Annotated in this window: 51 protein-coding genes and 2 pseudogenes (2 of these 53 cut by a window edge); 24 read left to right on the top strand and 29 right to left on the bottom strand. The window is 71.6% G+C overall.

All coding sequences use genetic code 11. The features are described 5' to 3' along the window. Both ACFZCP_RS01015 and ACFZCP_RS01010 read right to left on the bottom strand, forming a co-directional pair. Positions 1-38, bottom strand: the 5' portion of a protein-coding gene (locus ACFZCP_RS01015; RefSeq protein ID WP_391422897.1) for a DeoR family transcriptional regulator. 865 nt of this gene lie to the left of the window's left edge; only the first 38 of its 903 coding nucleotides appear in the window; its start codon is at positions 36-38; its stop codon lies beyond the left edge, outside the window. Positions 39-240: 202 nt separating this feature from the next. Next, positions 241-1,689 (bottom strand): NAD(P)H-quinone dehydrogenase, encoded by a 1,449-nt coding sequence (locus tag ACFZCP_RS01010; RefSeq protein WP_362688510.1) that lies wholly within the window; start codon positions 1,687-1,689, stop codon positions 241-243. 106 nt (positions 1,690-1,795) lie between these two features. On the opposite strand from ACFZCP_RS01010, the gene ACFZCP_RS01005 reads away from it, so the two are divergent. From ACFZCP_RS01005 to ACFZCP_RS00995, 3 genes are all read left to right on the top strand, one after another. Further along, the gene (locus ACFZCP_RS01005) at positions 1,796-2,233 is read left to right on the top strand and encodes a gamma-glutamylcyclotransferase (RefSeq protein ID WP_391422895.1); all 438 of its coding nucleotides are present in this window, start codon (positions 1,796-1,798) and stop codon (positions 2,231-2,233) included. A 124-nt stretch (positions 2,234-2,357) separates the two neighbouring features. Next, positions 2,358-3,182: a purine-nucleoside phosphorylase gene (locus ACFZCP_RS01000; protein ID WP_362688516.1), complete on the top strand. Its 825-nt coding sequence runs from the start codon at positions 2,358-2,360 to the stop codon at positions 3,180-3,182. Between the two features lie 519 nt (positions 3,183-3,701). Beyond that, entirely contained in the window at positions 3,702-5,348 is a 1,647-nt protein-coding gene (locus ACFZCP_RS00995) for a phospho-sugar mutase (protein ID WP_391422893.1), read from the top strand. A gap of 141 nt (positions 5,349-5,489) precedes the next feature. Here the strand turns inward: ACFZCP_RS00995 and ACFZCP_RS00990 are convergent, their stop codons facing one another. Beyond that, a complete protein-coding gene (locus ACFZCP_RS00990) occupies positions 5,490-6,167 on the bottom strand; it encodes a PH domain-containing protein (RefSeq protein ID WP_391422891.1) in 678 nt (225 codons plus the stop codon). A 137-nt stretch (positions 6,168-6,304) separates the two neighbouring features. Between ACFZCP_RS00990 and deoC the strand changes: the two genes are divergently transcribed. Genes deoC through ACFZCP_RS00975 form a run of 3 tightly spaced genes read left to right on the top strand, consistent with a single transcriptional unit; the run spans position 6,305 to position 9,625 of the window. After that, positions 6,305-7,258, top strand: a complete 954-nt coding sequence (deoC, locus tag ACFZCP_RS00985) for a deoxyribose-phosphate aldolase (RefSeq protein WP_362688598.1) — start codon at positions 6,305-6,307, stop codon at positions 7,256-7,258. Positions 7,259-7,263: 5 nt separating this feature from the next. Then, on the top strand, positions 7,264-8,700 hold the full coding sequence (locus ACFZCP_RS00980; RefSeq protein ID WP_391422889.1) for an aldehyde dehydrogenase family protein: 1,437 nt from the start codon (positions 7,264-7,266) through the stop codon (positions 8,698-8,700). Beyond that, a complete protein-coding gene (locus ACFZCP_RS00975; RefSeq protein WP_391422887.1) occupies positions 8,693-9,625 on the top strand; it encodes an aldehyde dehydrogenase family protein in 933 nt (310 codons plus the stop codon). The genes ACFZCP_RS00980 and ACFZCP_RS00975 overlap by 8 nt, the downstream gene beginning before the upstream one ends. A 219-nt stretch (positions 9,626-9,844) precedes the next feature. Here ACFZCP_RS00975 and ACFZCP_RS00970 read toward each other — a convergent pair whose 3' ends face one another. Further along, positions 9,845-10,099: a hypothetical protein gene (locus ACFZCP_RS00970; RefSeq protein WP_391422886.1), complete on the bottom strand. Its 255-nt coding sequence runs from the start codon at positions 10,097-10,099 to the stop codon at positions 9,845-9,847. 127 nt (positions 10,100-10,226) lie between these two features. Between ACFZCP_RS00970 and ACFZCP_RS00965 the strand changes: the two genes are divergently transcribed. Continuing rightward, positions 10,227-10,862, top strand: coding sequence for a uridine kinase (locus ACFZCP_RS00965; RefSeq protein ID WP_362688534.1), 636 nt, complete (start codon positions 10,227-10,229; stop codon positions 10,860-10,862). A gap of 180 nt (positions 10,863-11,042) precedes the next feature. Here the strand turns inward: ACFZCP_RS00965 and ACFZCP_RS00960 are convergent, their stop codons facing one another. Further along, positions 11,043-11,804, bottom strand: coding sequence for a SigE family RNA polymerase sigma factor (locus ACFZCP_RS00960; protein ID WP_362688538.1), 762 nt, complete (start codon positions 11,802-11,804; stop codon positions 11,043-11,045). A gap of 248 nt (positions 11,805-12,052) precedes the next feature. Between ACFZCP_RS00960 and afsQ1 the strand changes: the two genes are divergently transcribed. The 5 genes from afsQ1 (at position 12,053) to ACFZCP_RS00935 (ending at position 15,876) form a co-directional block, all read left to right on the top strand. Beyond that, positions 12,053-12,730, top strand: coding sequence for a two-component system response regulator AfsQ1 (gene afsQ1 / locus ACFZCP_RS00955; RefSeq protein ID WP_159050378.1), 678 nt, complete (start codon positions 12,053-12,055; stop codon positions 12,728-12,730). Then, the gene (locus ACFZCP_RS00950; protein WP_391422882.1) at positions 12,727-14,310 is read left to right on the top strand and encodes an ATP-binding protein; all 1,584 of its coding nucleotides are present in this window, start codon (positions 12,727-12,729) and stop codon (positions 14,308-14,310) included. Before afsQ1 ends, ACFZCP_RS00950 begins: the two co-directional genes overlap by 4 nt. Next, positions 14,307-14,927, top strand: coding sequence for a hypothetical protein (locus ACFZCP_RS00945; RefSeq protein WP_391422880.1), 621 nt, complete (start codon positions 14,307-14,309; stop codon positions 14,925-14,927). The genes ACFZCP_RS00950 and ACFZCP_RS00945 overlap by 4 nt, the downstream gene beginning before the upstream one ends. Positions 14,928-15,019: 92 nt before the next feature. After that, the gene (locus ACFZCP_RS00940; RefSeq protein ID WP_391422879.1) at positions 15,020-15,580 is read left to right on the top strand and encodes a VanZ family protein; all 561 of its coding nucleotides are present in this window, start codon (positions 15,020-15,022) and stop codon (positions 15,578-15,580) included. 92 nt (positions 15,581-15,672) lie between these two features. Then, positions 15,673-15,876 carry a PspC domain-containing protein gene (locus ACFZCP_RS00935; protein WP_391422877.1) on the top strand — a complete coding sequence of 68 codons (204 nt, stop codon included), beginning with the start codon at positions 15,673-15,675 and terminating at the stop codon, positions 15,874-15,876. Between the two features lie 83 nt (positions 15,877-15,959). Here ACFZCP_RS00935 and ACFZCP_RS00930 read toward each other — a convergent pair whose 3' ends face one another. Both ACFZCP_RS00930 and ACFZCP_RS00925 read right to left on the bottom strand, forming a co-directional pair. After that, positions 15,960-16,313 carry an ATP-binding protein gene (locus ACFZCP_RS00930; protein WP_391422876.1) on the bottom strand — a complete coding sequence of 118 codons (354 nt, stop codon included), beginning with the start codon at positions 16,311-16,313 and terminating at the stop codon, positions 15,960-15,962. A 191-nt stretch (positions 16,314-16,504) separates the two neighbouring features. Continuing rightward, the gene (locus ACFZCP_RS00925; RefSeq protein ID WP_391422874.1) at positions 16,505-17,641 is read right to left on the bottom strand and encodes an adenosine deaminase; all 1,137 of its coding nucleotides are present in this window, start codon (positions 17,639-17,641) and stop codon (positions 16,505-16,507) included. A gap of 133 nt (positions 17,642-17,774) precedes the next feature. On the opposite strand from ACFZCP_RS00925, the gene ACFZCP_RS00920 reads away from it, so the two are divergent. Both ACFZCP_RS00920 and ACFZCP_RS00915 read left to right on the top strand, forming a co-directional pair. Next, positions 17,775-18,536: an alpha/beta hydrolase gene (locus ACFZCP_RS00920; protein ID WP_362693706.1), complete on the top strand. Its 762-nt coding sequence runs from the start codon at positions 17,775-17,777 to the stop codon at positions 18,534-18,536. Positions 18,537-18,889: 353 nt separating this feature from the next. Then, complete coding sequence (locus tag ACFZCP_RS00915; protein WP_391422872.1) at positions 18,890-20,257, top strand: S28 family serine protease; 1,368 nt, start codon at positions 18,890-18,892, stop codon at positions 20,255-20,257. Here the strand turns inward: ACFZCP_RS00915 and ACFZCP_RS00910 are convergent. After that, positions 20,228-21,190 (bottom strand): LysR family transcriptional regulator, encoded by a 963-nt coding sequence (locus tag ACFZCP_RS00910; protein ID WP_362693712.1) that lies wholly within the window; start codon positions 21,188-21,190, stop codon positions 20,228-20,230. The genes ACFZCP_RS00915 and ACFZCP_RS00910 overlap by 30 nt on opposite strands. 63 nt (positions 21,191-21,253) lie before the next feature. Between ACFZCP_RS00910 and ACFZCP_RS00905 the strand changes: the two genes are divergently transcribed. The 3 genes from ACFZCP_RS00905 (at position 21,254) to ACFZCP_RS00895 (ending at position 24,912) form a co-directional block, all read left to right on the top strand. Next, positions 21,254-22,537, top strand: coding sequence for an MFS transporter (locus ACFZCP_RS00905; protein ID WP_391422869.1), 1,284 nt, complete (start codon positions 21,254-21,256; stop codon positions 22,535-22,537). A gap of 97 nt (positions 22,538-22,634) precedes the next feature. Beyond that, positions 22,635-23,780 carry a DNA polymerase III subunit beta gene (gene dnaN, locus ACFZCP_RS00900; protein WP_391422867.1) on the top strand — a complete coding sequence of 382 codons (1,146 nt, stop codon included), beginning with the start codon at positions 22,635-22,637 and terminating at the stop codon, positions 23,778-23,780. A 118-nt stretch (positions 23,781-23,898) separates the two neighbouring features. After that, entirely contained in the window at positions 23,899-24,912 is a 1,014-nt protein-coding gene (locus tag ACFZCP_RS00895) for an RNA polymerase subunit sigma-70 (protein ID WP_391422865.1), read from the top strand. Here the strand turns inward: ACFZCP_RS00895 and ACFZCP_RS00890 are convergent. Beyond that, the gene (locus ACFZCP_RS00890; RefSeq protein ID WP_362693724.1) at positions 24,796-25,182 is read right to left on the bottom strand and encodes an STAS domain-containing protein; all 387 of its coding nucleotides are present in this window, start codon (positions 25,180-25,182) and stop codon (positions 24,796-24,798) included. The genes ACFZCP_RS00895 and ACFZCP_RS00890 overlap by 117 nt on opposite strands. A gap of 72 nt (positions 25,183-25,254) precedes the next feature. On the opposite strand from ACFZCP_RS00890, the gene ACFZCP_RS00885 reads away from it, so the two are divergent. Next, on the top strand, positions 25,255-26,175 hold the full coding sequence (locus ACFZCP_RS00885; protein WP_391422863.1) for an AEC family transporter: 921 nt from the start codon (positions 25,255-25,257) through the stop codon (positions 26,173-26,175). Positions 26,176-26,178: 3 nt separating this feature from the next. Here the strand turns inward: ACFZCP_RS00885 and ACFZCP_RS00880 are convergent. The 10 genes and pseudogenes from ACFZCP_RS00880 to ACFZCP_RS00835 form a co-directional block, all read right to left on the bottom strand. Continuing rightward, a pseudogene (locus ACFZCP_RS00880) lies at positions 26,179-26,821 on the bottom strand (Uma2 family endonuclease). Then, positions 26,748-27,168, bottom strand: a pseudogene (locus ACFZCP_RS00875) (reverse transcriptase N-terminal domain-containing protein); the annotation flags it as partial. The pseudogenes ACFZCP_RS00880 and ACFZCP_RS00875, both read right to left, overlap by 74 nt. Before the next feature lie 747 nt (positions 27,169-27,915). Next, positions 27,916-29,199, bottom strand: a complete 1,284-nt coding sequence (locus ACFZCP_RS00870) for a thymidine phosphorylase (RefSeq protein ID WP_391422861.1) — start codon at positions 29,197-29,199, stop codon at positions 27,916-27,918. Between the two features lie 72 nt (positions 29,200-29,271). Further along, a complete protein-coding gene (locus ACFZCP_RS00865) occupies positions 29,272-29,676 on the bottom strand; it encodes a cytidine deaminase (RefSeq protein WP_362693736.1) in 405 nt (134 codons plus the stop codon). Then, positions 29,673-30,935 carry an ABC transporter permease gene (locus tag ACFZCP_RS00860; RefSeq protein ID WP_362693739.1) on the bottom strand — a complete coding sequence of 421 codons (1,263 nt, stop codon included), beginning with the start codon at positions 30,933-30,935 and terminating at the stop codon, positions 29,673-29,675. Before ACFZCP_RS00860 ends, ACFZCP_RS00865 begins: the two co-directional genes overlap by 4 nt. Then, complete coding sequence (locus ACFZCP_RS00855) at positions 30,935-32,056, bottom strand: ABC transporter permease (RefSeq protein ID WP_391422858.1); 1,122 nt, start codon at positions 32,054-32,056, stop codon at positions 30,935-30,937. Before ACFZCP_RS00855 ends, ACFZCP_RS00860 begins: the two co-directional genes overlap by 1 nt. Beyond that, on the bottom strand, positions 32,053-33,762 hold the full coding sequence (locus tag ACFZCP_RS00850; RefSeq protein WP_391423668.1) for an ATP-binding cassette domain-containing protein: 1,710 nt from the start codon (positions 33,760-33,762) through the stop codon (positions 32,053-32,055). The genes ACFZCP_RS00855 and ACFZCP_RS00850 overlap by 4 nt, the downstream gene beginning before the upstream one ends. 234 nt (positions 33,763-33,996) lie before the next feature. Next, positions 33,997-35,043, bottom strand: coding sequence for a BMP family ABC transporter substrate-binding protein (locus ACFZCP_RS00845; protein ID WP_391422856.1), 1,047 nt, complete (start codon positions 35,041-35,043; stop codon positions 33,997-33,999). A 247-nt stretch (positions 35,044-35,290) separates the two neighbouring features. Then, entirely contained in the window at positions 35,291-36,358 is a 1,068-nt protein-coding gene (locus ACFZCP_RS00840; protein WP_391422855.1) for a BMP family ABC transporter substrate-binding protein, read from the bottom strand. A 292-nt stretch (positions 36,359-36,650) separates the two neighbouring features. Beyond that, on the bottom strand, positions 36,651-37,874 hold the full coding sequence (locus tag ACFZCP_RS00835) for an amidohydrolase (RefSeq protein WP_391422854.1): 1,224 nt from the start codon (positions 37,872-37,874) through the stop codon (positions 36,651-36,653). A gap of 222 nt (positions 37,875-38,096) precedes the next feature. On the opposite strand from ACFZCP_RS00835, the gene ACFZCP_RS00830 reads away from it, so the two are divergent. Further along, on the top strand, positions 38,097-38,750 hold the full coding sequence (locus ACFZCP_RS00830; RefSeq protein WP_391422852.1) for a methyltransferase domain-containing protein: 654 nt from the start codon (positions 38,097-38,099) through the stop codon (positions 38,748-38,750). A 159-nt stretch (positions 38,751-38,909) separates the two neighbouring features. Here ACFZCP_RS00830 and ACFZCP_RS00825 read toward each other — a convergent pair whose 3' ends face one another. The 4 genes from ACFZCP_RS00825 to ACFZCP_RS00810 are packed head-to-tail and all read right to left on the bottom strand — an operon-like array spanning position 38,910 to position 43,740. Then, positions 38,910-40,094 carry a hypothetical protein gene (locus ACFZCP_RS00825; RefSeq protein WP_391422850.1) on the bottom strand — a complete coding sequence of 395 codons (1,185 nt, stop codon included), beginning with the start codon at positions 40,092-40,094 and terminating at the stop codon, positions 38,910-38,912. 47 nt (positions 40,095-40,141) lie between these two features. Next, a complete protein-coding gene (locus ACFZCP_RS00820; protein WP_362693760.1) occupies positions 40,142-41,080 on the bottom strand; it encodes an N-acetylneuraminate synthase family protein in 939 nt (312 codons plus the stop codon). 12 nt (positions 41,081-41,092) lie between these two features. Continuing rightward, positions 41,093-42,388, bottom strand: a complete 1,296-nt coding sequence (locus ACFZCP_RS00815) for a cytidylyltransferase domain-containing protein (RefSeq protein ID WP_391422847.1) — start codon at positions 42,386-42,388, stop codon at positions 41,093-41,095. Between the two features lie 32 nt (positions 42,389-42,420). Then, positions 42,421-43,740 (bottom strand): DUF6716 putative glycosyltransferase, encoded by a 1,320-nt coding sequence (locus tag ACFZCP_RS00810; protein ID WP_362693766.1) that lies wholly within the window; start codon positions 43,738-43,740, stop codon positions 42,421-42,423. A 198-nt stretch (positions 43,741-43,938) separates the two neighbouring features. Here ACFZCP_RS00810 and ACFZCP_RS00805 point away from each other — a divergent pair, with 198 nt between their 5' ends. The 3 genes from ACFZCP_RS00805 (at position 43,939) to ACFZCP_RS00795 (ending at position 47,572) form a co-directional block, all read left to right on the top strand. Then, entirely contained in the window at positions 43,939-44,916 is a 978-nt protein-coding gene (locus ACFZCP_RS00805) for a glycosyltransferase (RefSeq protein WP_391422845.1), read from the top strand. Then, positions 44,913-46,247 (top strand): polysialyltransferase family glycosyltransferase, encoded by a 1,335-nt coding sequence (locus ACFZCP_RS00800; protein WP_391422843.1) that lies wholly within the window; start codon positions 44,913-44,915, stop codon positions 46,245-46,247. Before ACFZCP_RS00805 ends, ACFZCP_RS00800 begins: the two co-directional genes overlap by 4 nt. A gap of 188 nt (positions 46,248-46,435) precedes the next feature. Next, on the top strand, positions 46,436-47,572 hold the full coding sequence (locus ACFZCP_RS00795) for an acyltransferase family protein (RefSeq protein ID WP_391422841.1): 1,137 nt from the start codon (positions 46,436-46,438) through the stop codon (positions 47,570-47,572). A gap of 10 nt (positions 47,573-47,582) precedes the next feature. On the opposite strand, the gene ACFZCP_RS00790 is transcribed toward ACFZCP_RS00795, so the two are convergent. After that, positions 47,583-47,849 (bottom strand): TetR/AcrR family transcriptional regulator C-terminal domain-containing protein, encoded by a 267-nt coding sequence (locus tag ACFZCP_RS00790; RefSeq protein ID WP_391422839.1) that lies wholly within the window; start codon positions 47,847-47,849, stop codon positions 47,583-47,585. A 20-nt stretch (positions 47,850-47,869) separates the two neighbouring features. Here ACFZCP_RS00790 and ACFZCP_RS00785 point away from each other — a divergent pair, with 20 nt between their 5' ends. Continuing rightward, a complete protein-coding gene (locus ACFZCP_RS00785; protein ID WP_391422837.1) occupies positions 47,870-49,270 on the top strand; it encodes an FAD-dependent monooxygenase in 1,401 nt (466 codons plus the stop codon). Positions 49,271-49,279: 9 nt separating this feature from the next. On the opposite strand, the gene leuE is transcribed toward ACFZCP_RS00785, so the two are convergent. Together leuE and ACFZCP_RS00775 are read right to left on the bottom strand one after the other, a co-directional pair. After that, a complete protein-coding gene (gene leuE / locus ACFZCP_RS00780; RefSeq protein WP_362693781.1) occupies positions 49,280-49,930 on the bottom strand; it encodes a leucine efflux protein LeuE in 651 nt (216 codons plus the stop codon). 110 nt (positions 49,931-50,040) lie between these two features. After that, positions 50,041-51,621 carry a methylmalonyl-CoA mutase family protein gene (locus tag ACFZCP_RS00775; RefSeq protein ID WP_391422835.1) on the bottom strand — a complete coding sequence of 527 codons (1,581 nt, stop codon included), beginning with the start codon at positions 51,619-51,621 and terminating at the stop codon, positions 50,041-50,043. Positions 51,622-51,701: 80 nt separating this feature from the next. On the opposite strand from ACFZCP_RS00775, the gene ACFZCP_RS00770 reads away from it, so the two are divergent. Continuing rightward, positions 51,702-52,577, top strand: a complete 876-nt coding sequence (locus ACFZCP_RS00770) for a L,D-transpeptidase family protein (protein ID WP_391422833.1) — start codon at positions 51,702-51,704, stop codon at positions 52,575-52,577. 228 nt (positions 52,578-52,805) lie between these two features. Here ACFZCP_RS00770 and ACFZCP_RS00765 read toward each other — a convergent pair whose 3' ends face one another. From ACFZCP_RS00765 to ACFZCP_RS00755, 3 genes are all read right to left on the bottom strand, one after another. After that, the gene (locus ACFZCP_RS00765; RefSeq protein WP_391422831.1) at positions 52,806-53,918 is read right to left on the bottom strand and encodes a hypothetical protein; all 1,113 of its coding nucleotides are present in this window, start codon (positions 53,916-53,918) and stop codon (positions 52,806-52,808) included. After that, a complete protein-coding gene (locus tag ACFZCP_RS00760) occupies positions 53,918-54,580 on the bottom strand; it encodes an RNA polymerase sigma factor (protein ID WP_362693793.1) in 663 nt (220 codons plus the stop codon). Before ACFZCP_RS00760 ends, ACFZCP_RS00765 begins: the two co-directional genes overlap by 1 nt. A 493-nt stretch (positions 54,581-55,073) precedes the next feature. After that, positions 55,074-55,548, bottom strand: the 3' portion of a protein-coding gene (locus ACFZCP_RS00755) for a hypothetical protein (RefSeq protein ID WP_391422829.1). 344 nt of this gene lie beyond the right edge of the window; 475 of the gene's 819 nt are visible here — the last part of the coding sequence; its start codon lies beyond the right edge, outside the window — the gene reads right to left on this strand; the stop codon is at positions 55,074-55,076.

The raw sequence follows: 55,548 nt of genomic DNA, 5'->3' as shown, positions 1-55,548 counted from the left end.
AGCTCACGGAGCGACACGGCCCCGTTCGCTCGCACCATTTCGAGGATCAATTGGCGACGTTCTGCAGCGAACACGAAACTGACAGTAACCCCAACGACCGTCTGCTTTCAGCAGTTTGCGCCGAATAGCAGAAGTTGTTCGCATGGGAGGGCGGGAAGTGGTATAGGGCCTAACCCGCCCGGCTATGCCGTACGCATGCTCGACAACTCCCCGTGACCAGCGGGGACATGGAATCGGCCGTCAGGCCTCGCCGCCGGCCTTGCGCGTGTGGAGCTGGCGCGCGACCTCCGCGATCGACCCCGAAAGGGAGGGGTACACCGTGAATGCGTTCGCGATCTGTTCGACCGTCAGATTGTTGTCGACGGCGATCGAGATGGGGTGGATGAGTTCCGAGGCGCGCGGCGCGACGACCACACCGCCGACGACGATCCCGGTGCCCGGGCGGCAGAAGATCTTCACGAAGCCGTCCCGGATGCCCTGCATCTTGGCGCGCGGGTTGCGCAGCAGGGGAAGTTTGACGACACGCGCGTCGATCTTGCCCGCGTCCACGTCGGCCTGGCTGTAGCCGACGGTGGCGATCTCCGGGTCGGTGAAGACGTTCGAGGAGACCGTCTTGAGGTTCAGCGGGGCCACCGCATCGCCGAGGAAGTGGTACATGGCGATACGTCCCTGCATGGCGGCGACGGACGCAAGGGCGAAGACACCGGTCACGTCACCGGCCGCATAGACACCCGGAGCGGTCGTACGGGAGACCTTGTCGGTCCAGATGTGCCCCGACTCGCGCAGCTTGACGCCGGCCTCCTCCAGGCCGAGCCCCGCACTGTTGGGGATGGCGCCGACGGCCATGAGGCAGTGCGAGCCGGTGATGACGCGGCCGTCGGCCAGCGTCACCTCCACCCGGTCGCCGACGCGCTTGGCGGACTGCGCGCGGGAGCGGGCCATCACGTTCATGCCGCGGCGCCGGAAGACGTCCTCCAGGACGGCGGCGGCGTCCGGGTCCTCGCCGGGCAGCACGCGATCGCGCGAGGACACCAGGGTCACCTTGGAGCCGAGCGCCTGGTAGGCGCCGGCGAACTCGGCACCGGTCACGCCCGAGCCGACCACGATCAGCTCTTCGGGCAGCTCGGTGAGGTCGTAGACCTGGGTCCAGTTGAGGATGCGCTCGCCGTCGGGCTGGGCGTCGGGCACCTCGCGCGGGTGACCGCCGGTGGCGACCAGGACGGCGTCGGCGGTGAGGGTCTCCTCGGTGCCGTCGGCGGTGGTGACGACGACCTTGCGGGAGCCGTCGAGGCCCTGCATGCCGTCCAGCCGGCCGCGGCCGCGCATGACCCGGGCGCCGGCGCGGGTGACGGAGGCGGTGATGTCGTGCGACTGGGCGAGCGCGAGCCGCTTCACACGCCGGTTGACCTTCCCGAGGTCCACGCCCACCACCCGGGCCGCCTGCTCCAGCGGCGGGGTGTCGTCGGCCACGATGATGCCCAGCTCCTCGTAGGAGGAGTCGAAGGTGGTCATCACCTCGGCCGTAGCGATAAGGGTCTTCGACGGCACGCAGTCGGTCAGTACCGACGCTCCGCCCAGACCGTCGCAGTCGACGACGGTCACCTCCGCGCCGAGCTGGGCGGCCACCAGGGCCGCCTCGTATCCGCCGGGTCCGCCACCGATGATCACGATCCGAGTCACGTACCCCATTGTCCCGCACGCTTCAAGGTGCTACTGCCCGGGGCTGCACACGCGGGACTCCTGGGGCGGGAGAGGGCGATCGTGGCCGGAGTTTCCCCTGCCGTACCCTCTCCCCATGTCGCTCTATGCCGCGTACGCCGGCAACCTCGACGCGCGGCTGATGTCCGGCCGCGCCCCGCACTCCCCGCTGCGCGCCATAGGCTGGCTGAACAGCTGGCGGCTGACCTTCGGAGGCGAGCAGCTGGGCTGGGAGGGCGCACTGGCGACCATCGTCGAGGAGCCCGGGGCCCAGGTCTTCGTCGGCCTGTACGACCTCGCGCCCATGGACGAGGAGTCCCTGGACCGGTGGGAGGCCGTGAGCCTCGGCATCTACCGGCGCGTCCGGGTGCGCGTGCACACGCTGGACGGCGAGGAGTCCGCGTGGGCGTACGTCCTCAACGGCTACGAGGGCGGGCTGCCCTCGGCCCGGTACCTCGGGGAGATCGCCGACGCCGCCGAGTCCGCCGGGGCGCCGCACGACTATGTGATGGAACTCCGCAAGCGCCCCTGCTGAGGCGGGCCGGCCGCCTCTTGCTGCGGGTTTGCCCCCGCTTCGTCGAAAACGACAAGACAACGATCGCAATCCCGTGGGCTCTGTCATCTACGCGCGTAGGCGAAGACCGGCTACCCTCGTCGGCGTGAACGCATCTCTTCTTCCGGACGACATCCAGGGCGACCCCTACGCCGCCGCCGACGCCGCCGCCGCGCGCCTGCGCGAACTCACCGGCGCCGAGACCCACGACGTCGCCCTCGTGATGGGCTCCGGCTGGGCTCCGGCCGTCGACGCCCTGGGGGCCCCCGACGCCGAGTTCCAGGTCACCGAGCTGCCCGGCTTCCCGCCGCCGGCCGTCCAGGGGCACGGCGGCAAGATCCGCTCGTACTCCTTCGGTGACAAGCGCGCGCTGGTCTTCCTGGGCCGCACGCACTACTACGAGGGCCGCGGGGTCGCCTCCGTCGCGCACGGCGTCCGCACGGCCGTCGCCGCCGGCTGCAAGACCATCGTGCTCACCAACGGCTGCGGCGGCCTGCGCGAGGGCATGCGCCCCGGCCAGCCGGTCCTGATCAGCGACCACATCAACCTGACGGCCGCGTCCCCGATCGTCGGCGCCAACTTCGTCGACCTGACGGACCTCTACTCCCCCCGCCTGCGCGCCCTGTGCAAGGAGATCGACCCCACCCTGGAGGAGGGCGTCTACGCACAGTTCCCCGGCCCGCACTACGAGACCCCGGCCGAGATCCGCATGGCCCGCACGATCGGCGCGGACCTCGTCGGCATGTCCACGGTCCTGGAGGCGATCGCCGCCCGTGAGGCGGGCGCCGAGGTGCTGGGCATCTCCCTGGTCACCAACCTCGCGGCCGGCATGACGGGCGAGCCCCTCAACCACGAGGAGGTCCTCCAGGCGGGCCGCGACTCGGCGGCACGCATGGGCGAACTGCTCGGCCAGGTACTGGGCAAGCTGTAGGCGACCTCCGGGGGACCTGCGGCAAGCAAGGCACGCGGCAGGCACCACGGACCACTGACGGCACCGCCGCGCCACGGTTCTGCGGTGCTCCGGTTCCGCGGCGCTCCGGTTCCGCGGCGCTCCTATTCCGCGGCGCTCCGATGTCGCTGGCGCTGCCGCGCCGCGGAGTCGTGGGGCTGCCGGACTGCGGTTGCTGAGCTGCCGCAGCGCGGTGTCGCGGAGCTGCCGTAGCGCGGTGCCAAGGTGCTGCCGTAGCGCGGTGCCAAGGTGCTGCGGTGTCGCTGATGCTGCTGAACCACGGCACCACTGCGCTGCTGCGTCGCCGGTGCTGTGTATACCGCGGCGCCACTGCGCTGCTGTGTCGCCGGTACTGCTGTACCGCGGTGCTGCCGTGTCGTGGTGAGCGTGATCCTGCCGTCCGCTTCTCGGCCGACCGAGTCGGGTGGGCGGGTGGGCAAAACGGGGGTCTGGGGGCGGAGCCCCCAGGGACGAGGCAAACAAGGAGAGGTTGATCCCAAGGTGCACGACGATCTCATCGCCCAGGCCAAGGCATGGCTCGCCGAGGACCCCGACGCGGAGACCCGCAGGGAACTCGCCGAGCTGATCGACGCCGGCGACGTGACCGAACTGTCGGCCCGTTTCAGCGGCACCCTCCAGTTCGGTACGGCCGGCCTGCGGGGCGAACTCGGCGCCGGCCCGATGCGCATGAACCGCTCGGTCGTCATCCGCGCCGCCGCCGGCCTCGCCGCGTACCTGAAGAAGAACGAGCCCGCCCTGGAGGAAAAGGGAGCCGGTCTCGTCGTCATCGGCTACGACGCCCGCCACAAGTCCGCCGACTTCGCCCGGGACACCGCCGCCGTGATGATCGGCGCGGGCCTGCGCGCAGCGGTCCTGCCCCGCCCCCTGCCCACCCCCGTGCTGGCCTTCGCGATAAGGCACCTGGGCGCGGCTGCGGGCGTGGAGGTCACCGCCAGCCACAACCCGCCCCGGGACAACGGCTACAAGGTGTACCTGGGCGACGGCTCCCAGATCGTCCCGCCCGCCGACGCGGAGATCGCCGCCGAGATCGACGCGATCGCCTCCCTGAACGACGTACCCCGCCCGGACGCCGGCTGGGAGATCCTGGACGACGCGGTCCTGGACGCCTACCTGGCCCGTACGGACGCCGTCCTCGCTCCCGGCTCCCCCCGCACCGCCCGCACGGTCTACACGGCGATGCACGGCGTCGGCCGCGACGTCCTGCTGGCCGCCTTCGCCCGGGCCGGCTTCCCCGAGCCGGTGCTCGTCGCCGAGCAGGCCGACCCGGACCCGGACTTCCCGACGGTGGCCTTCCCCAACCCGGAGGAGCCTGGCGCGATGGACCTGGCGTTCGCCCGGGCCCGCACGAGCGACCCGGACCTCGTCATCGCCAACGACCCCGACGCCGACCGCTGCGCCGTGGCCGTCAGGAGCGGGGACGACTGGCGGATGCTGCGCGGCGACGAGGTGGGCGCGCTGCTCGCCGCCCATCTGGTCCGCCAGGGCGCGACCGGCGTGCTCGCGGAGTCGATCGTCTCCTCCTCCCTCCTCGGCCGTATCGCCGAGAAGGCGGGCCTGCCCTACGAGGAGACCCTCACCGGCTTCAAGTGGATCGCCCGGGTGGACGGCCTGCGCTACGGCTACGAGGAGGCCCTCGGCTACTGCGTGGACCCCGAGGGCGTGCGCGACAAGGACGGCATCACGGCCGCGCTCCTGATCACGGAGCTGGCCTCCGTCCTCAAGGAGGAGGGCCGCACCCTGCTCGACCTCCTCGACGACCTCGCCGTGGAGCACGGCCTGCACGCCACCGACCAGCTGTCGGTCCGCGTCGAGGACCTCTCCGTCATCGCGGACGCGATGCGCCGCCTGCGCGAGCAGCCCCCGGCCGAGCTGGCGGGCCTGCCGGTCGTCCGCGCCGAGGACCTCACGCAGGGCACGGACAGCCTCCCGCCCACCGACGGCCTGCGCTACACCCTCGACGGCGCCCGCGTCATCGTCCGCCCCAGCGGCACCGAGCCCAAGCTGAAGTGCTACCTGGAGGCCGTCGTCCCGGTCGCCGCCCACGCCGGCCTCCCGGCGGCCCACGCCAGGGCGACGGAGCTGCTGGCCGCGCTGAAGCGGGACCTGTCGGCAGCGGCCGGCATCTGACCCGTACGCACGACGAAGGGGCGCCCCGTCCGGGGCGCCCCTTCTCGTCGATCGCCGCACGCCGTCCCGGTCGTGCGGGTGGGGGAGCCGGAGCCGGCCGAAGGCCGGCACGCTCACCCCGCGACGCTCACCCCGCGACGCTCACCCCGTGGCGAGCAGGATCGCCAGCAGTACCGCCCCGGCCACCGCGGGCGCGGCCACCTCGTAGGCCCAGCGCACGGTGATCTCGCCCTGGGCCGCCTCCGCCTCGCCGTGCCGCTCCAGGAGGTCCCGCAGCTCGTCCATGATCTTGTCGGTCTCGGCGCGCGTCGGGCCGGCCGGGACGTCACCGCCGCCGACCGCGCCGAATCCGCCCAGCCCCCCGAAAGCCCCGTTCCGCCCGGCCCCGGAACCGGCCCGCATCTGGCGCCGCGCCGCCTTCTTGCGGGCGCGCAGCGAGACGGGGACGGCCCACAGCTGGTACTTGACGCCGGACTGCGCGACGACCTCGTTGGTGTACGCGGAGCGCAGGGAGGCGATCTCGCCCCAGGGCACGGTGATCACCCGGAAGGGATTGCGGATCCGCAGCCGCTCGTCGTTCGCGAAGACGGCCGGGCGCAGCGTGAAGGCGATCACCAGCGGCACGATCAGGATCAGCGCGGCCAGCGCGAGCCAGGGCGTCCGTCCGTGCCCGCGGACCAGTGCGTCGAAGCCCAGCCAGCCGGCGAGCACGAGCAGCAGCGCACCTGCCACCAGCGCCAGCGGCGAGCGGTAGATCCGGTCCTTGGCGGCGGGCGCCGAGGGCTGTGGCGCGGGTGACTGGTGGTCCGGGGTCGTCATGGTCCCGATTCTGCCCGAAGCCGCCGCGAGCGCCCCTACGAGCCCCGACACCGGCGCTCATCCGTGACCTCCGACGAGGCGATGAGCGGCGGGGGCTATACAGAAACTACGCGCGTAGATATGCTCGTCTGGTGACCATGCCCACCACTGCACCCGCTGCCCTCGCTGACGTCACCGCGTCCGACAGCACGCTGCGCCGCTTCCTCCACGGGCTGCCCGGCGTCGACGCGGTCGGCCTGGAGGCGCGCGCCGCGTCTCTCGGCACCCGTTCCATCAAGACCACCGCGAAGGCGTACGCCATCGACCTCGCCATCTCGATGGTCGACCTGACGACGCTGGAAGGCGCGGACACCCCGGGCAAGGTCCGGGCGCTCGGCGCCAAGGCGGCCCACCCGGACCCGACGGACCGGACGACCCCGACCACCGCGGCCGTCTGCGTCTACCCCGACATGGTGGCCGTCGCCAAGGAGGCCGTCGCCGGCTCCGGCGTGAAGGTCGCCTCGGTCGCCACCGCCTTCCCGGCCGGCCGCGCCGCCCTCGACGTGAAGCTGGCCGACGTGCGTGACGCCGTCGCCGCGGGCGCCGACGAGATCGACATGGTCATCGACCGGGGCGCGTTCCTCGCGGGCAAGTACCTGAAGGTGTACGACGAGATCGTGGCCGTGAAGGAAGCCTGCGGGACGAGCGCCCGGCTGAAGGTCATCTTCGAGACCGGCGAGCTGTCGACGTACGACAACATCCGCCGGGCGAGCTGGCTGGGCATGCTGGCGGGCGCGGACTTCATCAAGACCTCCACCGGCAAGGTCGCCGTCAACGCGACCCCCGCCAACACCCTGCTGATGCTGGAGGCGGTGCGCGACTTCCGCGCCCAGACCGGCGTCCAGGTCGGCGTGAAGCCCGCGGGCGGCATCCGCACCACCAAGGACGCGATCAAGTTCCTGGTCCTGGTCAACGAGACCGTGGGCGAGGACTGGCTGGACAACCACTGGTTCCGCTTCGGCGCCTCCTCGCTCCTGAACGACCTGCTCATGCAGCGTCAGAAGCTGGCCACCGGCCGCTACTCCGGCCCCGACTACGTGACGGTGGACTGATCACCATGGCATCCGCATTCGAGTACGCACCGGCGCCCGAGTCCCGCTCCGTCGTCGACATCGCCCCTTCCTACGGCCTCTTCATCGACGGCGAGTTCGCCGAGGCGGCCGACGGCAAGGTCTTCAAGACGGTCAGCCCGTCCACCGAGGAGGTCCTCTCCGAGGTCGCCCAGGCCGGTGAGGCGGACGTCGAGCGCGCGGTGAAGGCCGCCCGCAAGGCGTTCGAGAAGTGGTCGGCACTGCCCGGCTCCGAGCGCGCCAAGTACCTGTTCCGCATCGCCCGCATCATCCAGGAGCGCAGCCGGGAGCTGGCCGTCCTGGAGACGCTGGACAACGGCAAGCCGATCAAGGAGACCCGCGACGCGGACCTCCCGCTGGTCGCCGCGCACTTCTTCTACTACGCGGGCTGGGCCGACAAGCTCGACCACGCCGGCTACGGCGCGAACCCGCGGCCGCTGGGCGTGGCCGGCCAGGTCATCCCCTGGAACTTCCCGCTGCTGATGCTCGCGTGGAAGATCGCCCCGGCGCTGGCGACCGGCAACACGGTCGTCCTCAAGCCCGCCGAGACCACGCCGCTGTCCGCCCTGTTCTTCGCGGACATCTGCCGCCAGGCGGGCCTGCCCAAGGGTGTCGTCAACATCCTTCCGGGCTACGGCGACACGGGCGCGGCCCTCGTCGCGCACCCGGACGTGAACAAGGTCGCCTTCACCGGCTCCACGGCCGTGGGCAAGGAGATCGCGCGCACGGTCGCCGGGACGAGGAAGAAGCTCACCCTCGAACTGGGCGGCAAGGGCGCCAACATCGTCTTCGACGACGCCCCGATCGACCAGGCCGTCGAGGGCATCGTGAACGGCATCTTCTTCAACCAGGGCCAGGTCTGCTGCGCGGGCAGCCGCCTCCTGGTCCAGGAGTCGGTCCAGGACGAGCTGCTGGACTCCCTCAAGCGCCGCCTGTCCACCCTGCGCCTGGGCGACCCGCTGGACAAGAACACCGACATCGGTGCGATCAACTCCGCCGAGCAGCTGGCTCGGATCAGCGCGCTGGCCGAGCAGGGCGAGGCGGAGGGCGCCGAGCGCTGGTCCCCGGCCTGCGAGCTGCCCTCCTCCGGCTACTGGTTCGCCCCGACGCTCTTCACGAACGTCACCCAGGCGCACACCGTCGCCCGTGACGAGATCTTCGGCCCGGTCCTGTCGGTCCTCACCTTCCGCACGCCGGACGAGGCCGTCGCCAAGGCCAACAACACGCAGTACGGCCTCTCGGCGGGCATCTGGACCGAGAAGGGCTCCCGGATCCTGGCCGTCGCGAACAAGCTGCGCGCCGGTGTCGTCTGGTCCAACACGTTCAACAAGTTCGACCCGACCTCGCCGTTCGGCGGTTACAAGGAGTCGGGCTTCGGCCGCGAGGGCGGCCGCCACGGCCTGGAGGCGTACCTCGATGTCTGAGAAGACGGAAAAGACCGACCTGCGACTTTCGGTCTTCAAGACCTACAAGCTGTACGTCGGCGGGAAGTTCCCGCGTTCCGAGAGCGGCCGGGTGTACGAGGTGACCACGCAGACATCAGCCGCTGGCGCGGCGGGCAAGGGCAAGTGGCTGGCCAACGCACCGCTTGCATCCCGCAAGGACGCCCGTGACGCGGTCGTCGCCGCCCGCAAGGCGTTCGGCGGCTGGTCCGGCGCGACGGCGTACAACCGCGGCCAGATCCTCTATCGCATCGCGGAGATGCTGGAGGGCCGCAAGGAGCAGTTCGTCCGGGAGGTCGCCGACGCCGAGGGCCTGTCGAAGGCGAAGGCCGCCGCCGTCGTGGACGCCGCGATCGACCGCTGGGTCTGGTACGCGGGCTGGACCGACAAGATCGCCCAGGTCGTGGGCGGCGGGAACCCGGTCGCGGGCCCGTTCTTCAACCTGTCCTCCCCCGAGCCGACCGGCGTGGTCGCCGTCCTGGCGCCGCAGGAGTCGTCGTTCCTCGGCCTGGTCTCGGTGATCGCCCCGGTGATCGCGACCGGCAACACGGCGGTCGTCGTGGCGTCCGAGAAGGCTCCCCTGCCCGCCCTGTCCCTGGGCGAGGTCCTGGCCACCTCCGACCTGCCCGGCGGTGTCGTCAACGTCCTGTCCGGCCGTACGGCGGAGATCGCGGCGCCGCTGGCCGCGCACCAGGACGTCAACGCGATCGATCTCGCGGGCGCCGGCGAGGAGCTGGCGAAGGAGCTGGAGATCGCGGCCGCGGACAACCTGAAGCGCGTCCTTCGTCCACAGGATGTGGACAACTGGCCGTCCGCTCCGGGGACCGAGCGCATGACGGCGTTCCTGGAGACGAAGACGGTCTGGCACCCGACGGGGTCGCTGGGCGCGTCCGGCTCGTCGTACTGACGGCACGCCTCGCAGAGCCGAGAGCCGCGCCGCCCCTCCGTCCGGGGGCGGCGCGGCTCTCCTCGTACGCAGTGCAGTCTCCAAGTGCGCGGCTCTCCTCGTACGCAGCCTCGGGGTACGCGGCTCTTCTCGTACGCCGCCTCTGCGTACACGGCTCGCCTCGCACGCGGCTCGCCTCGCACGCGGCTCGCCTCGCACGCGGCTCGCCTCGCGTGCGGCTCAGCCTCCGCTGAGGAAGCCGCCCACCTGGTCCACCGCCGGCACCCCGCCGAGCGTCTCCACCTGGACCAGCGGGCCGGTGAAGTCGGAGAGCCCGCCGTCGCCGAGGGGGGCTGCGGCGGGACGCGCGGGCGCCGCGGCGAGCGGGTGGGCGTGCGCCGACACCGACGCCACGCCCAGAGCCGCAGCGGCGATCGCGAGCGCCCCCAGGGCGCGTTGGACGGCGAGGGTACGAGGGGAGACACGTCGTGCCATCTCCGATACCGCCTTTCATTACTTCGTGTGATCGTATCGTCACGAAGAGTAATAGAGATGTGACGCACGCTCCAAAGCCGACCCGCGGGGTCGGCAGAGGCCGCGCCATACGTCAAACTGGTGTTCCGTGAGCATTCATCCCCCGTCTCCCGCCCGTGTCGTGCTGCTGTGCGGCCCTTCGGGCTCGGGCAAGTCACTCGTCGCCGCCCGCTCCGGGCTGCCCGTTCTGCGCCTCGACGACTTCTACAAGGAGGGCGACGACCCGACACTGCCCCTGGTGGACGGGAGTTCGGACATCGACTGGGACCATCCCCGGTCCTGGGACGCGGACGTCGCGGTGGCGGCCATCGCCCGCCTCTGCGCCACGGGGTCGACGCCCGTGCCGGTGTACGACATCTCGCTGAGCGCCCGCACCGGCGAGCAGATGCTGCACATCGAGCGCACCCCGCTGTTCATCGCGGAGGGCATCTTCGCCGCCGACATCGTCGAGCGCTGCCGTGAGCTGGGCCTGCTGGCGGACGCTCTGTGCCTCAACCGCGGACCCGTCACCACCTTCCGCCGGCGCTTCCTGCGGGACCTGAAGGAGGGCCGCAAGTCGGTGCCGTTCCTGGTCCGCCGCGGCTGGCGGCTGATGCGCGCCGAGCGTTCGATCGTGGCCCGCCAGGTCTCCCTGGGCGCCCACCCGTGCGACCGGGACGAGGCGCTGGGCCGACTGGCCGCCGCCGCGGCGGGGCGGCAGGCACGGCAGCAGACGCCGGCCTGAGGGGGCCGGAAAACGGGAAACGGGACTGGACGGACCCCCCGGCCCTCCAGCCCCGTTCTTCACCCTCCCCCGTGTTCCCCCGTGTCCCCCGTTCCCCCCGTGACGCCTGTGGGCCCACCCCCCAGTGGTCCCCCAGGCTCCCCCGTGTCCCCCAGGGCCACCCCCCGGTGACCCCTGCCTTCAGGCGACCAGCTCGCCGAAGGCGTTCTCCTCGTCACGGCCGAAGCTGAGGACCTCGTCCTCGCGCAGCCGGCGGAGCGACCGCCAGATGCTGGACTTCACCGTGCCGACACTGATGTCGAGGATCTCCGCGATCTCCGGGTCCGTACGGCCCTCGTAGTAGCGCAGGACCAGCATGGTGCGCTGGAGTTCGGGCAACCGCGCCAGCGCCTGCCACAGGACCGCGCGCAGCTCGGTGCCGCGCATCGCGTCCGTCTCGCCGGGCGTCTCCGGCAGTTCCTCGGTCGGGTACTCGTTGAGCTTGCGGCGCCGCCAGGCGCTGATGTGCAGGTTGGTCATGGTGCGGCGCAGGTAGCCGCCGACCGCCGCCTTGTCGCTGATCCGCTCCCACGCCCTGTACGTCGAGAACAGCGCGCTCTGCAGCAGGTCCTCGGCCTCGAAGCGGTCGCCGGTCAGGTGGTAGGCGGTGGCGTACAGGGAGGCGCGGCGCTCCTGGACGTAGGCGGTGAACTCCGCCTCGGTCAGCGAACGGCGCTCCCCCGGCTCCTCCCTGTACGCGGTTCCCCCGTGCGTACCCCTGGCGGCCGGAACCGCGGGCTCCCCCGTGTGCGTGTCAACCACCGTCATGAAACCGGTGTGCTGACGCCCGGCGCCGCGAGCGCACCCCCGCCCGCTCACGGCGCCGGACTTCTCGGAACCCCGGTGAACGTCGTGCAGACGCGTGATCACTGCGCTGGTGCTGATGCTGTGCAGCGTGTTCATCTCGCGCTCCCCGTCGTGGACTTCCGGTGCTCGGTCGGCTCGGCGTGGTTCCTTGCCGATGCCGAAAAGCTTGCCGATCGACCTTCATGGCCGTGTCTGCCGACTGTCACAGACCTGTCACAGGGGTCCGGCCCGGGTCGTCACGGGCCCGGCACGGAGGGTGGCGCCGCCGGGCGCGGGAGGGGCGCTACACACCGCAGATCGACCACGGGTCGTACGGGAGGGCGTCCATGGGCCAGAATGTGGCCGTGCCTTCCCTGTTGCTGATCGAGGACGACGACGCCATCCGCACGGCCCTGGAGCTCTCCCTGACGCGCCAGGGTCACCGGGTGGCAACCGCTGCCAGCGGTGAGGACGGTCTGAAGCTGCTGCGCGAGCAGCGGCCGGATCTGATCGTGCTGGACGTGATGCTGCCCGGCATCGACGGGTTCGAGGTGTGCCGGCGCATCCGGCGCACCGACCAGCTGCCGATCATCCTGCTGACCGCCCGCAACGACGACATCGACGTGGTGGTCGGACTGGAGTCCGGGGCCGACGACTACGTCGTCAAGCCGGTGCAGGGCCGGGTGCTGGACGCCCGGATCCGGGCCGTGCTGCGGCGCGGGGAGCGCGAGTCCAGCGACTCGGCGACCTTCGGCAGCCTCGTCATCGACCGGTCGGCGATGACCGTGACGAAGAACGGCGAGGACCTGCAGCTGACGCCGACCGAGCTGAGGCTGCTGCTGGAGCTGAGCCGGCGGCCCGGCCAGGCGCTGTCGCGCCAGCAGCTGCTACGTCTGGTGTGGGAGCACGACTACCTGGGCGACTCGCGCCTGGTGGACGCGTGCGTACAGCGGCTGCGCGCCAAGGTGGAGGACGTGCCCTCGTCCCCGACCCTGATCCGTACCGTCCGTGGTGTCGGCTACCGCCTGGACACTCCTCAGTGACCGATACGCAAGGGGGGCTGCGCGGCTGGGCCGCGGGCCGCAGGGGAAGTCTGTCGCGGCTGCGGTTCACCAGCCTCAGGCTGCGGCTGGTCGTCGTCTTCGGTCTCGTCGCGCTGACCGCCGCGGTGTCGGCGTCGGGCATCGCGTACTGGCTGAACCGGGAGGCGGTGCTCACCCGCGCCCAGGACGCGGTGCTGCGCGACTTCCAGCAGGAGATGCAGAACCGGGCGGGTGCGCTGCCCGTGCACCCCTCGCAGGACGAACTGCAGCACGCGGCGGGCCAGATGGCCGCCAGCAGCCAGCGGTTCAGCGTGCTGCTGGTCGCCGAGGACACGAACGGCAAGCCGGTGTACGGCAGTTCGGGCGGCATCAACGGCTTCTCGATGGAGGACGTGCCCGGCTCGCTGCGCGCCGCGGTGAACAAGCGGCAGAAGGTGACCGACGGCAACAAGTCGCCGTACCACCTGTACTGGCAGCGGGTAGACGACCACGGCACGCCGTATCTGGTGGCCGGGACGAGGCTGATCGGCGGTGGTCCGACCGGCTACATGTCCAAGTCGCTGGAGCCGGAGGCCAAGGACCTCAACTCGCTGGCCTGGTCGCTGGGGATCGCCACGGGCCTGGCGCTGATCGGTTCGGCGCTGCTCGCGCAGGCCGCCGCCACGACCGTGCTCAAGCCGGTGCACCGGCTCGGGGTGGCCGCCCGGCGGCTCGGCGAGGGCAGGCTGGACACCCGCCTGAGGGTGTCGGGCACCGATGAACTCGCCGATCTGTCACGGACGTTCAACAACGCGGCCGAGGCGCTGGAGAAACGGGTCGCGGACATGGCCGCCCGGGACGATTCCTCGCGCCGCTTCGTCGCCGACATGTCGCACGAGCTGCGCACCCCGCTGACCGCCATCACCGCCGTCACGGAGGTGCTGGAGGAGGAGCTGGACGCGGACGCCGGGAGCATCGACCCGATGATCGAGCCGGCCGTACGGCTGGTGGTCAGCGAGACCCGGCGGCTGAATTCCCTGGTCGAGAACCTGATGGAGGTCACCCGCTTCGACGCGGGCACCGCCCGCCTGGTTCTGGACGACGTCGACATCGCCGACCAGATCACCGCCTGCATCGACGCCCGCGCCTGGCTGGACGCCGTCGAGCTGGACGCCGAGCGCGGCACCCACGCCCGCCTCGACCCGCGCCGCCTGGACGTGATCCTCGCCAACCTGATCGGCAACGCGCTCAAGCACGGCGGCTCGCCGGTGCGCGTGTCGGTGCGCATAGACGGCGACGATCTGGTCATCGCCGTGCGCGACCACGGGCCGGGCATCCCCGAGGACGTCCTGCCGCACGTCTTCGACCGCTTCTACAAGGCCAGCGCCTCCCGGCCGCGCTCCGAGGGCAGTGGTCTGGGCCTGTCCATCGCCATGGAGAACGCCCACATCCATGGCGGCGGGATCATCGCCGCCAACTCCCCCGAGGGCGGCGCGGTGTTCACGCTGCGGCTGCCGCGGGACGCCTCACGGCTGACGGAGGAGAACGACGAGGGCGCCAACGACGGCGCGACCGGGGCTTCCGGGAAGGAGGGGGCATGACCGCGCGGACCGCGCGGACCGTGCGGCGCCTGCTGGCCCTGCCCCTCCTCGCCGGGCTGCTCACCGGGTGCGGGATCCGGTCCACCGAGGTGCCGACGGACTTCGGCGCGGCCCCCTCCCGGGTGCCGTGCTCGCTGACCGGGTCCGCCCCGTCGGCGCAGTCCGCGCACGGGGTGCCCGTGCAGGTCTTCCTGCTGTGCAGCTCGTCCCTGGCGGCCGTCGACCGGACCGTGCCGGTGCCGGTGGGCACGCCGGACGCGCGGCGCCGGGTCATCGTGGCGCAGGGCCTGCTGGACCAGCTCGCCGCGTCCCCGTCGCCCGCCGAGCGCGGAGCGGGCTACACGACGTACGTGCCGGGCGGCCTGAGCGTGGCCGGGCCGGGCCCGAAGGACCCGGAGGACGCGCTGCGGCTGAGCAGCGCCCCGGGCCGGCTCACCCCCTACGCCCTCGCCCAGCTCGTGTGCACGCTGTCCGACTCGGCGGCGACGGAGGGCGACGGCTCGGTGATCCTCGGCGGCCCGGGCACCCAGCCGCTGCGCCGTTACGAGTGCACCGACGACGTCCGCAACCGGCCGGGCAGCACCGAGCCGCCGTCCAGCCAGGTCACGGCCGCCTGAGCGGCCGTGCCGGGCCGGTGTGGCGGACACCTCATGTGCATCCGCGTGACGGATGCGGAACCGATCGTGCACACGGGTGCGTCTAGGGGGTCGTGCAGCGTCAAGGCTCCGTCGGCGGCAGCGCCGTGAACCGCATCCGTGTGACAGGGGGTGTCCTCCTTGTCGCACATCTCGCGCTCGTCGCCTGGCTGATGCTGCGGCCCCTGGACGTGCCCTGGGTGATGCCCGCCAACCTGCGGCCGCTGGCCGGGATCCGCGCCGATCTGGCACTGGGCTGGCCCGGGGCGGCCAGACCGCTCGGCGAGGGGCTGGCCCTGCTCGCACCGCTGGGTGTGCTGCTGCCGATGGCGAACGGGCGGCTCGCCGTCTCCCGGCTCGCCTCCCTGTTCCGTACGGCGGCCGCGGGAGCCCTGATCTCCCTCGGGATCGCCCTGCTGCAGACCGGTGTGCCGGGCAGGGTCGTGGACGTCGACTCGCTGCTGCTGAACACCGTGGGGGTGGCGCTGGCGCACCTGGCCGTGGTGCCCGCCGGCCGGGCCTGGCTGCGGCGCCGGGTCGAGTGCGAGCCCCGCGCGGCCGGGACGCTCACCGTCCAGGACGATCTCCCTCAGGGTCGGACCCCGACGATTCCCAGGGTCGGGATCGCACCGTAGAGCGACGCTTTGCCCTCTTCGTCTCCGTAGCGTGGATGTCAGACGAGGCAGCCGGACGGGCCGCCTCGACCGCAGCTCACGAAGGAGCCGACATGACCGCCCTTGCCCGCCCCACCCACGGCCGCATGATCGGCGGAGTGTGCGCAGCGCTGGCACGGCGCTTCGGCACCTCCACGACGACGATGCGGGTGATCTTCCTGCTGTCCTGCCTGCTGCCCGGCCCCCAGTTCCTGCTCTACATAGCGCTGTGGATCCTGCTGCCGGCTGAGGACAAGGCCCGGACCACCGCCTGGTGAGACCGTGCGCGAACGCCGCTGGGGCGCCCCCGGACCGGTCCGGGGGCGCCCCAGCGGCGTTCGCGTGCCGCGCTTCGCGGACGTCAGTGGAGCGCGACGGCGTTCACCGGCGTACCACGCGTGGGCAGGTCCTGCAGCGGCAGTCCGCCGAGCAGCCCGGAGACCTGCGTGCCCGGCCGGTCGGCGGGGACCTTCGGGACGGCGGTCCGGGCTGCGGCGGTACCGGCGCCGACGGTGCTCTGCCCCTGGGCGAGGGCCTGCCCGGCTCCCGGCAGCGCGTGGCTGACGTTCTGGGCCGGCAGCGTGCCGGCGACGGCACCCAGGGCCTGCGTCGCGTCCTGGGCGGCCGGGGCCGCGCTGGCGGCGCCCGCGCCGACGGCGGCGAAGGCGGCACCGAGGGCGGCGACGCCGAGGGTCTTGACAGCAGACTGCTTCATGGTGAATGCGTCCTTGAATACGGAGACGGGGGGACCAAAAACGATCCGAGCGGTGCCCGACCGTAAACAGGGCGAGCCACCCGCCGCAAACACCGAAATGCGGACGACTTGTGAAAGCCCGTCCGCATTTCGCGTCTACCATCGACCCGCCGCTACCCCTGCACGCCGGAAGAATCGCTGGTGGAGGCGGTTTACTTGAACAGCCATTCGGATTTCAGCTCTGCATATCCGGGCTTGATGACGTCATTGATCATAGCGAGCCGTTCATCGAAAGGAATGAACGCCGATTTCATCGCATTGACCGAGAACCATTGAAGATCGTCGAGCGTGTACCCGAACGCGCCGACGAGGTGCTCGAATTCCTGGCTCATGCTGGTGTGCGACATCAGCCTGTTGTCCGTATTGACCGTCGCCCGGAAGTGCAGCCGCCGCAGCAGCCCGATCGGGTGCTCGGCGTAGGAGGCGGCGGCCCCCGTCTGCAGGTTGGAGCTCGGGCACATCTCCAGCGGGATCCGCTTGTCCCGGACGTAGGAGGCCAGCCGGCCGAGCTTCACCGAGCCGTCCTCGCGGACCTCGATGTCGTCGATGATCCGCACGCCGTGCCCGAGCCGGTCGGCACCGCACCACTGCAGTGCCTGCCAGATGGACGGCAGCCCGAAGGCCTCGCCGGCATGGATGGTGAAGTGGTTGTTCTCCCGCTTGAGGTACTCGAAGGCGTCCAGGTGCCGGGTGGGCGGGTAGCCGGCCTCGGCACCGGCGATGTCGAAGCCGACCACACCCTGGTCCCGGTACCGGTTGGCGAGTTCGGCGATCTCCAGGGCGCGCGCCGCGTGCCGCATGGCGGTCAGCAGGGCGCCGATCCGGATGCGGTGGCCGTTCTCGCGGGCGAGCCGCTCCCCCTGCCGGAAGCCCTCGTTGACCGCCTCGACGACCTCTTCGAGGCTCAGCCCGTCCTCCAGGTGCTGCTCGGGCGCGTACCGCACCTCGGCGTAGACGACGCCGTCCTCGGCGAGGTCCTCGGCGCACTCCCGGGCGACCCGGATCAGCGCCTCGCGGGTCTGCATCACGCCGACGGTGTGCGAGAAGGTCTCCAGATAGCGTTCCAGCGAGCCGGAGTCGGCAGCCTCGCTGAACCAGATGCCCAGCTTGTCGGGGTCGGCCTCGGGGAGGTGGGAGTAGCCCGTTTCGCGGGCGAGTTCGACGACGGTTCCGGGGCGGAGCCCGCCGTCGAGATGATCGTGCAGCAGTACCTTGGGCGCCCGGCGGATCTGGTCCGGCGTCGGCACGTCCGCCGGGACGGTCCCAGTCGGTGCAGTCTGGCTCGTCATTTCCGCACTCTAGCGCCTACGCGCGTAGAGCACCCCTGATACGCCATCCGACGCGACGGCACTTTTCCGCCGATACGCAACGGTGACCGCCGGGACGGGTTTCGTACACCGGCCCTTCTGACACTGTTCTGTCATGGGACAGCAAGCGACACCGGTGCGAACGGCCAGGCTCGGAAGGGCAGTCGGCCCGGAGCCGACGTCGGTGAGCGGGGCGGTGCTGCTGCTCCCCGGCGGCGAGGAGGTCTCCGCCCGCAGGCCGTCCCTCGTCCGGGCGAGCAGCTTCGTCCGCCCCCTCGGCCGCCGCCTCGCCCGCGCGGGCCGCGAGGAGGGGCTGGCCGTCCACACCGTCCAGTACCGCTACCGCGGTTGGAACGGCAGCGAGGCTCACCTGGCCGGGGACGCCGAGTGGGCCGCCGACGAGGTGGTGCGCCGTTACGGGGACGTTCCCGTGTGTCTGGTGGGGCTCGACATGGGCGGGCGGGCCGCACTGCGGGCAGGCGGGCACGAGGCCGTCAACTCGGTGGTCGCGGTCGCTCCCTGGCTGCCGGAGGAGGACGTGGCCGGGCCGGTCGAGCCGGTGAGGCAGCTGGTGGGGCGGCGCGTGCTGATCATGCACGGCACGAACGACGAACGGACCGACCCCGAGCTGTCGTTCCGGCTGGCGACGCGGGCGAAGAAGGCGAACCGGGACGTGTGCCGGTTCGAGGTGCACTCCGACGGCCACGGACTGCACCAGCACCGGGACGAAGTGATGTCCCTCGCCGTGGACTTCGCGATGGGGGCGCTGTTCGGGTGTCCGGTGTCCCGACCGCTGGAGGACGCGCTGGCCGCGCCGCCGCCGATCGGGCTCCGGATGCCGCTGGCAGCGGGCTTCGGCCGGTCGCTGCGGCGGTAGGCACCGGAACCCGAACACCGCGGGCAGCCGGCTTCGACATACCGCGGGCAGCCGGCTTCGACATACTGCCGGCAGCCGGCTTCGACCGGTCGCTGCGACGGTAGGGCTCGGCCTCCGAATGCCGCAGGCAGCCGGCTTCGACCGGTTGCTACGGCGGTAGGGCCCGGGACGACCCGGTGCCCGGGGTGCCCGGGATGTGCCGTGTCTCCCTCGCCCGGGGGAGATTGTCCCCCCGGGCGGGGGATCCTCCTGCGGCACCCGGCGGCTGTACTGAACAGGTCAGCCATTCGGGGGACCGCAGCGCCGCGCCGGGTCCGGTGCGTCGCTGCGGCCGTGGGCCAGGAGGAATCACGATGCACGCGTGGACGAGACGGCGTCTGCTGACGTCGGCGGCGATGACGGCGGGCCTCGCCGTCACGACGGCCGCCCCCGCGACCGCCGCGGCCGGGAACAGGGCCCGCCGCCAGGACGACGACATCCTGACGGCCCTGCGGGCCCTGCCCGGGCTGCGGGTGATCGAGGAACGCCCGGGCGCCGAGCCCGGGTACCGGTTCTTCGTCCTCGGCCTGCGCCAGCCGGCCGACCACACGAATCCGGCGGCCGGGACCTTCGAGCAGCGCCTCACCCTGCTGCACACCTCCCTCGACCGCCCCACCGTCCTGTTCAGCACGGGCTACGAGGCCGTGCTCACCGCCCGGCGGGCCGAACCCACCGTGCTGCTGGGCGGCAACCAGCTCCAGGTCGAGCACCGCTTCTTCGGCACCTCGCGCCCGGCGGCACCCGACTACTCCCTGCTGACGGTCCGCCAGGCCGCCGACGACCACCACCGCGTCGTCCGCCTCTTCCGCGGGCTGTACCGGGGCGCATGGATCTCCACCGGCAGCAGCAAGGGCGGCATGACCAGCGTCTACCACCGCCGTTTCCACCCCCACGACGTGGACGGCACGGTGGCCTACTCCGCCCCGGACAATGTCGACGACCGCGACAACAGCGCGTACGTGCGGTTCCTGGAGAGCGTGGGCACCGCCGAGTGCCGCGAGGCCCTGCGGACCGTGCAGCGGCAGGCCCTGCTGCGCCGTGCGGACCTGGCCGCCCGCTACGAGGCCTGGGCCGCCTCCGCGAACACCGCGTTCCGTATCGTCGGCAGCGCCGACAAGGCCCTCGAAATCGCCGTCCTGCGCGCCCCGTTCATGTTCTGGCAGCGCCACACCGCGGCGGACGTCGCCTCCGTACCCGGCCCGGACGCCGGCACGGACGAGCTGTACGCGTGGCTGGACGACATCACCGGCCTGCCCCTGTACGCCGACGCGGCCCTGCAGCACTACGTCCCGTACTTCTACCAACTCGGCACCCAGCTGGGGTACGTCGGCTTCCCCACCGACCACCTGTCCGGCCTGCTGCGGTACCCGAACGCCGTCGAGCCCCGCACGTTCGTCCCGCGGGACATCCCGATGCGCTTCGACCGTGACGCCATGCCGGACATCGACCGGTGGGTCCGCCGGCACGGCAGCCGCATGCTCTTCGTCAACGGCGCCCAGGACCCCTCGGTCGCCGAACCCTTCCGGGCGAGTCCCCACGATTCCCGCGTCCTGTGGGCCCCCGACGCCAACCACAGCACCGAGATCGCCGGACTGTCCCCCGCCGACCGTGCGGAGGCCGTCGGCATGCTCACCCGGTGGGCCCGGGTCCCGTCAGGCGGGCAGCAGGCTTCCCCGGCGTGAGAGCAGGAACTTCTTGAAGGCGGCCACGGGCGGGGTGTCCGGGCGGTCCGCCAACCAGGCGACGCCGATCTCCCGGACCGCCCTGGGTGCCGTGACCGTCAGCTCCACCACGCCCGGGCGCGGGACCGTCGGCGGAGGGAGCAGGGCGACCCCCAGCCCGGCCGCGACCAGCCCCCTCAGGGTTTCGGCCTCCTCGCCCTCGAAGGCGACGCGGGGCTTGAAGCCGGCCTCGCGGCACAGGTCGTCGGTGATGCGGCGCAGGCCGTAGCCGGGTTCCAGGGTCACGAAGGTCTCGTCGGACGCCTCGGCCAGCCGGATGCGCCGGCGCGCGGCCAGGCGGTGGTCGGCCGGCACGACGAGCCGCAGCTTCTGCTCGTCGAGACGGCGGGCGACGAGGTCGGGTGCGTCCGGGACCGGGGAGGTGAGGCAGAGGTCCAGCGTTCCGGCGCGCAGCCGCTCCAGCATCGCCTCGCCGTAGTTCTGGACCAGGCTGAAGCGGACGCGCGGATGGTCGGCGCGGAAGGCGTGCAGGAGACCCGGTACGGTCTCCGCACCCATGGTGTGCAGGAAGCCGAAGGCGACCTTGCCGGTGGCCGGGTCGGCGTCGGCACGGACCTCCTCGGCGGCGCGCTCGACCTCGGCCAGGGCCCGTTCGACGGAGGCGAGGAAGGTGCGCCCTGCGGTGGTCAGGGAGACCGTGCGGCCGTGGCGCGCGAACAGGTCCACGCCCAGGTCCTGCTCCAGGCGGGCCATCGCGCGCGAAAGAGTCGACTGGGGGACGCTCATCTCGTGGGCGGCCCGGGTGACGTGCTCGGTGCGGGCCACGCCGGCGAAGTACGCGAGGCGAGGTGCCAGCAACATCGACATCTCAGTCATGTCTTCTGTGTCACTGGACGGTGACAGTCGAGCCTGTGAGCTTTGCTGATGCGCCATGGGAACGATTATGGCGATTCCATGCATTGGACGGATGAGCGAGGCCGTACGTAGCTTCGAGGCATGTCTCCCGCCAGTACCGGGGCGTCCACCAGCGTGGACGCCGTCTCGCCCGCCCTGCTCCCCGATGCCGACACCCGCCTGACGCCGGGTGGCCCCGGCTACCGCCGGATGAGCTTCGCCCTCTTCCTCGCCGGCGTCGCGACCTTCGCCCTCCTCTACTCCACCCAGGCTCTGCTGCCGCTGATCTCCGGGGAGTTCGGGGTCGCGGCGGGCGAGGCGAGCTGGACGGTGGCGGCCGCGACCGGTGGTCTGGCGCTGTTCGTGCTGCCGATGAGCGCCCTGTCGGAGCGTTTCGGCCGCCGTACGGTGATGACGGCGTCCCTGGCGGTCGCGGTGGGCGTCGGCCTGCTGGTGCCCTTCGCGCCGTCGATCGGCGTGCTGGTGGTGCTGCGCGCGGTGCAGGGCGCGGCGCTGGCCGGTCTCCCGGCGTCGGCGACGGCCTACCTGGCCGAGGAGGTCCGGCCGCAGGCGCTGGTCACGGCGATCGGGCTGTTCGTGGCGGGCAACAGCGTCGGCGGGATGAGCGGCCGGCTGATCACCGGCTGGGTCGCGCAGGAGTGGGGCTGGCGGGTCGCCCTCGCCTCGGTCGGCGTGATCGCGGTGGCCTGTGCGGTGGCGTTCCGCCTGCTGCTGCCTGCGCCGCGGCACTTCAGGCCCGGCTCGCTGCGCCCGCGCGTCCTGCTCGGCACGGTCCGCGACCACCTCGGCGACCCGCTGCTGCGCCGCCTGTACGCGATCGGCGCGCTGTTCATGACGGTCTTCGGCGGCGTGTACACGGTGATCGGCTACCGCCTGACCGAGGCGCCGTTCTCGCTCCCGCAGGGCATCGTCGGTTCGGTCTTCCTGGTGTACCTGGTCGGTACGGTGTCCGCGTCGACGGCGGGCCGGCTGGTGGGCCGGCTCGGCCGCCGGGGCGCGCTGTACCTGGCGGGCGGCACCACGGCGGCGGGCCTGCTGCTGACCCTGGCCGCCTCCCTCCCGCTGGTCCTGCTGGGCCTGGTGCTGATCACCGCGGGCTTCTTCGCCGGGCACGCGGTCGCCTCCTCGGCGGTCGGCAAGGCGGCCACCCACGGCCGCGCCCAGGCCGCCGCCCTCTACCAGTCCGCGTACTACATCGGCTCCAGCGTCGGCAGCACGGTCGGCGCGGCGGCCTTCCACGCGGGCGGCTGGGCCGGAACGGTCACCGTGGGCATCCTGGCGGTCCTCGGCGTCGTCACGATCACCGTCGCCGGATCCCGGGCGGCCCGGGTGGCGGCCCGAAGCACCCCGGTGGCGGCGCACTGACCCTCACTCCCCGCCGTCCCCCTGCTCACCGGCCTTTGTCAGCGGCCGCGGATAGCCTCCGCGGGTCGACTGGACGGATGAGCAGGGGGATTGTCGTATGGAGTTCCGGATCGCACGGGCGGATCTCGGCGAGGCGGTGGCACGGGCGGCCCGGGCGCTGCCGGCGCGGACACCCGTGCCGGTGCTGGGCGGCCTGTCGCTGACGGCCGGGGCGGGGTGGCTGACGGTGTCGGGGTTCGACTTCGAGACGGCCGCGCGCGTCGGGACGGACGCCGAGACGGTGTCCGAGGGGCGGGTGCTGGTGCCCGGGCGCAGGCTGCTGGACATCTGCCGGGTGCTGCCGGAGGGGCCGGTGAGCTGCCGGCTGGAGGGCTCCCGGTTCACGGTGGAGGCGGGCGGCGCCCGGTTCGGGCTGTCGACGCTGCCGCACGAGGAGTATCCGGCGCCTCCCCAGGCGCCCCCGGTGTACGGCACGGTGGACGCGGCCGCGTTCGCGACGGCCGTCGGGCAGGTGGCCGTGGCGGCGGGCCGGGACGACACGCTGCCGGTGCTCACCGGGGTCCAGCTGCGGTTCGAGGGCGAGGAGATGATCCTGTCGGCGTGCGACCGGTACCGGTACGCCGTGCGGCATCTCGGGTGGACACCGGCGGCGGGGACGGGCGGGGCCGAGGGCCCCGGCCGGGCGGTGGAGGCGCTGCTGCCCGCGCGGCGGCTGCTGGAGGCGGCACGCTCGCTGGCCGGCTGCGGGACGGTGGGCGTCGGGATCGATCCGTCGGCGGGGGCCGGCGGGGGCGTGGTCGGGCTGGAGGGCGGGCGGACGCGGACGGTCCTGCGGCGGCTGGAGGGGCGGCTGCCGGGGTACGGCCGGCTGTTCGACCTGGCCGGGGCGGCGGTCGCCGAGGTGGGGTGCGGGGCGCTGACCGAGGCGGTGCGCAGGGTGGCGGTGGTGGCGGAGGCGAGCAGCCCGGTGCGGCTGGAGTTCCGTGCCGAAGAGGGGTCCGTGGCGGTGCGCGCCGGGTTCGGGGACGACGTGGCGGCCGAGCGGCTGCCGGCCGTGCTGCACGGTTGCGAGGAGGCCTGCGTGGCCTTCAACCCGGCGTATCTGCTGGACGCGCTGAACTCCTTCGAGGGGCCCGGGCTGCGGCTGGAGCTGCTGGGCGCGGGGCAGCGGGTGCTGCTGGGCGCGCCCGGGGCGGGCGTCGGGCACCGGCATCTGCTCATGTCCGTGAAGCAACTGGTCTGAGCCGGGCCGAGCTGGGCTCTTTCGCGCTCCGGGAGCCATTGTCAGTGGGCTGCGGTAGCTTCCGGAGTGCTGGGGCGCGAAGACGCGCGGACGAAACGGCCACAGGGGTGGGTGGACGATGGGCGACAGCACGGCGACGGTGGATCTCGACGTCGCACTGGAGAAGCACCGGACCGAGCTGACCGGGTACTGCTACCGCATGCTCGGCTCCTCGTTCGAGGCCGAGGACGCGGTGCAGGACACCCTGGTGCGGGCCTGGCGGAGCTACGACAAGTTCGAGGGCCGCTCCAGCCTGCGCTCGTGGCTGTACCGGATCGCGACGAACGTGTGCCTGGACATGCTGTCGGCGGGCAACAAGCGCGCCCGGCCCATGGACCTGAGCGAGTCGACCCCGCTGGCGCAGGCGGCGCTGGCCCCCCGCCCCGACAGCACCTGGCTGGAGCCGATGCCGGACGCGCGCGTGCTGCCGAGCGTGGCGGACCCGGCGGAGGCCGCCGTCGCCAAGGAGTCGGTCCGGCTGGCGTTCATGGCGGCGCTCCAGCAACTGCCGCCCAAGCAGCGGGCGGTGCTGATCCTGCGCGAGGTGCTGGCGTGGCGGGCGAGCGAGGTCGCCGAGCTGCTGGACACCACGGTCGCCTCGGTCAACAGCGCGCTGCAGCGGGCCAGGGCGACGCTCGCCGAGCGCGGGGACGCGGGCGCCGAGGGCGCGGTGTCGGACCCGCTGGACGAGGAGCAGCTGAAACTCCTGGAGCGCTACGTCAAGGCCTTCGAGGGGTACGACATGACGGCTCTGACGGCGCTCCTGCACGAGGACGCCATCATGACGATGCCGCCGTTCGACCTGTGGCTGCGCGGCACCGCCGACATCACCGGCTTCATGACCACGCTCGGCGCCTCCTGCGCGGGCTCGCGGCTGCTGCCGGTCCGGGCCAACGGCCTGCCGGGCTTCGCGCACTACAAGCCGGACGAGGACAAGGGCGGCTTCAGCCCGTGGGCCGTGCAGATCCTGGAGATCTCAGACGGCCGGATCACCGGATTCCACTGCTTCCTCGACACCCAGCGCTGGTTCCCCCTGTTCGACCTGCCCCTCCACCTCGAAGCGGAGCCCGACCAGGTCGAGGAGGACGTGTAGCGCGGGATCGGGGTCGCGCAGCCGTATCCGCCCGCCGGCCCGGCGGGCGGCCAGTTGCAGCCGCGCCAGCAGGTCGACGGTCCCGAGTCCGGGAGGACCGAGCCCGGCCACGTCGCACACGACGACACCGGCGCCGCCGGTCTCCAGCAGTGCCCGCACCTCGTCGCACAGACCCGGCACCTCGTCGCGGGTGACGGGTCCGGTGAGCATGAGTACGGCGGGTGTCTTGGCGTCCACGTGCTGTAGACCCCCGGGGCAGCGGTAACTCATCGCGGCGGACCGCCCCCCCCTGGGCGAAGATCACATTGACCCGGTCTCCCGCTCGGCCGGAGGGTAGGGCGTGTGCAGGGGGTGCTGAGCGGGTTCGCGGTGATCGCGGTCGTCATCGGGGTGGGCTATGTGCTCGGGCGGCGCGGGTCGCTCGGCGACCAGGGCCGCGAGGTGCTGACCGGGCTGGCGTTCACCGTGGCGGGTCCGGCGCTGCTCTTCACCACCCTGGCCAAGGCCGACCTCGCGGTGCTGTTCTCCGGCCGCCTGCTGGTGACGGCCCTGAGCACGGCCGCGGTCTGCGGCGTCTTCGTGGCGGCCGGCGCGCTGCGGCACTGGGGCGTGGGACGCACCACGATCGGCGCCCTGTGCTCCGGTTACGTCAACTCGGGCAACCTCGGCATCCCGATCGCCGCCTACGTCCTGGGCGACGCCTCCCTGGTGGCCCCGGTGCTGCTCTTCCAGGTCGTCCTGGTCACCCCCGTGGCGCTCACGGTCCTGGACCTGTCCGGGAAGGGCGGGAAGGGCCCGGTGTGGCAGCGTCTGCTGACCCCGCTGCGCAACCCGATCGCGGTCGGCTCCCTGTCCGGAGTCGTGGTCGCGGCGGCGGGCTGGAAGGTCCCCCACCCGGTGATGGACCCCCTGACCCTGATCGGCAACATGTCGGTCCCGGCGGCTCTGCTGGCCTTCGGCATGTCGCTGCACGGCAGCGCGGCCCCGGGCCGGGGCCGGGATCGCCCGCTGGTCCTGCTGTCGGTGGCGTTGAAGTCGGTGGGGCAACCGCTGGTGGCATGGGTGCTGGCGAGGGGGGTCTTCGGCCTGCACGGAGCGCCGCTGCTGGACGTGGTGGTGACGTCGGCCCTGCCGGCCGCGCAGAACCTGTTCACCTACGCGAGCCGTTACCGGGTGGCCGAGGCCCTGGCCCGGGAGTCGGTCCTGTTGTCGACGGTGGTGTCGGTGCCGGTGCTGGTGGGGGTGGCGGCAGTGCTGGGGTGAGGGTCAGCCGACGGGGAACTCGCCGGTGTCGAGGTCGAGTTCGAAGGGCTTCGGCAAGGAGACGGCGACGCCGAACTTGCCTGCACGCAGGACGCGGTACACATCACCTTGGGGTTCGCCGTGGAGCGTGACCGTAGGTCCTCCGGGAGCCCAGGTGTCGATCAGGAGATAGAGCGGAACTCCGGCCTGGGCATAACCTGCAGCCTTCTTGATCCGGTCATTGCTCGCGTTCGACCTGGAAGTGATCTCCACAACGAGTTCGGCCGCAGCTGCGGAGATGTAGTTGCTCTTCTGGGCGCGCAGCACCTCCCTCGGCGCTACGGCGATGTCCGGGATGTAGAGCCCGTCACGGGACGGTACGGCCGTGCCAAGCGTCTGGTAGATGCCCCAATTTCTTGGGGATCACCTCGTACAGGCTGCGCTGCACGAGGTCGGCAATGTCCTTGTGGTCGTTGGACGGTGGTGGTGCCACGGTGACGATCCCCTCGATGATCTCCACCTTGCAGCCCTCGGGGGCGTCCGTCTCCTCCCAGATCCGGACGAGGCCGTCCCACTCTTGGCCGCTGGCCGTCGAGTGGTCGACGGTGAGTGCGCTTTCCGTTGGCTTTGGGAATGTACACGCGCCGGACGGGCAGGGGCTTTCCAGGCGAGCGTTCCGCTGTGATCTCAGCGGCCAGCCGCCCTCTCGCGATCGGAGTGAGCGCGCGTTCCTGGTCGATCCCGGCCGTCCGACGGCCTGTGCTCTGCTGCGTCACCCGCTTCACGCTCACGAGCGTGTTCGAGTGGGACCGCAGCATGAGCTTCTCAGTTCCGGACCTTCTTCAGGTCCCCTTCCTGCGTGGCTGTGAAGATGCGCTGTCTCAGTCGCCGTACCGACGCTTCCGCCTTGGCCCAGTCGATGCTGTGCCAGGCTTGGGCGTAGTCCTCCGGTCCGTTCGCCGTCGTGGGAGGCATCGCCGCCACATGCGTCGCTGCCACACCTGCCTTCGGCATCCAACTTGTCCTTCGGTTCGGGGTTCTTCGCAGTTCTTCTTCACGGGCCTACCTGATCCGCGTGGGCTCCCTTTCGGGCCGGGGTAACGACCCCGTATCCGACGAGTTATGTGACGCGGTAGAGGAACCCGCGCCCCTTTCCTCTGGGCTTTCGCCCCATCGGCGTTCGCTTCTCGGATCATCCTGTCCCGCTGGAGGCTTGGGCCTTTGTTACCTCCGGCTTACCGGGATCGCTCTCGGACTCCAACGGGGTTTCCACGTTCCGCTCCCACAAGATGCGGCCGGGGTGGGTTCCCTCTTAATCCCGGGCCCGACGGTGTCCTCCCCCTCCGGCGCCAATCCTCAGGGGTCGTCATGCGCTCCTCCGCGCCAGGGCCTGCTACCGCCGACTGCGCGCCATCGACGCGGTATCAGAGTTACGAGACTTCATCGAGGGTTCATTCGCATTAACCCGTCCGGCCTTCCCCTCGCCTGTTGCGGCCCGATGGCCGTGCCGCTCCTGGGCTTGTGCTTCCGGCTTCACACCCCGCCGTTGCCAGCGACGCATGCGGAAGTGGGGACGGACCTTGGACACTGGTCCGGGATGACCTGCTCATGACCTTCTTTCCTCCTGCGGGTCATCCACTTGGGTGGAGCGACTTCGTGTCGCACTGGCGGTCTCCAATCGGTGCGTCACCGATCCCAGCATGCCGAAGGGGACCGGTGCAGGTCCACCGATCCCCTTCACCCGAACGGGAAATCCCCTGGTCAGGCGATACGTTCCAGCACGACGGGCGACGCCTTGAAGTCGGTCCCCGCCGCCGCGATCTCGTACGAGCCCTCCACCGCCTCCAGCGCGTACCCGAAGCGCTCGGGGGTGTCCGTGTGCAGGGTCAGCAGGGGCTGGCCCTCGGTCACCGTGTCGCCCGGCTTGGCGTGCATCTCGATGCCCGCCGCCGCCTGCACCGGGTCCTCCTTGCGGGCGCGGCCCGCGCCCAGGCGCCAGGCGCCGACGCCGATGTCGTAGGCGTCCAGGCGGGTGAGGACTCCGGAGGACGGCGCCTTGATGACGTGCTGCTCGCGCGACGTGGGCAGCTCGGCGTCCGGGTCGCCGCCCTGGGCCGCGATCATGCGGCGCCAGACGTCCATGGCCGAGCCGTCGGCCAGGGCCTTCGCCGGGTCCGCGTCCTTCACGCCGGCCGCGTCCAGCATTTCGCGGGCCAGGGCGACCGTCAGCTCCACGACGTCCGCCGGGCCGCCGCCCGCCAGGACCTCGACCGACTCGCGGACCTCCAGGGCGTTGCCCGCCGTGAGGCCGAGCGGGGTGGACATGTCCGTCAGGAGGGCGACCGTCTTCACGCCGTGGTCGGTGCCGAGGCCGACCATCGTGGACGCCAGCTCGCGCGCGTCCTCGATCGTCTTCATGAAGGCGCCCGAGCCGACCTTCACGTCCAGGACCAGGGAGCCGGTGCCCTCGGCGATCTTCTTCGACATGATCGAGGACGCGATCAGGGGGATCGCCTCGACCGTGCCGGTGACGTCCCGCAGGGCGTACAGCTTCTTGTCGGCGGGGGCCAGGCCGTCGCCCGCCGCGCAGATCACCGCGCCCGTGGTGTCCAGGACGTGCAGCATCTCCTCGTTGGAGAGCAGGGCACGCCAGCCGGGGATCGACTCCAGCTTGTCCAGGGTGCCGCCGGTGTGGCCGAGGCCGCGGCCGGACAGCTGCGGGACGGCGGCACCGCAGGCCGCCACGAGGGGCGCGAGCGGGAGGGTGATCTTGTCGCCGACGCCGCCCGTGGAGTGCTTGTCCGCCGTCGGACGCGACAGCGAGGAGAACTCCATGCGCTCGCCGGAGGCGATCATGGCCGCGGTCCAGCGGGCGATCTCGCGGCGGTTCATGCCGTTGAGCAGGATCGCCATGTTGAGCGCGGCCATCTGGTAGTCGGCGACCTCGCCGCGGGTGTACGCGTCGATGACCCAGTCGATCTGCGCGTCGGTCAGCTCACCGCGGTCCCGCTTGGTGCGGATGACGGAGATGGCGTCCATGGCCATGGCTGATGGCTTCCTTCCGGGAGGTGCGAAGTGCACGGCCCCCCTGCGCAGGTCAGGGGGGCCGTACGGGAGTTACCTGGTGAGATGGTCCGGGCCGAAGGCCTGGGGCAGCATCTCGGAGAGCGGGAGGATGCCCGCGGGGGTGTCGAGGAGGAGGTCGGGGCCGCCGAACTCGTAGAGCAGCTGGCGGCAGCGGCCGCACGGGACGAGCAGGCCGCCCGTGCCGTCCACGCAGGTGAAGTGCGTCAGGCGGCCGCCGCCGGTGCGCTGCAGCTGCGAGACCAGACCGCACTCGGCGCACAGGCCGAGGCCGTAGGAGGCGTTCTCGACGTTGCAGCCGGTGACCGTGCGCCCGTCGTCCGCCCGGGCCGCCGCGCCGACCGGGAAGCCCGAGTAGGGGGCGTAGGCGTGGGACATGGCCTCCCGCGCCTCGGCCCGCAGGGCCTCCCAGTCGAATGCGGCGACGGGGCCGGTCACTTGCCCTGTCCCTTCCGGTACGGCAGGCCGTCCGCCTTCGGCATGCGCAGCTTCTGCGCGGACAGCGACAGGACGAGCAGCGTGACGATGTACGGGGTCGCCGTCACGAGCTGGCGCGGGACCTCGTTGGTGGAGGCGTACCAGACGAACATCAGGGCCGCGATGACGACCGTGATGACGGCGGGGACGTACTTCTTCTTCCACGCCTGGTAGGCGGCGCCGAACACCAGCAGGATCGCCAGCAGCAGGATCAGCGCGTGGACGTTCACCGTGCCGCCGCGCAGGTTGAGGCTGTCGGTGTAGCCGAACAGGCCGGCGCCGAGGGCGAGGCCGCCCGGCATCCAGTTGCCGAAGATCATCGCGGCGAGACCGATGTAGCCGCGGCCGGCCGTCTGGCCGTCGAGGTACACGTTCGAGGCGACGATGGACAGGAACGCGCCGCCGAGGCCGGCGAAGCCGCCGGAGATGATCACGGCGATGTACTTGTACTTGTACACGTTGACGCCGAGGGACTCGGCCGCCACCGGGTTCTCGCCGCAGGAGCGCAGGCGCAGGCCGAAGGAGGTGCGCCACAGCACCCACCAGGTGGCCGGGATCATGGCGACCGCGATGACGGTCAGCGGCGACAGGTCGGTGACCAGGCCGCCGAGCAGGCCCGCGATGTCCGAGACCAGGAACCAGTGCTTCTCGTTGAGCGTGTTCAGCCAGTCCGACAGGCCCGGGATGCTGAACTCGCCGAGGGAGTCGATCGGCGGGGACTGCTTGGTGGAGCCCTGCGGGGCGTTGGCGAAGGTGAACTTCGACAGGTAGCGGGTCACGCCGAGGGCCAGGATGTTCAGCGCCACACCGGAGACGATGTGGTTGACGTTGAAGGTGACCGTGGCGATGGCGTGCAGGACGGCGCCGAGCGCGCCGCCGATGATGCCGAAGACGACACCGGTCCACGGGCCCCACTGGTAGCCGGCCCAGGCACCGAACCAGGTGCCGAGGATCATCATGCCTTCGAGGCCGATGTTGACGACGCCCGCGCGCTCGGCCCACAGGCCGCCCAGGCCCGCGAGGCCGATCGGCACCGCGAGCTGCAGGGCGGTGGACATCTGCCCGACCGAGGTGATGCCGTCCGCGCCGGTGATGATGCGGACGATCGAGGTGAGCACCAGGACGCCTGCGACGACCAGCAGGAGTACCGGGAGCGACATACGGCGGCCGCCCTTGCGGGGCTGCTTGGCCTGCGGCTTGGCGATGGTCGCGGTGGACATCAGGCAGCCACCTCCTTGTTGGTGTTCTGGGCGGCGGCCGCGGCCAGCTCGGCGCCGACCCGGCGCTGCTGGCGGCGCAGAGCCCACTGCTGGACGGCCGCGTACGAGATGACGACCGCGAAGACGATCAGGCCCTGCATGATCGTCGCGATTTCCTTGTCGTACGCCACGGGGGTCGCGTAGTCGAGGGCGGGCGAGGCCTTGTCGAGGAAGGCCCACAGCAGGGCGGCGAGTGCGATGCCGCCCGGGTTGTTGCGGCCGAGCAGGGCGATGCCGATGGCGGTGAAGCCGAGGCCGGCCGGGAAGCTCAGGCTGTAGGTGTGGGTGTCGCCGAGCAGCAGCGGCAGACCGGCGAGGCCGGAGATGGCGCCGGAGATCAGCATCGCGGTCAGCACCATGCGCTTGGCGTCGACGCCGGAGGCCGCGGCGGCGGTCTCGGAGGCGCCGGTGGCGCGCAGGTCGAAGCCGAAGCGGGTGCGGTTGAGGGTGACCCAGTAGCCGATGCCGAGGAGGACGGCGAGGAAGACCAGGCCGTAGATCTCACCGACGTCCGAGCCCAGGTTGATGCCCGGGAACCAGCCGGACTTCTTCATGACACCGGTCGTCACGTTGTCGCCGACCTGCACGCCCCACACGTCGGTGAGGGTGATGTAGCCGATGACGGCGGTGGCGATCGAGTTCAGCATGATGGTCGCGACGACCTCGCTGACACCCCGGGTGACCTTCAGGACACCGGCGATGCCGGCCCAGAAGGCGCCGGTGGCCATGGCGACGATCAGCAGCACCGGGATCTGCAGGAAGCTGGGCAGGGCCAGGTGCGCGCCGACGACGGCGGTCATCACCGCGGCGAGGCGGTACTGGCCGTCGACGCCGATGTTGAACAGGTTCATGCGGAAGCCGAGGGCGACCGCGATGGCGGCGATGTAGTACAGCGACGCCTGGTTGATGATCAGCACCTGGATGTCCGAGTACGGCAGCTGCTGGAGCATCAGGATGTACGGCTCGATCGGGTTCTTGCCCGAGGCGAGCAGGACCACGGAGGTCAGCACGATCGCCAGGACGAGCGCGATGACCGGTCCGGCCACCGCGACGAGCACCCGCTCCTTGTCGAACTTCTTCATCGGGCCTCGTCCTCCGGACCGGCGTTGTCGTCGCCCTCGGGGGCGGTCTCTTCGTGCTCCAGGTGACCGGACGCGGCACCCGTCATGGCCGTGCCCAGCTCCTCCGGCGTGATGGAGGCCGGGTCGGCGTCGGCGACCAGCCGGCCGTCGTAGATCACACGCAGGGTGTCCGACAGGCCGATCAGCTCGTCCAGGTCGGCGGAGATCAGCAGCACGGCCAGGCCCTCGCGGCGGGCCTCGCGGATGCGGTCCCAGATCTGCGCCTGGGCGCCGACGTCCACACCGCGGGTCGGGTGGGCGGCGATCAGGAACTTCGGGTCGTGGCTCATCTCGCGGCCGACGATCAGCTTCTGCTGGTTGCCGCCGGACAGGGAGGCCGCGGTGACGTCGATGCCGGGGGTGCGGACGTCGTACTCCTCGACGATCCGGCGGGTGTCGGCCTGGGCGCCCTTGGGGTTCAGCCAGAAGCCCTTGGCGTTGGGCTTCTCGGTGACGTGGCCGAGGATGCGGTTCTCCCAGAGCGGGGCCTCCAGCAGCAGGCCCTGGCGGTGGCGGTCCTCGGGGATGTAGCCGAAGCCGGACTCGCGGCGCTTGCGGGTGGCCCAGGGGGTGATGTCCTCGCCGAGGAAGACGACCTGGCCGGAGTCGGCGTGCTTGGTGCCGATCAGCGCGTCGATCAGCTCGGTCTGGCCGTTGCCCTCGACACCGGCGATGCCCATGACCTCGCCGGCGTGGATGGTGAAGGAGACGTCGTCGAGGACGCGCTTGGCGGCGCCGGGGGTGGTGGCCTCGGTGAGGACGTCGCCGCCCGCCGTGGCACCGGACGAGCCGGGGGCCGCGCTCTCGGGCTGCGCGCCGACCTCGCCGAGCGAGGCGCCGCTGGCGTAGACGGTCAGGTTCTTCACCGTGAGGACGGCCTTGTCGGTGACCGTGGACTCGGCGGTCTCCGGGGTGGGCAGCTCGCTGCCGACCATCAGCTCGGCCAGCTGGCGCGGGGTGGTCTCGGACGGGATCGCGGTCCCGACCGTCGTACCGCGCCGGATGACGGTGATGTCGTCGGCGACGGAGAGGACCTCGCCCAGCTTGTGGGAGATGAAGATGACGGACAGGCCCTCGGACTTCAGCTCGCGCAGGTTGTCGAAGAGTGCGTCGACCTCCTGCGGGACGAGCACCGCGGTCGGCTCGTCGAGGATCAGGGTGCGGGCGCCGCGGAAGAGGACCTTGAGGATCTCCACACGCTGACGGTCGGCCACACCGAGGTCCTCGACCAGCACGTCCGGGCGGATGCCCAGGCCGTAGCGGTCGGAGATCTCCTTGATCTTCCTGCGGGCGGCGCCGCCGATGCCGTGCAGCTTCTCGCTGCCGAGCACCACGTTCTCCAGCACGGTCAGGTTGTCGGCCAGCATGAAGTGCTGGTGGACCATGCCGATGCCGCGGGCGATGGCCTCGCCGGGGCTGGAGAAGCTCACCTGCTCACCGTCGACCGTGATGGTGCCCTCGTCCGGCTTCTGCATGCCGTAGAGGATCTTCATCAGGGTCGACTTGCCGGCACCGTTCTCACCGACCAGGGCATGGACGGTGCCCTTGCGGACCGTGAGGTGGATGTCGTGGTTGGCCACGACACCGGGGAATCGCTTGGTAATGCCCGCGAGCTCGACCGCGACTGTCGACGGAGCGGTGAGCGGAGGGCTGCTGGACGCGTCGATGGCGCACTCTCCTCGGGAAAGGGGCCGCTCTACGCGCGTAGCGCCCCTGCTTTAAATAGTGCCCGGATCTGACCGACCTTGATCGAAAACTTTCTCTCGATCAAAAATCCGATCCGTTCCGAGCATTCTGCCGCGCGAACGGGGTGCGGGCAGGTCATCCTCTCCGCACCCCGTTCCGCGGCCGTAACGCTGCCATTACAGCGTTCTGTTGGCCAAGGCCTCTGACCTAGATCGTCAGGAGGTCTTCACCTTGATGCTGCCGTCCTTGATGCCCGCCTCGGCCTTCTTGATCGCGGCCTGCATGGCGGCGTTGCCCTTGAAGGTCGGGTTGGAGTCGGCCAGGCCGACGCCGCCGTTCTGCAGGGAGCCGCGGATCTCGCCGGTCAGCGGCTTCTTGTCCTTGACGACGGACTTGGAGAGGTCGTAGACCGCGCCCTCGACGTTCTTCAGGGCCGAGGTCAGGATGTAGTTCTTGTACTTGGCCAGCGCAGCCTGGTTGTACTGGTCGGAGTCGACGCCGATGGCCCAGATCTTGTGCTCGGCGGCGGACTTGATCACGCCCTGGCCGGAGAGGCCGGCGGCGGCGTAGAGCACGTCGGCGCCCGCGTCGATCTGGCCGTTGGCCGCGTTCTCGCCCTTGTCGGGGCTGGAGAAGCCGCCCTCGGCCGGGGTCTGGGTCAGGTACTGCGACTCGATCTTGATCTTCGGGTTGACGGACTTGGCGCCCTGCTCGTAACCCGCCTCGAACTTGTGGATCAGCGGGACGTCCACGCCGCCGATGAAGCCGATGTGGTTCTTCTTGGTCGCCTTGGCGGCCGCGACACCGGCGAGGTAGGAGGACTGCTCCTCGTGGAAGACCATGTCGGCGACGTTCTTCGCCTGCGTCTGGTTGTCGTCGATGATGCCGAAGGTGACCTTCGGGAACTTCACCGCGGCCTCCTTGACGGCGCCCGCGTAGGCGAAGCCGACACCGATGACCGGGTTGTAGCCCGCCTTGGCCAGGGTCTCCAGGCGCTGGACCTTGTCCGCGTCCGACTCGTTGTCCGTCGGCTCGACGTCGCGGCCGCTGACACCGAAGTCCTTCTGGGCCTTCTGGAAGCCCGCGTAGGCGGCGTCGTTGAAGGACTGGTCGCCCTTGCCGCCGACGTCGTACGCCAGGCCGATGCCCTTGGACTTGCCCTCGGAGGAGGTGGAGGTGGACGAGCTGCCACAGGCAGAGACGGTTACGGCGAGCGCTGCGGTCGCAACGCCTGCAATCGTGATGCGGGACACCCGGCGCATGGAACTTGACTCCTTTGTGCAAGCGCCCAAACCAGGCGCTGGTTCCGCCGCAGCGTAACGCGCGTAGACCAGACGGAAAACCCCCAATGTCCGGTCCGTTATCGAGCTGTGGCCACAGTCACGGTCAAGGTTACGGACAGCAGTACGCCCCTTGCTGGAGGCAAGGGGCGTACGGGGTCGAAGGCGTCCGGCGGACGCGGAACCGGTCGCCGGATCACACGGAATTGACCTTTGTCTTACCGTCGTCTCACTTGGTGTTGACGGTGATCTTTCCGTCGATGATGTCCTGCTTGGCCTTGTTCACGGCCGTGACCGCAGCGGTCATCGCCTTGTACTTGGGGTTGGAGTCGGCGAAGCCGACGCCGCCGGACTTCAGGTCGCCGCGGACATCGCCGCTGAGCGGCTTGCCCTCGTAGACGGACTTGGCCAGGTCGTAGACGGCGCCGCCGACGTTCTTCAGGGCCGAGCCGAGGATGTAGTCCTTGTACTTGGTGAGCGCGCTCTGGGCGTACTGGTCGGAGTCCACCCCGATGGCCCACACCTTGTGCTCGGCGGCGGACTTGATCACGCCCTGCCCGGACAGGCCGGCCGCGTGGTAGATGACGTCGGCGCCGGCGTCGATCTGGCCGTTGGCCGCGTTCTCGCCCTTGTCGGGGCTGGCGAAACCGCCCTCCGCCGGCGTCTGGGTCAGGTACTGCGACTCGATCTTGATCTTCGGGTTCACGGACTTGGCGCCCTGGTCGAACCCGGCCTCGAACTTGTGGATCAGCGGGATGTCCACGCCGCCGATGAAGCCGACGTGGTTCTTCTTGGTGGCCTTGGCCGCGGCCACGCCCGCCAGGTACGAGGACTGCTCCTCGTGGAAGACCATGTCGGCGACGTTCTTCGCCTGGATGGTGTTGTCGTCGATGATGCCGAAGGTGACCTTCGGGAACTTGGCGGCGACCTGCTTCACGGCCGGGGCATAGGCGAAGCCGACGCCGATGACCGGGTTGTAGCCCGCCTTGGCCAGGGTCTCCAGGCGCTGGATCTTGTCCGCGTCCGACTCGCCGGCCTGGGGCTCGATGTCCCGGCCGCTGATCTTGAACTCGTCCTGGGCCTTTTTGAAGCCGGCGTAGGCCGCGTCGTTGAAGGACTGGTCGCCCTTGCCGCCGATGTCGTAGGCGAGGCCGATGCCCTTGGCGGAGTACTTGCCGTCCTTGGAGGGCGTACCGGTGCCGGTGGAATCGGTGCTGGACTTTCCGCAGCCGGCGGCCGCGAGGGCGACGACCGCGACGGTCACCGCTGCCTGGGAGAACTTCGTTCTGCGGGACATGTTCCGAGAGACCATACGCACAGCAAGCACCCTTCATCCCCACGGCGCCGCAACCGGGCCGCTGTCCCCAATGTGCCGCCAGTGGTGGCGATTCGGCGCACAGTAACGCGCGTAGAAGGGGAGAGGAACGGGGTTGCTCATGGCCGTTATCGATTCGTGCCGACTCCGGGTCACAGCCGTGTGCCGCGGGTTACGCAGGGGTGACACAAGGGGACGAAGAGGCACCGAACGGGCGCCCCTCCCTCCTCCCCGGGCGGTCTGCCGGTCGTCGGGCAGCACGGCGGCCGTGCGTCTACAGGCCCTCGAGCAGCACCGCGGCCGTGAACAGCTCCACGCCGACCGTGATGGCGGACTCGTCGGCGTCGAAATTGCCCTGGTGCAGGTCACGGGACGTGCGGTCGCCGGGGGCGCGGACGCCGAGCCGGGCCAGGGCACCGGGCACCTGCTCCAGGTACCAGGAGAAGTCCTCGCCGCCGAGGCTCTGCTGGGTGCTCTCGACGGAGTGCATGCCGCGTCGGGCGACCATGGCTCTGCGCAGCAGGTCGGTGGACTCCCTGTCGTTGACGACGGGCGGCACGCCCCGCACATAGTTGATCTCCGACTTGGCCCGGTGCAGGGTGGCGACCTCGTCGATGGCCGCGTGCACGATGTCGGGTGCCTCGCGCCAGGCCTCCAGGTCCAGGCAGCGGATGGTGCCGGCCAGCTCGGCGTGCTGCGGGATGACGTTCGGGGCGTGGCCCGACTCGATCCGGCCCCAGGTCAGGGCGAGGCCGCTGCGGGTGTCGACGCGCCGGGCGACCAGCGCGGGTACGTCGATGGCGACGCGGGCGACGGCCGTGACCAGGTCGGTGGTCAGGTGCGGCCGGGCGGTGTGCCCGCCGGGCCCGTTCAGGGCGACCTCCAGCCGGTCGCAGGCGCTGGTGATGGGCCCGTGCCGCAGGCCGATCCGGCCGGCGTCGACCTTGGGGTCGCAGTGCACGGCGAGGATCCGGCCGACGCCGTCGAGCACCCCGTCCTTGATCGCACCGAGGGCACCGCCGGGCATGACCTCCTCGGCGGGCTGGAAGAGCAGCCGTACCGGCCGGGACAGCACGCCCTTGTCGTGCAGATCGGCGAGGACGAGCCCCGCGCCGAGGACCACGGCGGTGTGCATGTCGTGGCCGCAGGCGTGGGCGCGGTCCGGCACGGTGGACCGGTACGGGCAGTCCGCCTTGGTGTCCGGGATGGGCAGGGCGTCGATGTCGGCGCGCAGAGCCATCAGGGGGATGTCGGGCCGCTCCCCCTCGGCCACTCCGATGTCACAGACGAGCCCGGTTCCGGTGGCGAGGACGCGGGGGCGCAGCCCTGCTCGCTCCAGCCGCTCCTTGATCGCGGCGGTCGTACGGAACTCCTGGTTGCCCAGTTCGGGGTGCATGTGCAAGTCGCGGCGGAAGGCGACGAGTTCGGCGTGCAGGGGTGCGCTGAGCACGCCGGGGAGCACATCCCCGGGGAAATCGGCCTCGGACTCTCGGGACATCAATTGGTTCACCCTCTGAAGGGTAGGACGCCCGACCGGTCAACTGCCCATCGATCAACAAAAGTTCAGCCCGTTAGGGGAAGAAAAGCTGGCCGACGGACGCTTGGCGGCGGACTCGGGTGGGTAAAACCTTTGTTTTCTCCTTCCACGGATACCACGCATCACCACTGTCCCGCGCGACTTGTCCACGGAACGGAACCGATCCCGGTAGGGTCCGCGGTCGTGAGCGACTCGACCGCGGACTTCCTGCAGACCACCCGCTCCTCCTACGACGCGATCGCCAAGGACTACGCCGCCCGCTTCCCCGGCGGTCCGCCCCACCCGCTGGACCGGCAGCTGATCAGCGCCTTCGCCGAACTGGTCACGGCGAACGGCCCGGCCCCCGTGGCCGACCTCGGCAGCGGGCCCGGCAACGTCACCGCCCGCCTGCACGACCTGGGCGTTCCGGTCTTCGGAGTCGACATCTCCCCCGCGATGGTGGCCCTGGCCCGTGAGGCGCACCCCCGGCTGCGCTTCCACGTGGGCTCGATGACGTCCCTGGACCTCCCGGACGGCACGCTGGGCGGCATTCTGGCCCTGTACTCGACGATCCACGTGCCCGACGACCACCTGCCGACGGCGTTCGCCGAGTTCCGGCGCACCCTGGCCCCGGGCGGCCACGCGCTCCTCGGCTTCCAGTCGGCCACCGAACCGGACCACCTCCATATGGCGGAACGGTTCGGCCACGAGATCGATCTGGACTACTACTGGCGGACGCCGGAGCAGGTCGCCGAGGCGCTGACCGGGGCGGGGCTGGAACGGGTGGCGACGGTGGTCCGGGAGCCCGACGGGGAGGAGACCCGGGCACGGGCGTTCGTACTGGCACGCAGGCCCTGAAACGCCCGCCCGCTCCGGCCCCGTCGTGAGGACGCCGCCGGGCGCCCTGGAAGTGCTGGCCTGCCGGCCGTCCGCGCCGAACGGGGCTGTCCGGTTGCGGGCCGGCCCACCCGGTCCCGAGGGATCCAACAGGTTGCGCTGTTGGACCGAACGGGATGCTCAGGCCGGCGAGGAACCCGCCTGACCCGGGCCGCTCCAGGCCAGGCCGACCGCCGCCAGCCGGTGCACGTCCCGGGCCGTCCCCGTGACCCCCGACAGGAAGCCCTGCGCGCGCGGCGAGGCGTTCTCCGTGAGCCAGGTGGGGTCGATGTCGCAGACGGCGACGCGGACGCCCGTGCCGGCCAGGGCGAGGGGGAGGGTGTGGACGACCGTGGAGGGGAAGCTGAGGATCGTGCGCCCGATGGGGCCGCGGCGGGCGATCAGTTCGAGGGGGAGGTCCGGGCGGACTATCTCCAGGCCCGTCTCGACGGCCAGGCGGTGCAGTTTCTCGGTGCTCTCGCGGCGGTGGGCGAAGTAGCGCGTGGCGCCGTGGGCCGTGGCCAGGCTGCGCACGGCCTCCAGATAGCGGTCGCCGTCCACGACGCCGGTCTCCACCAGGGACGTGCCGACCATGTCGGAGGTCTTGGTGATGCGCGGCGGGCCGAAGCGGGCGCGGGTCCACGCGAAGTCGTTGGCGGTGACCGTGACGCCCTTGGGGATCTCCGTCACCGGCATGGAGGAGAAGACCTCGACGCGGCGCCGTGCGCTCGGCGTGAGGCGGCGGCGGGCCGAGGAGGAGACCGGGGCGAAGAGCAGATCCCGGGCGCCGGGGCGGCCGCCCTTGCGGTGCCAGCGGACCAGGCGCTCGCCGCGGGCCAGCTGGGCGACGAACTCCATCGTCGCCGTGCCGTCGTCGACCACGACCAGGTCCTTGGCCCGGGTGATCGTCAGCAGCAGTTGTACGTAGCGGGAGAACGGGTCCCCCATGACGATGCGCTCGGCCCGGCGCAGCGCACCCGCCAGGCCGCCGATGGTGTGGAAGGGCGCGGTCGTGCCGCCCCGCGCCTCTTCCCAGCGCACCCGGTACCCCTCGTCCCGGGCCAGGTCCGCCATGCGGCGCAGCTGGCCCCGGGTCATGGGGTCCTTCGGGGACAGGACGACGATGGTGAGCTCCGCGTCGGCGGGCGCCGCGGTGCCGGCCGGCGACCGCCGTGCCTGCGCGGGCACGGACGGCCGGCCCGGCTCCGCGGTGTCGCGCAGGCCGTGCAGGTGTGCCCACTCCAGTACGTTCAGCAGCTGTACCGGGCTCTCCACGAAGGCGAGCGTGCGGGCGGGGTGGCCGGCCTGGCCGGCGCGGGGGCTCATCGTCGTACGACCGTCCCGTCGTAGGGCATGTAAGGCGCTCAGGGCACTCAGACCGAGACCGGCTCGCCCGCCGCCGCGGCGATCTCCGCCTCGGCGACGACGCCCGCGACGCGGCGCAGCTTCTTCATCGGGCCCTGCTCGGACTCGTAGACCTTCTTGACACCGTCACCGAGGGAGGCCTCGATGGTGCGGATGTCGCGGACGAGGCGGACGAGGCCCTGCGGCTCGACGGAGGCGGCCTGGTCGGAGCCCCACATGGCGCGGTCGAGGGTGATGTGGCGCTCGACGAAGGTGGCGCCCAGGGCGACCGCGGCGAGGGTGGTCTGCAGGCCGGTCTCGTGGCCGGAGTAGCCGATCGGGACGTTCGGGTACTCCTTCTCCAGCGTGTTGATCACGCGGAGGTTCAGCTCCTCGGCCTTGGCCGGGTAGGTGGAGGTGGCGTGGCACATGAGGATGTTGTCGCTGCCCAGGACCTCGACCGCGTGGCGGATCTGCTTCGGCGTCGACATGCCGGTGGAGAGGATGACCGAGCGGCCGGTGGCGCGCAGGGCCTTCAGCAGCTCGTCGTCCGTCAGGGAGGCGGAGGCCACCTTGTGGGCCGGGACGTCGAACTTCTCCAGGAACGCGACGGCCTCGGTGTCCCACGGGGAGGCGAACCAGTCGATGTTCTTGCTCTTGCAGTACTCGTCGATCTGGCGGTACTCGTCCTCGCCGAACTCCACGCGGTGGCGGTAGTCGATGTAGGTCATCCGGCCCCAGGGGGTGTCGCGCTCGATGTCCCACTGGTCGCGCGGGGTGCAGATCTCCGGGGTGCGCTTCTGGAACTTGACGGCGTCGCAGCCGGCCTCGGCGGCCACGTCGATCAGCTTGAACGCGTTCTCCAGCTCACCGTTGTGGTTGATGCCGATCTCGCCGCAGATGTAGACGGGACGGCCCGGGCCGACCTCGCGCGAACCGAACGTACGCAGACGGGAGTTGGTGCTCATCAGGGGATGTCCTTACTTGGGGAGGGAATCGAGAGAGGGGCCGAGGATCCAGCTGGCGATCTCTCGGATCGCGCCGTCACCGCCGGGGATCGTGGTGACCGCGCGTGCGGCGCCGCGTACGACGTCGTGGGCGCTCGCGACCGCCACGGGCCAGCCGACGAGGGCGAAGCACGGGAGGTCGTTGACGTCGTTGCCGACGTAGAGCACGCGCTCAGGCGCGATGCCCTGCTCCTCGCACCACTGCTTCAGTGCGAGGTCCTTGCGGTCGATGCCGTGCAGCACCGGGAGCTTCAGCTTCCGGGCGCGGGCGGCGACCACCGGGTTCTGTTCCGTGGACAGGATCAGCATCTTCAGGCCGCTCTTGCGCAGGGCGGCGATGCCGAGCCCGTCTCCGCGGTGCACGGAGACGAACTCCCGTCCGTCGGAGTCGATCAGCACCCGGTCGTCCGTCTGGGTGCCGTCGAAGTCGAGTACGACCGCGTCGATGTCGTCGGCGGTCGGGAGGGCGCCGGGGCGGTCCGCGTCGAAGAGCGGGGCCAGGGCCCGGGCGCGGGCCAGGTCGTGCGGGTCGTCGATCTCCAGCACCCGGGCCGGGTCGGTGCGGACCAGCTCGGTGTGGCCGAAGAAGCGGTGCCGGTGCTCGCGGAAGCCGGCCGCGTCCATCGCGTAGGCGGCGCCGGTCTCCAGCAGGTCCTGGGGACGGTCCTGGCGGCGCGGGCGGAAGGACTTGTCGTGGTTGACGCCGTAACCGCCGCTCACGGTGGTGGCGTTGGCGACGCTCACGGATCCGCCGACGGCCGCCGTGGACTCCGTGTCGACGGCCACCGGGTCGTCGCCCGCGTCCCGCCAGATGAAGCCGTGGAAGGGCGCCACGGTCACCGCGGTGTCGGCGCCGTTCTCGATGACGGCCGCCGCGACCCCGTCGACGTCCTCGCGGATCACGAAGGGGCTGGTGCACTGCACGAGCAGGACCGCGTCGACGGTCGCTCCGTGCAGGGTCTCGTGGGCGTCCATGGCGTGCAGGACGGCGGCCTCGGAGGTGGCGGTGTCGCCGGCGATGGCGGCGGGGCGCAGCACCACCTCGGCGCCGGCCTGGCGGGCGGCGGCGGCGATGGCCTGGTCGTCGGTGGAGACGACCACGTCGGTCACCAGCCGGGCGGCGCGGCACTCGCGGACCGCGCGGGCCACCAGCGGGATGCCGCCGACGGGGGCGAGGTTCTTGGCGGGGACACCCTTGGAGCCGCCGCGCGCCGGGATCACCGCGAGCACGCGGCGCACCGCGGGTGCGTCGGGGTTGGCGTCGGTCATGTGCTCTGCTCCTTGCCGTGGGATCCGGTCGCTCACAGCTCTCCCATTCGTCGGATCACGGGGGCCACGCGCTGCACGCCGTGGCGGTAGGCGCCGCGCGCGGCCCGGCGCACGATCTGGCGGACGGGTCCGGGCGCCTTGTCGGCGGCGGGCGCGCCGGGCAGCGGGGCGCCGTCGGGGCCGAGGTGATGGCGCGCGAGGATGCCGGGGAGGTAGCCGGGCGCGGTCTCGGGTGTGTAGTAGGGGTTCAGGGGCGGCAGGCCGTCCGCGCGGTCCAGCATCTTGGCGATGCGCTCGCGGGCCGTGTCGAAGGCGGTGTCATAGGAGCCGTCGGCGGCGACGCCCTGCCGGGCCACCCACTCCTCGTCGGGCGCCGGGCGGTGCCCGGCGTCCAGCTGGTCCCAGGAGGCGAGGCACCCGGAGCCGGTGAAGTGGTGGTTGCCGAGCACCTCGCGCACGCCCAGGTCGGTCAGGACGACCGTCGGGATGCGGCGGTGCAGGGCCTCCAGGGCGGCCGTGGAGCTGACCGTGACCATCAGGTCGGTGCGGTCGAGCACCTCGCCCATGTGCCCGTACACCAGGCGGAAGTTGGCGGGCACGTCCTTGCCCTGGACCAGCTTCTGGTACGGCAGTTCCTCGATGTGGGTGGTGTGCTCACCCGGCTTGGAGCGCAGCTTCAGCAGCACCTCGCGCTCGGGGTGCCTGCGGGCGTGCTCGATCAGCCGGTTCAGCAGGTAGGTGCGGTCCTTGCGGCTGTCCGGGACGGACGGCTGGGCCGCGAACACCACCGTGTAGGGGTCGTGCTCGCCGGTGTACGGTTCGCCGCCGAGGAACGGCAGTGCGACCTCGGTCACCGCGGACGCGTCGGCGCCGACCCCCTCGTACACGGCCCGGAACCGGTCCGCGTCGTGGCGGGAGTTGGCGAGGACGAGGTCCGCGCCGTGGCGCAGCAGCAGCCCGTCGGCGAGCTTCTCGTAGACGACGCCGACGTAGCCGGTGACGACGACGGGGCGCCTGCCCGGGCCCCAGGCGGCGCGCAGCCCGTGCAGCATCGCCTGCACACCGCCGCCGACCAGGGCGAGGACGAGGACGTCGTACCGGTCTTCGGTCTCCTCGGTCATCGCACGCAGGAACTCGACGGCGGTCACCTCGCGGAGCGAGTCCGCGCGGACGCCGACTTCGTCGAGCTGGCGGGCGGTCGGGGTGGCTCGGCCCCGCAGGAGGTAGCCGTCGAGCCGGATTCCGGCGTCGGTGGGGGTGACACGCTGCGCGGTGAGCGCGCCCCACTTCCACCGGGTGTCGGAATCCGCGAGGACGGCGACCCGCAGGGCCTTCGTTGCACTTGCTGGCACGTCGAAGACGCTAGGAAGGCATTCCGAGGTTCCGCCCAACCCGAATACAACAAACGGTTAACAGCACATCGCCGAATGGCGAATCAGGCCGTGATCGCAGCACAAAATAGCCTGGTTAACAGCTTCGCCATGCGTCGTTCACCTCGTATCAAGGTGACCGTCAAGACACGTGGCGGGCTTCCCCCTAACGTCCCTGACGTGGTCAAGCTCTCCGTCATCGTGCCGTTCTACAACGTGCAGCAATATGCGCCCGACACGCTCAGGAGCCTGAAGGCGAACGCGCGTGAGGACTTCGAATTCATTCTCGTCGACGACTGTTCTCGCGACGGGACACCAGAGATTCTCGCGCGCGCGGAGCGCGAGCTGCCGGGCGCGGTCTTCGTCCGGCACGAGAAGAACGGAGGGCTGGCGACCGCCCGCAACACCGGCATCGACCGGGCGCGGGGCGAGTACCTGACCTTCCTGGACGGCGACGACTGGCTCGCCCCCGGCTACTACCCGAAGCTGGTCGGCGCGATCGAGGATCTCGGCTGCGACTTCCTGCGCACCGATCATGTGCAGTGCACCGCGCGGGCGCGCAGTGTGCAGCGGGTGCCGGTCGGCCGCCGGGGCGTCGTACTGAACCCGCGCGAGGCGATCCTGCCCGCCGACCGGTCCACCTCCGTGGACTACGCCTTCGCCTGGGCGGGCGTCTACCACCGGCGTCTGGTGGACAAGGGCCTGCTGCACTTCACCGACGGGCTGCGCACGGCCGAGGACCGGCCGTGGATCTGGAAGCTGCACCGGGAGGCGGAGTCCTTCGCCGCGGTCAGCCTGCTGGGTGTGTTCTACCGGCGCGGGGTCGCCACGTCGCTCACCCAGATCGGTGATGTGCGCCAGCTCGACTTCATCCGCGCGTTCGACCAGGTCGTCGAGGAGACGGCCGCCGACCCGGAGGCGGCCTCCCTGCTGCCGAAGGCCGTCCGCACGTACTGCGCCATCATTTCCCACCACGTGGGATCCATCGAAAGGTTCGAGCCCGCGGTGGCGAAGAAACTGAAATCCATGAGCGCCGCGGCTCTGCGGCGCATGCCGCAGGACATCCTGGACGAGGCACTGGACTCGATGGACATCCAGCGCGCCAGCAAGCTGCGCCGGCTGCGCCGCCGTCCCGCCCCCGCGGGGGTCGCCGCGTGACCACCCAGATCTTCCAGGCGTCGACGCTGTACGGCGTGGCCACGCTCGCCGCGGCCCTGGACTCCGGCGCCTTCGGCCCCGCCGACCGGCGCATCCTGCTGGTCTGCAACAACGCGGCCACCCCCGAGACCACGCCCGCCCTGGACGAGATGCCCGGCTTCGAGCGGCTGCGCGAGCGTTTCGACGACGTGATCTCCTACAACGAGACGATCTTCCCCTTCCACCCCGGCGGCTGGGCCCCCCGTGTGGACGACATGCCGCTCTGGGAGCGGTACCTGCGCCACGAGTGGCAACTGGGCGACGACAGCGTGGAGCTGGCGGTCGAGTCGATCCAGGTCAATCCGTCCCTCGCGCTCGCCCAGATCTTCACCGGCGCCCCGGTCACCGTCTACGCCGACGGCCTGATGAGCTACGGCCCGACCCGCAACAAGATCGACCCGCTGGTCGGCACCCGCGTGGACCGGGTGCTCCACCTCGATCTGGTGCCGGGCCTGGAGCCGCTGCTGCTCACCGAGTTCGGCGTGCCCGGCGAGATCGTGCCGACGGCCGCCTTCACCAAGGTCCTGGCGGAACTCGCGCCCCTCGGCGACGAGCTGCCGGAGATCGAGGAGCCCGCGCTGCTGCTGGGCCAGTACCTCTCCGCGCTCGAGATCCTCACCGCCGAGCAGGAGGAGAACCTGCATGTGCGGATGCTGAGGGGGGCCGTCGCGCTCGGGCACACCAAGGTGGTGTTCAAGCCGCACCCCACGGCCCCGGCCCGCTTCACCCGCTCCCTGGAGCAGGAGGCGGAGAAGCTCAAGGTCGAGCTCACGGTGCTCGACGCGCCCGTGCTGGCCGAGGTGCTGTACCAGCGGATGCGTCCGGCGCTGGTCGTCGGCTGCTTCTCCACGGCGCTGCTGACCGCCTCCGCGCTGTACGGCCTGCCGGTCGCCCGGACCGGCACGGATCTGCTGCTGGAGCAGCTGACGCCGTACGAGAACAGCAACCGGGTCCCGGTCACGGTGGTCGACGCGCTGCTGCCGGAGCTGGGCGACCGCGCCGCGGTGACCGGGCAGCGCCGGGGCAGGGACGTGGAGGCGCTGGGTGCTCTGGTGCGCGCGGTGGGCTTCGCGATGCAGCCGAAGATCCTTCCCAGGCTGCGCGGGGAGACCGAGGAGTACCTGGCGAAGAACCTCGACGAGCGGACCCTGCGCTACTTCAAGCGCAGGCGGCTGACCTCGCTGGCGCTGCCCGGCGGAGTGCCGGCCCAGCTGGCGTTCATCCCGCGCAATGCCACGGTCCGCCGGGTGGCGCGCCAGGCGCGGAATCTGCGCCGGGCCGTGCGCCGCTGACCGGACTTCCCCCGAAAAGGCGGGCCCTGCACGGGCCCGCCCTTTTGCCTGCCGACAGGAAGCAGAAGACGACGAACAGGTAAACGTGCGAGGTCCGTCGGACGAATTTCTGGAGCATAAGCGCACCACGGAAATTCATATGAAAATCCGAGGTGGTTAACGCTTGTTCGGGAAAAATGTCGAGCATCATGTCTGCTTCGCCCTCCACCCTCACCAGCGCTCCGCCCGCACCCGGGCCGGTCACCGCCCCGTCCGTCTCCGGCGGCTCCAGAAGCCGTCTGCTCGCCCTGGACGGTCTGCGGCTCGTGGCCGCACTGATGGTCTGCCTCTACCACTACGCCGGACGCGGTGGACCGGTCTCCGGGTCCTGGCACGGGGACCCGACCCACGTCTTCCCCGCCCTGTCCCGGGTGGCCGTCTACGGCAACTTCGGTGTGCAGTTCTTCTTCGTCATCAGCGGTTTCGTGATCTGCATGAGCAGTTGGGGCCGCACCCTCGGCGACTTCTTCCGCTCCCGCATCGCGCGCCTCTACCCCGCCTACTGGGTGGCCCTGGTCCTGGTCACGGGGGCGTCCCTCGCCCTGCCCGTCGTGGTCCACGCGGTCCGACTGGACGAGTTCCTGGTCAACCTGACGATGCTTCAGCAGCCGATGGGGGCGACCCGGATCCTGGGTGTGTGCTGGACGCTCTGGGTCGAGGTCCGCTTCTACGTGCTGTTCGCGATCCTCGTCGTCCTGCGCGGGGTGACCTACCGCCGGGTGGCGCTGTACGCCTGCGCCTGGACCGTGGCGGCCGTCCTGTGCCACTCGTCCGGCAACGAGCTGCTGAACCAGGTGGTCATGCCCGAGTACGCCCCCTTCTTCATCGGCGGTCTGGCGCTGTACCTGATCCACCGCTTCGGCAGCGACCTGCTCGCGTGGGGCATCGTCACGATGTCCTGGCTCCTCGCACAGAGCGAGGCCACCCGCGGCCTGTGGGGCCCGCACCCGCACCGCAATCCGTACGTCGTCATCCTGATCGTCACCCTCGCCTTCGCGGCCGTCGCCGTCGTGGCGCTGGGCTGGACCCGCTGGGCCTCCTGGCGCTGGCTGACCACGGCCGGCGCGCTGACCTACCCGTTCTACCTGGTCCACGAGCACCTGGGCTGGTTCGTCATCCGCGTGCTGCACCGGGGCCTGGGCCTGCCCGCGTGGCCGACGCTCGCGGTGACGGTGCTCGGCATGCTGGTGCTGGCCTGGCTGATCCACCGCTTCGTGGAGAAACCGTTCGGCCCGCGGCTGAAGAAGGCGCTGAAGCGGGAGTCCCTCGCCGCCCGCCTCGGCTAGCCGCCTTCCGTCAGCCCGTGCGGCGCGCCTCGATCCCTGCGATCACCAGCGCCAGGCCCTCCTCGAACTGCTCGTCGTAGCCGTCGCAGAGCACCCTCCCGGCCTTGGCCGCGAGCGGCTGGCCGGCCGGGCGCCGGGCCCGTTCTCGATTGCAGACCTTGGCACCGTCGCGGTAGCCGAGCGGGGCGGTACGCAGGCCGCGGGCGATCTCCGGCAGCCGCTCCTGCCAGGTGTCGGCCGGACCGGTAAGGGCAGTCTGGTCCTCGATGACACTCAACGTCGTCGAGGAGAATCGTGATGGATGTCCTGATCGTGGGCGCGGGTCCCACCGGACTCGCCCTCGGCATCGACCTCGCCCGGCGGGGCGTGGACGCGCTGGTCGTGGAGCGGGGGCAGGGGCTCTTCCCCGGTTCACGGGGCAAGGGGATCCAGCCACGCACCCAGGAGGTGTTCGAGGATCTCGGCGTGCTGGACGCGATCCGCGCGGCCGGCGGCCCCTACCCGACGCGGATGGTCTGGAAGAACGGTGAGCGCATCGGCGAGCAGCCGATGTTCGAGCCGGTGGCGGCCGACGAGGGCGCGCCCTACACCCAGCCGTGGATGGTGCCGCAGTGGCGGACCCAGGAGGTGCTGTACGCGCGGCTGGTGGAGCTGGGCGGCACGGTCGCCTTCGGGAACGAGGTCGCGGGCCTGGAGCAGGACGCGGAGGGCGTGGGCGTGCGGTGCGCCGACGGCAGGACGCTGCGCGCGCGGTACGTGGTCGCGGCCGACGGCGGGCGGTCGGCCGTACGGCGGGCGGTGGGCGTGGGGATGACCGGGGAGACGGTCGATCCGAGCCCGTTCGTGGTGGCGGACGTGCGTGTCGAGGGGCTCGACCGGGAGTACTGGCACGCCTTCCCGGGGCCCGGCGGAACCGGCCTCATGCTGTGCCCGCTCGCCGGCACCGACGACTTCCAGCTGGCCGCGAAGCTGCCGGAGGGCACCACGCCGGACCTCACCCTGGACGGCCTGCGCACCCTGGTCGCCGCGGCCACGCACCTCGACGGCAAGGACGTCACCGAGCTGCGCTGGTTCTCGGACTTCCGGCCCCGGGCGGCGCTCGCGGACCGCTTCCGGGCGGGCCGGGTGTTCCTCGCGGGCGACGCCGCGCACGTGCACTCACCGGCAGGCGGGCAGGGGCTGAACACGAGCGTCCAGGACGCCTACAACCTCGGCTGGAAGCTGGACGCCGTCCTGCGCGGCGGGGCGCCGCGGGAGCTGCTGGACACGTACGAGGAGGAGCGGCGGGCCAATGCGGCGGCCGTGCTGGGCCTGACGACGGGGGTGCACCGCGGACAGGTGCGGCGCGGGACGGCGACGGTGCAACTCGGGCTGGGCTACCCGGACTCGTCCCTGAGCGAGGAGACCCGCGCCGTCCCGTCCGCCGTACGGGCGGGCGACCGGGCGCCGGACGGCACGGTGGACGGCGTACGGCTCTTCGACGCGTTCCGGGGGCCGCACTGGACGCTGCTGGGCGCGGCGGCACCCGGCAGGGAGGTGACCGCGACGGCACCCGGCGCGGGGGTCAAGGCCCTCCCGGCCGCCCCGCAGTCGTACGGACCCGGCGTCTTCCTGGTCCGTCCGGACGGGTACGTCGGCTGGGCCGGCGACTCGGCGGACGGACTCGGCCGCTACCTGGCCGGGGTCGGCCTGCGCTGACCCGGTGGCCTACGCACTGGCCAGCGACAGCTTCACCGCGAACCCGAGGAACAGGGCCCCCGCCGCCGAGGTGGCCGTCGCCGACAGCCGCCTGCGGCGGCGGAAGGCGGCGGCGAGGCGGGTGCCGCCGAATATCAGCGCGCTGAGGTACAGGAAGCTGGCCAGCTGGGCGAAGGCGCCGAGGACGACGAAGGAGAGGGCCGGGTAGGCATAGCCCGGGTCCACGAACTGCACGAAGAAGGCGACGAAGAACAGGATCGCCTTGGGGTTGAACAGGCTGACGACGAAGGCGCGGCGCAGGGGCCGCTCCTCGGCCGGGGCCACCGTCACGGCCTCCTGCACGGCCTCCTCGCGCCGGGTGCGCCACATCCCCCACGCGGACCGCAGCATCCCGACGGCCAGCCAGGTCAGGTATCCGGCACCGGCGTACTTCACGATCCCGAAGAGCACGGCGTTGCCCTGGAGCAGCGAGGCGACCCCGGCGGCGGACAGCGTCATCAGCACGGTGTCCCCGCACCACACCCCGGCGGCGGCGGTGTACCCCGCACGGACGCCGCGACGGGCGGCGACGGACAGGACGTAGAGGGAGTTGGGGCCGGGCAGCAGGACGATCAGGACGAGACCGGCCAGATAGGTGGGGAGATCGATGACGCCGAACATGAGAAGGAGTGTCGCACGGGGTCCGCGCTCACCCGCACGGAGCAGCCCTGCGCCCTGCGCTCACCCGCACGGAGCAGGCCTCGCTCACCCGCGCGGAGCAGGCCTGCGGTTCAGAACGCCTCCGAGGGCACGTAACTCCCCCAGACCTCCCGCAGCGCCCCGCACACCTCCCCCACCGTCGCCCGCTCCCGCAGCGCCTCCTTCATCGGATACAGCACGTTCTCCTCGCCCTGCGCCGCCTTCTTCAGCGCGGCGAGAGCCGACTCCACCGCGCTGCGGTCCCGCCCGGCCCGCAGCGCGGCCAGCCGCTCCGTCTGCCGCGCCTCGATCGCCGGGTCCACCCGCAGCGGCTCGTACGGCTCCTCCTCGTCCAGCCGGAAGCGGTTGACGCCCACCACCACCCGCTCGCCGGAGTCCGTCTCCTGGGCGATGCGGTAGGCGTTCCGCTCGATCTCGGCCTTCTGGAAACCCCGCTCGATCGCCGCCTCGGCGCCGCCGAGATCCTCGACCTTGCGCATCAGGTCCAGCGCGGCCGCCTCGACGTCGTCGGTCAGCCTCTCCACCGCGTAGGAGCCCGCGAACGGGTCCACCGTCGCCGGAACGTCCGTCTCGTAGGCCAGGACCTGCTGGGTGCGCAGCGCGAGGCGCGCACTCTTCTCCGTGGGCAGCGCGATCGCCTCGTCGAAGGAGTTGGTGTGCAGGGACTGGGTGCCGCCCAGTACCGCCCCGAGGGCCTGGACGGCCACCCGGACCAGGTTCACCTGCGGCTGCTGGGCCGTCAGCTGGACCCCGGCCGTCTGGGTGTGGAAGCGGAGCATCCACGACTTCGGGTCGCGTGCGCCGAAGTCCTCCTTCATCACCCGCGCCCAGATCCGCCGCGCCGCGCGGAACTTGGCGACCTCCTCCAGCAGCGTCGTACGGGCCACGAAGAAGAAGGACAGGCGGGGCGCGAAGTCGTCGACGTCCATGCCGGCCGCCACCGCCGTACGGACGTACTCGATGCCGTCGGCGAGGGTGAACGCGATCTCCTGCGCGGGGGACGCGCCCGCCTCGGCCATGTGGTAGCCGGAGATCGAGATCGTGTTCCACTTCGGGATCTCGGCGCTGCAGTACTTGAAGATGTCGGCGGTCAGGCGCAGCGAGGGCCCCGGCGGGAAGATGTAGGTGCCCCGCGCGATGTACTCCTTCAGGACGTCGTTCTGGATGGTGCCGGTCAGGCGGTCCGCCGGTACGCCCTGTTCCTCGGCCACCAGCTGGTAGAGCAGCAGCAGCAGCGCCGCGGGGGCGTTGATCGTCATCGAGGTGGAGACCTGGTCCAGCGGGATGCCGTCGAACAGCACCCGCATGTCCTCGACCGAGTCGATCGCCACGCCCACCTTGCCGACCTCGCCGTGGGCGAGGGGCGCGTCGGAGTCGTGGCCCATCTGGGTGGGCAGGTCGAAGGCGACGGACAGGCCCGTGGTGCCGTGCGCGATCAGCTGCCGGTAGCGGGCGTTGGACTCGGCCGCCGTGCCGAAGCCCGCGTACTGGCGCATGGTCCAGGGGCGGCCGGTGTACATGGTGGGGTACACCCCGCGGGTGTACGGGTACGTCCCCGGTTCGCCCAGCCTTGCGGCCGGGTCCCAGCCGGTCAGGTCGGCCGGCCCGTAGACCGGCTCGATCGGCAGCCCCGACTCCGACTCGCGCGCCATGGATGCCTCCGCAGTACGTTTCGTCCCCCCTCACCATGCCCCGTAGTTCGGCGGCTCTCACGCGGGGAAGCATCTGGGGCATGAGGATCCCGGGGAGACCTGCCGCCGTACTCGCCTCGACCGCCGCCCTCGCCGCTCTCTGCGGCTGCACCGTGCAGCCGGCGGGCGCGGACGGCAAGCACCGGGCACCGGTGCACTTCCGGCTGCCGTCCAGCCGCGGCCCCGGAACCACCCGGGCGGACGACAGCCCCGGCCCCGCCCGGACGGCCGGCACCCCCGGGACATCCGGGAGCGCGCCCGCCGCGAAGCCCGCCGGGCCCGCGCCCCCGGCGCTGTGGTCGCGCGGCGACAGCGGCCCGGGGGTGCGCGAGCTGCAGGCGCGGCTGCGCCAGGTCGGCTGGCTGTTCGACGGGCCGACGGGGTCGTACGACGACCTGACCGAACAGGCCGTCCAGGGCTTCCAGGGCAAGCGCGGGCTGCCGGCCACCGGGGACCTGGACACCGTCACCTGGCAGCGGCTGCTGGCGATGACGCACCGGCCGGGCACCTGGGAGCTGTATCTGATGGGTGGTCAGCCGGCCGCCGCGCCCGATCCGCGCTGTCTGACCGGCCGGGTGCTGTGCATCAGCAAGACCACCCGGACACTGCGCTGGATGGTCGACGGGCGCACGGTCTCGACGATGTCGGTGCGGTTCGGCACCCAGTACACCCCCACCCGCGAGGGTGTGTTCCACATCTACTGGAAGTCTCTGCACCACGTGTCGACGATCTACCACTCCCCGATGCCGTACGCGATGTTCTTCAGCGGCGGCCAGGCGGTGCACTACTCCTACGACTTCGCGGCGCGCGGATACGCGGGCGGTTCGCACGGGTGCGTCAACGTGCGGGACGAGACGGCGATCGCGGCGCTGTTCGCCGAGGTGCGGACCGGCGACAAGGTCGTCGTGTACTGGTGAGGCACCGCGCGGCGGAGGGAGAGTGTGGGGCGCGGGCGGGACCGGGGGAACGTGTCCCGCCCGCGCCAGGTGCACGAGCCGTAGGTACGGGGGGAACCCCGGCTCAGTGCGACGGCCGATGACCAGTCGGCTCACTCAGTACTGCGTTGCGGGGGCTGAAAACGTCACACCCCTCGCGGAAAAACTTTCGCGATTAACAAAATCGCAGGTCAGCGGGGTCTGCGGAGATCAGAGCGCGGTGTACGACGGGCTCGGCGAGAGCGCGGGCACCGGTCGGCCCCCGGTCTGCGGGGTGAAGACGGAGGGCTCGTGGGAGGCGAGGCCGCCCCGGTGACGGCCGTGGCGGTGGTCCCGGCCCCAGTGACCGCCGTCGTCACCGCCGTGGCCGTCCCCGTCGCCCTTGCCGTCGCCCTTGCCGTCCTTGCCGTCCTTGCCGCCGTCGCCCTTGGCATCGTTGCCGTCGTCGCCCTTGTTCTCGCCCCCGGAGGGGGACTGGGCTGCCAGGACGAACGTGCAGTACCTGGTCACCCGCGCGGAACCGCCCGCCAGGAACTCCAGGATCCGCCTGCGCTCGGCGCCCGGATCCCTGCCGTCCCGCAGGTCGCGGCAGGCCGAGGTGACGGCCTTGCGCCACTCGGTGCCGCGGGTCCCCGGCGGCGTGCCCTTGCCGGGCTCGGCACCCTTGTCCGTGCCCTTGTCCTTGCCCCTGCCGTTGTCCCGCCCGTCGGCGTTGCCAAAGGGGTCCGCGCCCGGGGACCCGCTGGGGCCGGCGCTGGGCGTGTGCAGGTCGGGGACGATGCCCTGGGTGGGCTGCGGGGACGGGGAGGCGGACGGCCGTGAGGAGTTCTGGGCGGAGACGGAGGCGGCGGGCCCCGGTTCGTCCTGGAACGGCACCGGCAGCACCCCGCTGCCGGCGGCCACGGCGACCCCGCCGAGCGTGCCCGCGGCCACCGCCGCGGCGAGCGCGAGGCGCACCGGGCGGGCCCAGCGCGGGCGCCCTGAGCGGGTTCCGGTACGGGTCGGGGTGCCGATGCGGACCAGGCCCGCGTCCGGCTCGCGTGCGGTGCGGGCCGGGTGTCCTGCGGGGCCCGCGCCGCCGAGTGCGGCGGCGGTCCGCTCGGCCTCGGCCGCCTCGCGCGCCTTGCGGAACGCGGCCAGGGCGGCCTGCTCGCCGGGCAGTTCCTCGGTCGCGGGGGCCGTCTCGGTGGCGAGGGACTTCAATGCCCTGCCCAGTTCTTCCGCCTGCTCACGGCCCGATTCGTCGACGGCTTCCAGCGACTCACCGCGCAGCAGACGTTCCGCCGTCTCCCCGGTCAGCCACTTGTACTGCTCGTCGGCCATCACATGTCCTTCTGCGTCCGCGCACGCGTATGCGTCACAGTGGCGGACGTCACCGCGCGCCTGCGCGGTTCTCGCTGGGGCGGCAGCGCGTCGAGCGCGCCCGCCGATTCCGGATCGTCGCCGAGCAGCTCCGCGAGCCGCTTCAGGCCACGGTGCGCGGCGGTACGTACGGCGCCCGCGCGCTTGCCCAGCGTCTCGGCCGCGCTCTTGGCGTCGAGGCCCACCACCACACGCAGGACGACCGCCTCGGCCTGGTCCTGCGGGAGTCGCGCGATGAGCGAGAGGGTGCTGTCCGTGGCCAGCGCCTCGATGGCCTCGCCGGCCGTGTCGGACTCGGCGGCATGACCCGTCAGTTCGGTCTCGTCGCCGCCGATCGCGGGGCGGCGGCCGCGCATCCGTATGTGATCCAGGGCGCGGTTGCGGGCGATCCTGGCGGCCCAGCCGCGGAAGCGGTCGGCGTCGCCGCTGAACCGGTCGAGGTCCCTGGCTATCTGCAGCCAGGCCTCGGATGCGACGTCCTCGGCATCCGGATCGCCCACCAGTGTGCGTACGTATCCGAGCAGCCTCGGATGCACCGCGCGGTACACCGTACGGAACGCGGTCTCATCCCCGTCCTGTGCCGCACGCACCGCGGTGGTCAGCTCCGCGTCGTCCCCCAGCACCGCACTCCCTTTACGCCCGTCTTCGGTCGGCGCGAAAGGCACGTTACGGCGTGAAACCGTGCCTCGTCCACGTCTGTAGAAGATGCAACTAACTCGTGACACGCATGGGTGTGACAGAAAACGCACTCATGACGCTGAAGGAAGTACGGGCCGCCGCGCGGCCCGTGTCGCGCGACGGCCGGGGCCTCTCCTGTGGGGGGTGGCGGCCCCGGCCGTTGCCCCGGCCGCTGCACGCGGACGAACCAGCACTGCCCGGACCACCGTACCCGGACGGGAAACCGCCGGTTGAACCGCCGCGGTCGGGCAGGAGTCCGGTACCGGTACCGCCGTACGCGCACGGGAATCCGATGCCCGGGACCGCCACACGCGCGCGCGCACGCCGGGACCGGCACGCCCCGGCGGGACCGGCACATGCGGCCGTAGGCCCGGTACCAAGGCCGCCGTTCGTGCGCGGGAGGCCGCCGGCCGGAGGGTCCGGCGCGGGCGGGTCGGGTCAGTTCTTGCCGCCGGGCTTCGGCGAGGCGGTCGCGCCGCCCTTGCCGTTCCTGCCGCTTCTGTCCGTCTTGTCGCCCTTGCTGGTCTTCGGTTCCTTGGCCGTACGGCCGACGTCATTCGGCTCGGCGGGTTTTGAGGTCTTCCGTCCGCCGGCCGGGGTCGACCGGGCGGCGCAGTAGGCCGTGACGTTCTTCTCGCCGCCCGCGGCCGCGACGAGCCGCTGCCAGGCCGTCGCGTCCAGCGCCTTGCCGCGGCCCCGGACCTGCTCGTAGGCGCGGCAGTGGGCCAGGGTGTCCTTGGCGGCGGCCGGGTGGTGCGGGCGCGCCGAAGAGGCCCCGGACGCGGTGTCGTGCGGCCGGGCCGCCGGCCGCTGCGGGGAGCTCGCCGCGGGCTGCGGCCGGCGGGCGTCGCCGTCCCGGTGTGCGGCCGGCCCGGCGGAGTCGATCGCCGCGAAGGCCACCCCGCCGAGCGTG

The sequence above is a fragment of the Streptomyces sp. NPDC007971 genome, from assembly GCF_042958635.1.
GTDB lineage: Bacteria > Actinomycetota > Actinomycetes > Streptomycetales > Streptomycetaceae > Streptomyces.
Note: the sequence above shows the minus strand (reverse complement) of the source record. Positions and strands in the feature narration are given on the sequence as shown.

What these genes read in the sequence shown, in the direction of transcription:
- ACFZCP_RS01010 (WP_362688510.1), bottom strand. Translation starts at nt 1,689, where the DNA reads ATGGGGTACGTGACTCGGATCGTGATCATCGGTGGCGGACCCGGCGGA.
- ACFZCP_RS01005 (WP_391422895.1), top strand. Translation starts at nt 1,796, where the DNA reads ATGTCGCTCTATGCCGCGTACGCCGGCAACCTCGACGCGCGGCTGATG.
- ACFZCP_RS00990 (WP_391422891.1), bottom strand. Translation starts at nt 6,167, where the DNA reads ATGACGACCCCGGACCACCAGTCACCCGCGCCACAGCCCTCGGCGCCC.
- deoC (WP_362688598.1), top strand. Translation starts at nt 6,305, where the DNA reads ATGCCCACCACTGCACCCGCTGCCCTCGCTGACGTCACCGCGTCCGAC.
- ACFZCP_RS00980 (WP_391422889.1), top strand. Translation starts at nt 7,264, where the DNA reads ATGGCATCCGCATTCGAGTACGCACCGGCGCCCGAGTCCCGCTCCGTC.
- ACFZCP_RS00975 (WP_391422887.1), top strand. Translation starts at nt 8,693, where the DNA reads ATGTCTGAGAAGACGGAAAAGACCGACCTGCGACTTTCGGTCTTCAAG.
- ACFZCP_RS00970 (WP_391422886.1), bottom strand. Translation starts at nt 10,099, where the DNA reads ATGGCACGACGTGTCTCCCCTCGTACCCTCGCCGTCCAACGCGCCCTG.
- ACFZCP_RS00960 (WP_362688538.1), bottom strand. Translation starts at nt 11,804, where the DNA reads ATGAACACGCTGCACAGCATCAGCACCAGCGCAGTGATCACGCGTCTG.
- ACFZCP_RS00945 (WP_391422880.1), top strand. Translation starts at nt 14,307, where the DNA reads ATGACCGCGCGGACCGCGCGGACCGTGCGGCGCCTGCTGGCCCTGCCC.
- ACFZCP_RS00935 (WP_391422877.1), top strand. Translation starts at nt 15,673, where the DNA reads ATGACCGCCCTTGCCCGCCCCACCCACGGCCGCATGATCGGCGGAGTG.
- ACFZCP_RS00930 (WP_391422876.1), bottom strand. Translation starts at nt 16,313, where the DNA reads ATGAAGCAGTCTGCTGTCAAGACCCTCGGCGTCGCCGCCCTCGGTGCC.
- ACFZCP_RS00925 (WP_391422874.1), bottom strand. Translation starts at nt 17,641, where the DNA reads ATGACGAGCCAGACTGCACCGACTGGGACCGTCCCGGCGGACGTGCCG.
- ACFZCP_RS00920 (WP_362693706.1), top strand. Translation starts at nt 17,775, where the DNA reads ATGGGACAGCAAGCGACACCGGTGCGAACGGCCAGGCTCGGAAGGGCA.
- ACFZCP_RS00915 (WP_391422872.1), top strand. Translation starts at nt 18,890, where the DNA reads ATGCACGCGTGGACGAGACGGCGTCTGCTGACGTCGGCGGCGATGACG.
- ACFZCP_RS00910 (WP_362693712.1), bottom strand. Translation starts at nt 21,190, where the DNA reads ATGGCGCATCAGCAAAGCTCACAGGCTCGACTGTCACCGTCCAGTGAC.
- ACFZCP_RS00905 (WP_391422869.1), top strand. Translation starts at nt 21,254, where the DNA reads ATGTCTCCCGCCAGTACCGGGGCGTCCACCAGCGTGGACGCCGTCTCG.
- dnaN (WP_391422867.1), top strand. Translation starts at nt 22,635, where the DNA reads ATGGAGTTCCGGATCGCACGGGCGGATCTCGGCGAGGCGGTGGCACGG.
- ACFZCP_RS00895 (WP_391422865.1), top strand. Translation starts at nt 23,899, where the DNA reads ATGGGCGACAGCACGGCGACGGTGGATCTCGACGTCGCACTGGAGAAG.
- ACFZCP_RS00890 (WP_362693724.1), bottom strand. Translation starts at nt 25,182, where the DNA reads ATGAGTTACCGCTGCCCCGGGGGTCTACAGCACGTGGACGCCAAGACA.
- ACFZCP_RS00870 (WP_391422861.1), bottom strand. Translation starts at nt 29,199, where the DNA reads ATGGCCATGGACGCCATCTCCGTCATCCGCACCAAGCGGGACCGCGGT.
- ACFZCP_RS00860 (WP_362693739.1), bottom strand. Translation starts at nt 30,935, where the DNA reads ATGTCCACCGCGACCATCGCCAAGCCGCAGGCCAAGCAGCCCCGCAAG.
- ACFZCP_RS00855 (WP_391422858.1), bottom strand. Translation starts at nt 32,056, where the DNA reads ATGAAGAAGTTCGACAAGGAGCGGGTGCTCGTCGCGGTGGCCGGACCG.
- ACFZCP_RS00845 (WP_391422856.1), bottom strand. Translation starts at nt 35,043, where the DNA reads ATGCGCCGGGTGTCCCGCATCACGATTGCAGGCGTTGCGACCGCAGCG.
- ACFZCP_RS00840 (WP_391422855.1), bottom strand. Translation starts at nt 36,358, where the DNA reads ATGTCCCGCAGAACGAAGTTCTCCCAGGCAGCGGTGACCGTCGCGGTC.
- ACFZCP_RS00835 (WP_391422854.1), bottom strand. Translation starts at nt 37,874, where the DNA reads ATGTCCCGAGAGTCCGAGGCCGATTTCCCCGGGGATGTGCTCCCCGGC.
- ACFZCP_RS00825 (WP_391422850.1), bottom strand. Translation starts at nt 40,094, where the DNA reads ATGAGCCCCCGCGCCGGCCAGGCCGGCCACCCCGCCCGCACGCTCGCC.
- ACFZCP_RS00820 (WP_362693760.1), bottom strand. Translation starts at nt 41,080, where the DNA reads ATGAGCACCAACTCCCGTCTGCGTACGTTCGGTTCGCGCGAGGTCGGC.
- ACFZCP_RS00815 (WP_391422847.1), bottom strand. Translation starts at nt 42,388, where the DNA reads ATGACCGACGCCAACCCCGACGCACCCGCGGTGCGCCGCGTGCTCGCG.
- ACFZCP_RS00795 (WP_391422841.1), top strand. Translation starts at nt 46,436, where the DNA reads ATGTCTGCTTCGCCCTCCACCCTCACCAGCGCTCCGCCCGCACCCGGG.
- ACFZCP_RS00785 (WP_391422837.1), top strand. Translation starts at nt 47,870, where the DNA reads ATGGATGTCCTGATCGTGGGCGCGGGTCCCACCGGACTCGCCCTCGGC.
- leuE (WP_362693781.1), bottom strand. Translation starts at nt 49,930, where the DNA reads ATGTTCGGCGTCATCGATCTCCCCACCTATCTGGCCGGTCTCGTCCTG.
- ACFZCP_RS00775 (WP_391422835.1), bottom strand. Translation starts at nt 51,621, where the DNA reads ATGGCGCGCGAGTCGGAGTCGGGGCTGCCGATCGAGCCGGTCTACGGG.
- ACFZCP_RS00770 (WP_391422833.1), top strand. Translation starts at nt 51,702, where the DNA reads ATGAGGATCCCGGGGAGACCTGCCGCCGTACTCGCCTCGACCGCCGCC.
- ACFZCP_RS00765 (WP_391422831.1), bottom strand. Translation starts at nt 53,918, where the DNA reads ATGGCCGACGAGCAGTACAAGTGGCTGACCGGGGAGACGGCGGAACGT.